The 43,230-nt window shown below is 68.6% G+C and carries 48 protein-coding genes and 2 pseudogenes; 33 read left to right on the plus strand and 17 right to left on the minus strand.

The annotated features are described in order from the left end of the window. Both BST12_RS32150 and BST12_RS20915 read left to right on the plus strand, forming a co-directional pair. Window positions 1-1,494: pseudogene (locus BST12_RS32150) on the plus strand (PE family protein); the annotation flags it as partial. Window positions 1,495-1,512: 18 nt separating this feature from the next. Continuing rightward, on the plus strand, window positions 1,513-2,316 hold the full coding sequence (locus BST12_RS20915; RefSeq protein WP_083115041.1) for an IclR family transcriptional regulator: 804 nt from the start codon (window positions 1,513-1,515) through the stop codon (window positions 2,314-2,316). A 10-nt stretch (window positions 2,317-2,326) separates the two neighbouring features. On the opposite strand, the gene phtC is transcribed toward BST12_RS20915, so the two are convergent. Genes phtC through BST12_RS20940 form a run of 5 tightly spaced genes read right to left on the minus strand, consistent with a single transcriptional unit; the run spans window position 2,327 to window position 5,924 of the window. Further along, window positions 2,327-3,049 carry a 3,4-dihydroxyphthalate decarboxylase gene (gene phtC / locus BST12_RS20920; RefSeq protein WP_083115042.1) on the minus strand — a complete coding sequence of 241 codons (723 nt, stop codon included), beginning with the start codon at window positions 3,047-3,049 and terminating at the stop codon, window positions 2,327-2,329. Continuing rightward, window positions 3,046-3,846 (minus strand): 3-(cis-5,6-dihydroxycyclohexa-1,3-dien-1-yl)propanoate dehydrogenase, encoded by an 801-nt coding sequence (gene hcaB, locus BST12_RS20925; RefSeq protein WP_083115043.1) that lies wholly within the window; start codon window positions 3,844-3,846, stop codon window positions 3,046-3,048. The genes phtC and hcaB overlap by 4 nt, the downstream gene beginning before the upstream one ends. Continuing rightward, window positions 3,830-4,108 carry a dihydrodiol dehydrogenase gene (locus tag BST12_RS20930; protein ID WP_083115044.1) on the minus strand — a complete coding sequence of 93 codons (279 nt, stop codon included), beginning with the start codon at window positions 4,106-4,108 and terminating at the stop codon, window positions 3,830-3,832. Before BST12_RS20930 ends, hcaB begins: the two co-directional genes overlap by 17 nt. Further along, window positions 4,105-4,635 (minus strand): 3-phenylpropionate/cinnamic acid dioxygenase subunit beta, encoded by a 531-nt coding sequence (locus BST12_RS20935; protein ID WP_083115045.1) that lies wholly within the window; start codon window positions 4,633-4,635, stop codon window positions 4,105-4,107. The genes BST12_RS20930 and BST12_RS20935 overlap by 4 nt, the downstream gene beginning before the upstream one ends. After that, entirely contained in the window at window positions 4,632-5,924 is a 1,293-nt protein-coding gene (locus BST12_RS20940) for an aromatic ring-hydroxylating dioxygenase subunit alpha (protein WP_083115100.1), read from the minus strand. Before BST12_RS20940 ends, BST12_RS20935 begins: the two co-directional genes overlap by 4 nt. Before the next feature lie 307 nt (window positions 5,925-6,231). On the opposite strand from BST12_RS20940, the gene BST12_RS20945 reads away from it, so the two are divergent. Continuing rightward, window positions 6,232-7,206: a Rieske (2Fe-2S) protein gene (locus BST12_RS20945; RefSeq protein WP_083115046.1), complete on the plus strand. Its 975-nt coding sequence runs from the start codon at window positions 6,232-6,234 to the stop codon at window positions 7,204-7,206. Beyond that, entirely contained in the window at window positions 7,203-7,688 is a 486-nt protein-coding gene (locus BST12_RS20950; protein WP_083115047.1) for a hemerythrin domain-containing protein, read from the plus strand. Before BST12_RS20945 ends, BST12_RS20950 begins: the two co-directional genes overlap by 4 nt. Before the next feature lie 4 nt (window positions 7,689-7,692). Here BST12_RS20950 and BST12_RS20955 read toward each other — a convergent pair whose 3' ends face one another. Next, the gene (locus BST12_RS20955; protein WP_083115048.1) at window positions 7,693-8,463 is read right to left on the minus strand and encodes a class I SAM-dependent methyltransferase; all 771 of its coding nucleotides are present in this window, start codon (window positions 8,461-8,463) and stop codon (window positions 7,693-7,695) included. 28 nt (window positions 8,464-8,491) lie between these two features. Here BST12_RS20955 and pcaH point away from each other — a divergent pair, with 28 nt between their 5' ends. Genes pcaH through BST12_RS20970 form a run of 3 tightly spaced genes read left to right on the plus strand, consistent with a single transcriptional unit; the run spans window position 8,492 to window position 11,042 of the window. Next, window positions 8,492-9,262 (plus strand): protocatechuate 3,4-dioxygenase subunit beta, encoded by a 771-nt coding sequence (gene pcaH, locus BST12_RS20960; RefSeq protein WP_245850464.1) that lies wholly within the window; start codon window positions 8,492-8,494, stop codon window positions 9,260-9,262. Continuing rightward, window positions 9,259-9,816 (plus strand): protocatechuate 3,4-dioxygenase subunit alpha, encoded by a 558-nt coding sequence (gene pcaG / locus BST12_RS20965; protein WP_211281320.1) that lies wholly within the window; start codon window positions 9,259-9,261, stop codon window positions 9,814-9,816. Before pcaH ends, pcaG begins: the two co-directional genes overlap by 4 nt. After that, window positions 9,813-11,042, plus strand: a complete 1,230-nt coding sequence (locus BST12_RS20970; RefSeq protein WP_083115050.1) for a lyase family protein — start codon at window positions 9,813-9,815, stop codon at window positions 11,040-11,042. The genes pcaG and BST12_RS20970 overlap by 4 nt, the downstream gene beginning before the upstream one ends. Here BST12_RS20970 and BST12_RS20975 read toward each other — a convergent pair. After that, a complete protein-coding gene (locus BST12_RS20975; protein ID WP_372510910.1) occupies window positions 11,030-11,665 on the minus strand; it encodes a TetR/AcrR family transcriptional regulator in 636 nt (211 codons plus the stop codon). The two genes, BST12_RS20970 and BST12_RS20975, sit on opposite strands and share 13 nt — an antisense overlap. A gap of 157 nt (window positions 11,666-11,822) precedes the next feature. On the opposite strand from BST12_RS20975, the gene BST12_RS20980 reads away from it, so the two are divergent. Together BST12_RS20980 and BST12_RS20985 are read left to right on the plus strand one after the other, a co-directional pair. After that, window positions 11,823-12,122, plus strand: a complete 300-nt coding sequence (locus BST12_RS20980; RefSeq protein WP_083115104.1) for a PE family protein — start codon at window positions 11,823-11,825, stop codon at window positions 12,120-12,122. Between the two features lie 28 nt (window positions 12,123-12,150). Next, a complete protein-coding gene (locus BST12_RS20985) occupies window positions 12,151-13,317 on the plus strand; it encodes a PPE family protein (RefSeq protein WP_083115052.1) in 1,167 nt (388 codons plus the stop codon). A gap of 5 nt (window positions 13,318-13,322) precedes the next feature. On the opposite strand, the gene BST12_RS20990 is transcribed toward BST12_RS20985, so the two are convergent. Then, on the minus strand, window positions 13,323-14,147 hold the full coding sequence (locus BST12_RS20990) for a class I SAM-dependent methyltransferase (RefSeq protein WP_083115106.1): 825 nt from the start codon (window positions 14,145-14,147) through the stop codon (window positions 13,323-13,325). A gap of 94 nt (window positions 14,148-14,241) precedes the next feature. Between BST12_RS20990 and BST12_RS20995 the strand changes: the two genes are divergently transcribed. From BST12_RS20995 to BST12_RS21010, 4 genes are all read left to right on the plus strand, one after another. After that, window positions 14,242-14,982, plus strand: coding sequence for a helix-turn-helix transcriptional regulator (locus tag BST12_RS20995; protein WP_083115054.1), 741 nt, complete (start codon window positions 14,242-14,244; stop codon window positions 14,980-14,982). Then, complete coding sequence (locus BST12_RS21000) at window positions 14,979-15,404, plus strand: hypothetical protein (protein WP_083115056.1); 426 nt, start codon at window positions 14,979-14,981, stop codon at window positions 15,402-15,404. Before BST12_RS20995 ends, BST12_RS21000 begins: the two co-directional genes overlap by 4 nt. A gap of 89 nt (window positions 15,405-15,493) precedes the next feature. Next, on the plus strand, window positions 15,494-15,841 hold the full coding sequence (locus tag BST12_RS21005) for a cupin domain-containing protein (protein ID WP_083115058.1): 348 nt from the start codon (window positions 15,494-15,496) through the stop codon (window positions 15,839-15,841). 12 nt (window positions 15,842-15,853) lie between these two features. Beyond that, on the plus strand, window positions 15,854-16,801 hold the full coding sequence (locus BST12_RS21010) for an NAD(P)H-dependent flavin oxidoreductase (RefSeq protein ID WP_083115059.1): 948 nt from the start codon (window positions 15,854-15,856) through the stop codon (window positions 16,799-16,801). Here BST12_RS21010 and BST12_RS21015 read toward each other — a convergent pair. Continuing rightward, entirely contained in the window at window positions 16,746-17,489 is a 744-nt protein-coding gene (locus tag BST12_RS21015) for a helix-turn-helix transcriptional regulator (RefSeq protein WP_245850465.1), read from the minus strand. The genes BST12_RS21010 and BST12_RS21015 overlap by 56 nt on opposite strands. A 95-nt stretch (window positions 17,490-17,584) precedes the next feature. Here BST12_RS21015 and BST12_RS21020 point away from each other — a divergent pair, with 95 nt between their 5' ends. Then, window positions 17,585-18,025 (plus strand): Rv2617c family stress response/phage resistance protein, encoded by a 441-nt coding sequence (locus BST12_RS21020; RefSeq protein ID WP_083115061.1) that lies wholly within the window; start codon window positions 17,585-17,587, stop codon window positions 18,023-18,025. Between the two features lie 5 nt (window positions 18,026-18,030). Here BST12_RS21020 and BST12_RS21025 read toward each other — a convergent pair whose 3' ends face one another. After that, entirely contained in the window at window positions 18,031-18,534 is a 504-nt protein-coding gene (locus tag BST12_RS21025) for a DUF1990 domain-containing protein (RefSeq protein ID WP_083115063.1), read from the minus strand. Between the two features lie 73 nt (window positions 18,535-18,607). Here BST12_RS21025 and BST12_RS21030 point away from each other — a divergent pair, with 73 nt between their 5' ends. From BST12_RS21030 to BST12_RS21070, 9 genes are all read left to right on the plus strand, one after another. Then, window positions 18,608-19,459 (plus strand): aldo/keto reductase, encoded by an 852-nt coding sequence (locus tag BST12_RS21030; protein ID WP_083115110.1) that lies wholly within the window; start codon window positions 18,608-18,610, stop codon window positions 19,457-19,459. Between the two features lie 26 nt (window positions 19,460-19,485). After that, window positions 19,486-20,109, plus strand: a complete 624-nt coding sequence (locus tag BST12_RS21035; RefSeq protein WP_083115065.1) for a PaaI family thioesterase — start codon at window positions 19,486-19,488, stop codon at window positions 20,107-20,109. Window positions 20,110-20,281: 172 nt separating this feature from the next. Beyond that, window positions 20,282-21,241 (plus strand): glycosyltransferase family 2 protein, encoded by a 960-nt coding sequence (locus BST12_RS21040; protein ID WP_170062172.1) that lies wholly within the window; start codon window positions 20,282-20,284, stop codon window positions 21,239-21,241. Between the two features lie 128 nt (window positions 21,242-21,369). Continuing rightward, window positions 21,370-23,415 carry a threonine--tRNA ligase gene (thrS, locus tag BST12_RS21045; protein ID WP_083115068.1) on the plus strand — a complete coding sequence of 682 codons (2,046 nt, stop codon included), beginning with the start codon at window positions 21,370-21,372 and terminating at the stop codon, window positions 23,413-23,415. Then, a complete protein-coding gene (locus BST12_RS21050; RefSeq protein WP_083115070.1) occupies window positions 23,408-23,980 on the plus strand; it encodes an ATP adenylyltransferase in 573 nt (190 codons plus the stop codon). Before thrS ends, BST12_RS21050 begins: the two co-directional genes overlap by 8 nt. Continuing rightward, window positions 23,977-24,630 (plus strand): phosphatidylinositol phosphate synthase, encoded by a 654-nt coding sequence (gene pgsA / locus BST12_RS21055; protein ID WP_083115071.1) that lies wholly within the window; start codon window positions 23,977-23,979, stop codon window positions 24,628-24,630. The genes BST12_RS21050 and pgsA overlap by 4 nt, the downstream gene beginning before the upstream one ends. 32 nt (window positions 24,631-24,662) lie before the next feature. After that, the gene (locus BST12_RS21060) at window positions 24,663-25,586 is read left to right on the plus strand and encodes a phosphatidylinositol mannoside acyltransferase (RefSeq protein WP_372510944.1); all 924 of its coding nucleotides are present in this window, start codon (window positions 24,663-24,665) and stop codon (window positions 25,584-25,586) included. A 10-nt stretch (window positions 25,587-25,596) separates the two neighbouring features. Beyond that, window positions 25,597-26,721 carry a glycosyltransferase family 4 protein gene (locus BST12_RS21065; protein WP_083115075.1) on the plus strand — a complete coding sequence of 375 codons (1,125 nt, stop codon included), beginning with the start codon at window positions 25,597-25,599 and terminating at the stop codon, window positions 26,719-26,721. After that, complete coding sequence (locus tag BST12_RS21070) at window positions 26,721-27,770, plus strand: NUDIX hydrolase (RefSeq protein WP_083115076.1); 1,050 nt, start codon at window positions 26,721-26,723, stop codon at window positions 27,768-27,770. The genes BST12_RS21065 and BST12_RS21070 overlap by 1 nt, the downstream gene beginning before the upstream one ends. A gap of 3 nt (window positions 27,771-27,773) precedes the next feature. On the opposite strand, the gene BST12_RS21075 is transcribed toward BST12_RS21070, so the two are convergent. Then, window positions 27,774-29,303, minus strand: coding sequence for a PPE family protein (locus BST12_RS21075; protein WP_083115078.1), 1,530 nt, complete (start codon window positions 29,301-29,303; stop codon window positions 27,774-27,776). Between the two features lie 306 nt (window positions 29,304-29,609). Here BST12_RS21075 and pdxS point away from each other — a divergent pair, with 306 nt between their 5' ends. The 5 genes from pdxS to BST12_RS34320 all read left to right on the plus strand — a co-directional run bounded on the left by pdxS (window position 29,610) and on the right by BST12_RS34320 (window position 35,650). Next, entirely contained in the window at window positions 29,610-30,524 is a 915-nt protein-coding gene (pdxS, locus tag BST12_RS21080) for a pyridoxal 5'-phosphate synthase lyase subunit PdxS (RefSeq protein WP_083115080.1), read from the plus strand. Window positions 30,525-30,538: 14 nt separating this feature from the next. After that, window positions 30,539-31,375: an acyl-CoA thioesterase II gene (gene tesB, locus BST12_RS21085; protein ID WP_083115081.1), complete on the plus strand. Its 837-nt coding sequence runs from the start codon at window positions 30,539-30,541 to the stop codon at window positions 31,373-31,375. Beyond that, window positions 31,372-31,965 carry a pyridoxal 5'-phosphate synthase glutaminase subunit PdxT gene (gene pdxT, locus BST12_RS21090; protein WP_211281321.1) on the plus strand — a complete coding sequence of 198 codons (594 nt, stop codon included), beginning with the start codon at window positions 31,372-31,374 and terminating at the stop codon, window positions 31,963-31,965. The genes tesB and pdxT overlap by 4 nt, the downstream gene beginning before the upstream one ends. A gap of 72 nt (window positions 31,966-32,037) precedes the next feature. Beyond that, on the plus strand, window positions 32,038-32,793 hold the full coding sequence (locus BST12_RS21095) for a YebC/PmpR family DNA-binding transcriptional regulator (protein ID WP_083115083.1): 756 nt from the start codon (window positions 32,038-32,040) through the stop codon (window positions 32,791-32,793). A 91-nt stretch (window positions 32,794-32,884) separates the two neighbouring features. Then, window positions 32,885-35,650, plus strand: a complete 2,766-nt coding sequence (locus tag BST12_RS34320; protein WP_083115084.1) for a PE family protein — start codon at window positions 32,885-32,887, stop codon at window positions 35,648-35,650. Window positions 35,651-35,660: 10 nt separating this feature from the next. Here the strand turns inward: BST12_RS34320 and BST12_RS21105 are convergent, their stop codons facing one another. Genes BST12_RS21105 through BST12_RS21125 form a run of 5 tightly spaced genes read right to left on the minus strand, consistent with a single transcriptional unit; the run spans window position 35,661 to window position 39,285 of the window. Further along, window positions 35,661-37,229 (minus strand): polyamine aminopropyltransferase, encoded by a 1,569-nt coding sequence (locus BST12_RS21105; protein ID WP_083115086.1) that lies wholly within the window; start codon window positions 37,227-37,229, stop codon window positions 35,661-35,663. Next, window positions 37,226-37,684 carry a DUF350 domain-containing protein gene (locus BST12_RS21110; RefSeq protein ID WP_083115088.1) on the minus strand — a complete coding sequence of 153 codons (459 nt, stop codon included), beginning with the start codon at window positions 37,682-37,684 and terminating at the stop codon, window positions 37,226-37,228. The genes BST12_RS21105 and BST12_RS21110 overlap by 4 nt, the downstream gene beginning before the upstream one ends. Window positions 37,685-37,706: 22 nt before the next feature. Then, a complete protein-coding gene (locus tag BST12_RS21115) occupies window positions 37,707-38,138 on the minus strand; it encodes a DUF4247 domain-containing protein (protein ID WP_083115113.1) in 432 nt (143 codons plus the stop codon). Then, on the minus strand, window positions 38,135-38,659 hold the full coding sequence (locus BST12_RS21120; protein ID WP_083115089.1) for a DUF2617 family protein: 525 nt from the start codon (window positions 38,657-38,659) through the stop codon (window positions 38,135-38,137). Before BST12_RS21120 ends, BST12_RS21115 begins: the two co-directional genes overlap by 4 nt. 8 nt (window positions 38,660-38,667) lie before the next feature. Next, window positions 38,668-39,285, minus strand: a complete 618-nt coding sequence (locus BST12_RS21125) for a DUF4178 domain-containing protein (protein ID WP_083115091.1) — start codon at window positions 39,283-39,285, stop codon at window positions 38,668-38,670. A gap of 137 nt (window positions 39,286-39,422) precedes the next feature. Here BST12_RS21125 and ruvC point away from each other — a divergent pair, with 137 nt between their 5' ends. The 5 genes from ruvC (at window position 39,423) to BST12_RS21150 (ending at window position 42,844) form a co-directional block, all read left to right on the plus strand. After that, window positions 39,423-39,977, plus strand: coding sequence for a crossover junction endodeoxyribonuclease RuvC (gene ruvC / locus BST12_RS21130; RefSeq protein WP_083115092.1), 555 nt, complete (start codon window positions 39,423-39,425; stop codon window positions 39,975-39,977). After that, on the plus strand, window positions 39,974-40,576 hold the full coding sequence (gene ruvA, locus BST12_RS21135; protein WP_083115094.1) for a Holliday junction branch migration protein RuvA: 603 nt from the start codon (window positions 39,974-39,976) through the stop codon (window positions 40,574-40,576). The genes ruvC and ruvA overlap by 4 nt, the downstream gene beginning before the upstream one ends. Beyond that, the gene (gene ruvB / locus BST12_RS21140; RefSeq protein WP_083115096.1) at window positions 40,573-41,610 is read left to right on the plus strand and encodes a Holliday junction branch migration DNA helicase RuvB; all 1,038 of its coding nucleotides are present in this window, start codon (window positions 40,573-40,575) and stop codon (window positions 41,608-41,610) included. Before ruvA ends, ruvB begins: the two co-directional genes overlap by 4 nt. Window positions 41,611-41,618: 8 nt before the next feature. Then, window positions 41,619-42,005, plus strand: coding sequence for a DUF1304 domain-containing protein (locus BST12_RS21145; RefSeq protein ID WP_083115097.1), 387 nt, complete (start codon window positions 41,619-41,621; stop codon window positions 42,003-42,005). 173 nt (window positions 42,006-42,178) lie between these two features. Continuing rightward, window positions 42,179-42,844 (plus strand): hypothetical protein, encoded by a 666-nt coding sequence (locus BST12_RS21150; RefSeq protein WP_083115099.1) that lies wholly within the window; start codon window positions 42,179-42,181, stop codon window positions 42,842-42,844. 30 nt (window positions 42,845-42,874) lie between these two features. Here the strand turns inward: BST12_RS21150 and BST12_RS32155 are convergent. After that, a pseudogene (locus BST12_RS32155) lies at window positions 42,875-43,230 on the minus strand (hypothetical protein); the annotation flags it as partial.

A 43,230-nucleotide genomic window follows, 5' to 3' on the forward strand; every position in this document is an offset into this window, starting at 1 on the left:
GGTGGGCATGGCGGCGCGGGACCCATGCTGATCGGCAATGGCGGTGCCGGTGGGCTGGGCGGGGCCGGCGCGGTCGGTGGTAACGGCGGCGTCGGCGCGACGGTGTTCGGCGACGGCGGCATCGGCGGCCAGGGCGGGCCGGCGGTGTCGGGCGTGCTCGGTGGTCTGCCGGGCAGGGGCGGCGACGGCGGCAACGCCGTTTGGATCGGTTCCGGCGGCGCCGGTGGTCAAGGCGGTACCGGCTTGACCGGCGTACCTGGCCAGGCGCCGGGTGCCCCGGTCGGCTCCGGGACGAACGGGCCCAACCAGATCGGCAACGGAAACCAGACCGGCACCGCGGGCGGCAACGGCGTCGACGGTACGGCCGGCACCAATGAGAGCGGCGGTACCGGCGGGATCGGCGGAACCGGGCAATCCCTGGACGGCAATAACGGCACCGGCGGTGCCGGCGGCGACGGCGGAAAGGCCGGCACCGCCGGTGGTAGCGGCGGCAACGGCGGCAGTGGCGGCACCGGAGAAACCAGCGGCAGTGCCGGCGGCACTGCGACCGGCGGTAACGGCGGGCAGGGCCAGCCCGGTTCGGTGGCCGGCGGAAACGGCGGTGACGGCGGCGCGGGCGGCCTGGGCCACAACACGGGCAACGGTGACGCCAAAGGCGGCACCGGCGCAAACGGCGCCGCCGCCAGCACCGTCGTGGGCGCAAACGGCGGCGCCGGGGGCACCGGAGGTGCCGGCGGCAACGGCGGACACGGCGGAATGTTCATCGGCAATGGCGGGGCCGGCGGAGCCGGCGGCACCGGCGGCACCGGCGGCACCGGCGCGGCCGGCTTCGACGGCGGTAACGGCGGCTCGGGCGGGGCAGCCATGGCTGACGGCACCGGCAAAGCCATTGGCGGCGACAGTGGATCCGCTGCGGCCGCGGGCAGCAATGGCGGGATCGGCGGTGTCGGTGGCACCGGTGGTGTCGGCGGCAACGGCGGCGCGGCGGGGTCGTTCATCGGCATCGGCGGCGCCGGAGGCGCCGGTGGTCAGGGCGGCATCGGTGGGGTAGGCGGCATCGGCGGCGCCGGCGGTAGCGGTGGTTCCGGCGGCGCGGCGATTAGCGCCGGCGGCATCGCAACGGCCGCCAGCGGCAAGAACGGTCTCATCGGTCTCGACGGCGGCGCCGGGGGTGCCGGCGGCGCCGGGGGCACCGGCGTGGGCGGCGGCGGTGCCGGCGGTCTGATCGGCTGGGCCGGCGCTGCCGGTCCCGTCGGCGGCGGCGGTACCGGCGGCATGGGCGGCCAGGGCGGAGCCGGCGGCAGCGGCGGCAACGGCGGCAATGCGACGGGTATCACCGGCAGCACGGCCGGCACGGGCGGCAATTTCGCGCTGGGCGGCCAGGGCGGAGCCGGCGGCGCGCCAGGAGGGCCGGGCGGTGGCACCGGGAACACGGGTCTGCTGGGCGTTCCGGGCAACCCCGGCAAGACTGGGATCGTCACCATCGTCCCGTGACGCCCGTCCAGGCTTGACATGCCAGCGAAGAAGAAGCGCGCCGCCGAGGCGCCGGCCGCCGATTCGCTTGCGCCGCAATACCCGATCGAATCGGTCGACAATGCCCTCAAGCTGCTGCTGCTACTGGGTGAGCAGCCGCAGATCCGGTTGAGTGAGGCGACCCGGTATCTGGGAGTGGCGTCGTCAACCGCGCACCGGCTGCTGGCGATGCTGATCTACCGGGGGTTCGTTCGGCAAGACCCGGTGTCCAAGGCTTATCTGCCCGGGCCGGCGTTAACGGGTGTGGCGTTCGCCATCTTCGGCCGCATCGACATTCAGGGCACCGCGCTGCCGGTCATGCGGCGGCTCAGCGAAACGCTGCGGGAAACCATTCACCTCGGCTTGCTCGACGGCGCCGGGGTCCGGTTCATCGCCGCCGTCGAGGGCCCGGCCGCGGTGCGGGTGGCCTCGCGGCTGGGCCGCACCATGCCCGCGCATTGCACCTCCACCGGCAAGGTGCTGCTGTCCCAGCTGCCCGAAGCCGAACTGCGCCAACTACTTCCGCAAGACGAACTGCAGGGCATCACCGCGCGCTCGATCGGCACCCGCGCCGAGCTGGAGGCCGAGCTGGCGGCGATTCGCAAGCGCGGCTATGCCGTCAACCGCGAAGAGAGCGAAGAAGGCGTGGCCTCGGTGGCCGTCGCGATCCCCAGCCGCGCGCCCGGACTGCGGCTTGCGCTCAACGCCGCGGCGCCGTTGAACCGATTGGAGAGCGCCCAGTACCCCGCGATCGCGACCGCACTCATCAAGGCGGCCAAGGAGATTGGCGATCAGCTGGGTTAGATCAGCTGGGCTAGCCGCTCAACCGGGCGACCTCGTGTCGCCAGGCCGCCTCGATGTTGAACCTAGATCCCAAGTCCGGCAGGTCATCCCAGTCGGCCTCGTCGATATCGCGCAGGGTCCCGCCGGCGGCGCGCACCCGCAGCGACATCCGGGCCAGTTGGTCGACGGCGATCGCCTGCAACACCGACTGCTGCACCGTGCCCGCAGCGCTGGTGATGCCATGCCCACGGCATATCACCACCGGTGCCTCGCCCATGGCCGCCACCATTTCCTTGCCCAGCAAGGAGTTTCGGATCAGCACGGAGCGTTCATACACGGGCACGCCGCCGCGGGCCAGCCACGCACCGGGAATGTCATAGGCGCCGTAGATGGGCCGAAGGGCGATGCCGGCCAGATCCGCGGCGACAACGGCCGGCGGGTGCAGGTGGGCGACGGCCCGGTGCTGTGGCGCGGCGAGCAGGGTTTCGACATGGATGGGCAGCTCGTTGGGCACCCGGTAGCCGTCGAGTTCGCCCGCGGCGCCGGCCGTTCCGTCGAATGTGACGAGCCGGATGTCGCTGGGCCGGGTGAACGCCACGCCGGTATCGGTGTCACTGCGGCAGCGGATGAGCAGGTGCTCGTCGTCGATCCGCAGACTCAGATGGCCCAGGACGGCGTCCACCAAACCGCGGGCCGCGGCGACCCGGCAGCCCTGGGCCACCAGGGCCCGCTGCTGGGCCAGCGGGTCCGTCACGTGGACCTCGGCGTGCCCAGACGAAATCCACCGTCGGGGTGGATGGTCTCACCGGTGATGCCGCGGGAGCGATCGGCGGCCAGGTACACATAACTCCACGCGTGGTCTTCGCCGGACAGCGCCACGTTGAGCGGCGTGCGTGCGGCCATGTCCGTTGCGCGGTTGGGTGTTTCGTCGAGGCGGACGTCGGCTGAACCCAGACTGACCATGCCACGCAGATCCGTGTTCAGCGTTCCGCCGGGCGCCACGCCGTTGACCCGGATCTGCGGGGCCAGTTCGTGCGCCAGGGCCGCGACTAGCCCGCGCACGGCGAACTTCGACGACACGTACAGCACGCCGCCGCGCCCCGGGTAGTACGACGACGCCGACTCGGTCAGCACAATCGAGGCCCCTGTCGCCGCGCGCAGCGCCGGGAGCGCGGCCTTGACCGACTGCAACTGGGTGAGCACGTTGGTGCGGAACATCTCGTCGAAGGCGGGGGACAGGTCGTCGGCGCCGATGTCGCCGATTCCCCGGTAGAAGTCGAATACGCCGACGCAGTTGACCAGCGTGTCGAGCCCGCCGAACTTGTCCGCCGCGGTTGCGACGGCATGGTCATTGGCTTCGCGGGTGACCGCGTCACCCTCGACGACGGGCACCGCGGGCAGCTCCTGCCGCAACCTTTCGCACTTGGCGCGATCCCGTTCCAGCACAGCCACTTTCGCGCCTTCGGCCACGAAAGCGTCGACGACGGCACGGCCGATCCCGGAACCGGCACCCACCACCAGGGCGCGCTTGCCGTCAAGCCATCCGGTCATCGGCGCCGTCCGGTTCGTCGGGCAGTAGCGGCGCGTACGAATTGCCGACCATGGCCGCCAGCGTACGGGGGTTCTGCCAGGTGAGCGCTTCCACTTCCAGCGCGTCCAGGCTGATCCATTGCCCGGTCCTGGGTGCGGTGATCAGCAGCCGCGACCCGTTGCGGGTGTCCACCCGACGTACCACCACTTCGGTGAATTCGTTGGCGACGGTGGCGGCTTCGCCAACCGCACCGTCGAGCAACCGCGCCAGCTCGTCACTCATAGGAACACCGCCAGGTTCTGCATCCGCAGCACCGACTCGTCGGCAATGATATTGCGGCGGGCCAACTTCCATCGCCCGTCACACCTGCGCAGCACATCCTCGCGGCCGCAGGACACCAACGCGCTCTCGTTGACGTCGCCGCGGCTGCGGAACAACAGTTCGGCCGATTCGACGCAAACGTGTTCGGAATCCTGGCCCTCGAACGTGCGCACGTTGGTGATGAAGTGGCGCAGCCGCGACGGCGGGTCCTCGGTCCAGGCGTGCTCGGTGGCGAATCGCGCGACCCGTTGGGTCAGCGAGTACTTGTCCTCGTCGAAATGAGCCATGCCCGGCCCCCTTGCCGGTGCGGTGTCGAACCCGGCACCCCGTGCGGTGGTGACCCGCACCGGCATGACGTACCGAATGTCGTCGGTCAGGGTGTCCAGCCACTCCTCGTAGCGCTGAGCGTCCAGCAGGTAGGCCTCGTCGACCAGGAACTGATGCGCCTCGAAATGCCGAATGTCGTTGAACCGGAGCGGATTTCTCATGCCGTGACCGCCGATTCGAGGTGCTGTGCCCACAACTTGAGCAGCTCACGCTGGTTGTATTCGTTGTAGCCGACCTGGGCGCGTCCGGGCCCGTGGAAGGACTCGGCGGACAGTTCCGGGCTGACCGGCCGGTCGTCGTGGAGTAGCCCCATCCGGCTGTTCAGCAACAGCCGTCGGGCCATCGAGCCGCCCGCGGTGGTGGTCAGCGACACCCAGTTCTCCACGTCGTCCTGCTCGAACATGCCGCTGGACCCGAAGCACATCAAATACGCCTTGTACGAGTCCCTTTTGAACTGCTCGGGTGCGGCGGCGTCGACCGCGAACCACGAGCACACCTCGGTTTCATTGGCGCTGATGGGCTGCCACTGCCGAATCGAGATGAACGGCAGCACCTGCTCGCTCTCGGGCAGCTTCGGCCAATTGTGCACGAAACTCAGGTTGGGAAAGCAGGTGGCGGCCGAAATCATGAAACCGTCTTCGCCGACGACCTGTTGTTGTTGCGGTGTCCACATTTCCTTTATGCGAGCGATCATTTCGTCGGGGTAACCGACGTAGCGCATGCGCTCTTCGAAGCCGCCCGGGGGCAGCTTGTAGGTGGTGCCGCCGCCGCAATCCGCCCAGTAGGTGGCGCCGTCCTTGCGCTTCTGCGCCTTCGGCTCACGGAACAGGCCGATCTCGACGATGGATGCGTGCGTGTGCGGCGTGTGGTACATGTCGCCGGCGAAATTCTCCGCGCCGATCTTCCAGTTCGCCTTGATGCGCCAGCGTTGCGGCCCACGCACTTGCAGGCCTTGGGTGCTTTGCCGGGTGTAGTAGTCGAGATAGAAGCGGAAGTCGCCGAGGAAATCGGCCAAAGGCTCGGCGTTGGGGTCCAGGTTGATAAAGATGAGGCCGTTGTAATTGCCCAAACTCGGTGCGGGAAGCAGGGTTTGGCCCTTGGTGAAGCCCTCGTCGCCGCCGTAGGCATCGCGGTGAAACGGCAAACCTGTCAGGCGGCCGTCGTTGCGGTAAGTCCAGCCGTGATACGGGCAGCGGAAGTTGGAGGCGTTGCCCATCTCGGCGCGGCACACCTGCATCCCCCGGTGCAGGCACATATTGAAAAAGGCCTGCACCTTGCCGCTCGAGTCGCGGGCGATGATGAACGAATCGTCGAGGACCCGCCGTACCACGTAGTCGCCGTCTTGCGGGATTTCGGATTCGTGGGCGACGAACATCCACGTCCGGCTGAACAGCCGCTCCGTTTCCAGCGCGAACAACTCGGTGTCGTTGTAGATGTGCGCCGGGATCATGCCCTGTCGCACGTTGGTGAAGACGTCTGTCACTGGACTCGCAATCTGTTGTACAGAGAATATTTCTGTCTACCAGAATCCCGCATCGGGCCGCCGCGGGTCAACAGCGTCCTCGCGCATGCGGCTCTCACACAGGAGTCTGTCGCCTTATTCACAGCCAGTTCACACCGAGTACTCACCGTCTGGACGCAATGTGCGTGGTTAACGTGGTCACGTTGTGTCCAGTGCGTGTGTGTGAGCGTGCTCATGGGAGTAAGGGCGCTCATCGCGGGCAGACGGGTCTGACTTGGGGAAGGGCGCTGGTGCCATGGGAGATCGCTCAGTGAATGGGCAGCCAAAGCGATTGGGATCGCGAGTCATCGCGACGATCGCTCGTCAGGAGTGGCTGGATAGGCCCAGCTACCGCTTCGAACACGTTCTCGCGTACGGCTTCAACGCACTCGGTGGCGCGCGCGATCGCGTCACGAATGTGCTCAACGGGGTTTGGCTGGGTCATCCGGTGCATCCCCCGCTGGCGTCACTGGCCAGCGGAGCGCTGGGTACGGCGGTGGCACTGGATGCCATGAGCCTGCTGCCCGGCCAAAGTAGGACCGAAGCCCGCGACGCCGCGCGGATCGCCTCGCGCGCACTGGGTGTGGGGATTCTGGCCAGTGTGGGTGCGGCGGTCACCGGCGTCACCGACTGGCAGCACACCCACCAGGGCGACCGTCGGGTCGGGCTGGTGCACGGGGTGGTCAACTCGGCCGCGACCGCGCTGTACGCGCTGTCCTGGCTGGACCGCCGCCGGGGCCGTCACATGCGCGGAATCGCAACCAGCGCAATGGGTTACGGCATCACGATGGCGGGCAGCTACCTGGGTGGTGCCTTGGTGTTCGAGTCGGGCATCGGAATCGACCAGTCCGGCGAGCGGCTTCGCACCACCGAGTGGACGCCGGTGCTGCCGGTCACCTCCCTGCTGGACGGCAAGCCGCAGCGCGTCGAGGTCGACGGGGTGGGGCTGGTGGTGTGCCAGACCAACCCGGGCGAGGTCTCCGCCTTCGGCGAGTTCTGCCCGCACCTGGCAGCGCCCATGGCCGACGGCTGGGTGGATCGCGGGCGCATCGTGTGTCCGTGGCACGGCTCGCGGTTCGCACTGGAGTCCGGGGAGGTGTTGCGCGGTCCGTCGGCAACGCCGCTGCCGTGCTACGAGGCCCGGTTGGTCGACGGAATGATCGAAGTGCGCTCTGACGGACAACCTGCGATTGCGGCGGGCAGTGCCGCGGGAAACGGAGTAAGCAAATGAACGCCTACGAAGTGCTCAAAGACCACCACGTTGTGATCAAGGGCTACGGCCGCAAGGTAAGCGAAGCTCCGGTGAACAGCGAAGAGCGGCACTCCCTGTTCGACGAGATGCTCGTCGAGCTGGACATCCATTTCCGCATCGAGGACGACCTGTATTACCCGGCCCTGGCCGCCGCCAGCGAACTGATCGCGGTCGCCCACGCCGAGCATCGCCAGGTGGTCGACCAGCTCGGGGTGCTGCTGCGCACTCCGCAGAGCGCGCCGCGATACGAGCAAGAGTGGAATACGTTCAAGACGGTCCTCGAGGCTCACGCCGACGAAGAGGAACGCGACATGATTCCCGTTCCGCCGTCGGTGAAGATCACCGACGCAGAGCTCGAGGAGCTGGGCGCGAAGATGGCCGCCCGGATCGAGCAGTTGCGCGGGTCCACCTGGCACCGGCTTCGGACCAAGGGAAAGTCTGCGCTGCTGCGCGGGATCTGACGCCTTAGCGGCGGCCGATTCCGGCCATCATGATCGGCGTGAGAAGGCGCAGGTCCTCGCCGAAGCGTGCGGCGGCCGCGTCGGCGTCCTCGCGTGAGATCAGCCCCGCGTCGACGACCGCGCCGCGCAGGCTCTCGAAGGACAGCCGGAAGAAATCGAAACCCGCTGTGCTGGAATCGATTACCCGGGCGCGGCCCTCACCGCGCACGTCGCGCAGTCCGGCAGCGGCCAGGTCGGCGACGACGCGCCGCCCGTAATGCGGCTCGAAGCCGGCGCGCTGCATGAAGGCCAGAATCGCCGAAGTCACCCGCTCCAGCTGGTCGTCGGTGCCCTCGAAGCCGAACGCCGTCCAGTCGTAGTCCTCGATGACCAGCCAGCCGCCGGGGCGCAGCGCGGCGACCAGGCGGTCGAGGATCTGACGCCGGTCGGCCAGGTGCTCGAGGACCAGCCGGGAATGGATCAAGTCGAATTCGCCGCGCGGCAGTTCGTCGGTCCGGATGTCGAGGCGTTTGACCTCGATCGCGTCGCCGGCCAGCGGTTCGACGAAGCGCGTGTCGATGTCGACGGCCAGCACGCTGGCCCCGCGTCCGGCCATCCACTGCACCAGCGAGCCGCCACCGGCGCCGAGTTCCAGGCAGCGCCAGGCCTTGTCACCCGTGCCGATGCCGAGCTCGTCGAGCAGCGCTTGAGTTCCGGGGTCCCACAGGCTTTCCATGCCGGCCAGCCGGGTGCGTTCCTCGGCGAAACTCTGGTCGTAGACATAATCGCTTGGCATGGCGCTAACGCTAGTAGCGTCACGCTACGTGGAGCCCCCAGCCGAGCGCGTCGTGTCGCAGCATGACATCAGCGCCGAGATCGCCGCATTGGCTGTCGAAGCGGCCGGATGCCGGCACCTAGGCGGCGGTGAAACGCAGCCTCGCCTCGACTACCCGCCGTATCGCAGCAGCGTTCTTCGCCACCCCGAGTTCGCGCCGCTGATCGTGGACCCCGACGAGATCGAACGCTGGGCACCCTGCTTCGGCCAGCAGGACGTTGCGCCGGGCGACGCGGACCTTACGTCCGGTCATCCGGGTGAGCCGCTAGGGGAGCGCATCATCGTGGCCGGGCGGGTGCTCGATGCAGCCGGCCGGCCGGTGGCCGGCCAGCTGGTCGAGATCTGGCAGGCCAACGCCAGCGGTCGCTACCGCCACCAGCTCGATCAGCATCCGGCTCCGCTCGACCCGAACTTCACCGGCGCCGGGCGCTGCCTGACCGGGCCCGACGGCTCCTACCGCTTCCTCACCGTCAAGCCCGGTCCCTATCCGTGGCGCAACCATCTCAATGCCTGGCGGCCCGCCCACATCCACTTCTCACTCTTCGGTACCGCCTTCACCCAGCGTCTGGTCACCCAGATGTACTTTCCCGGTGATCCGCTGTTCGGCTTGGACCCCATAGTCTCCTCGATAATGGATCCCGTTGCGCGCCAACGCCTCATCGCCGGCTACGACCATGACCTCACCCAGCCCGAGTATGCGACCGGATACCGCTGGGACATCGTGCTCTCCGGCAGCGGGCGCACCTGGACCGAGGGATGATCGAATTGTCTTGCACCCCAGGTCAAACCGTGGGCCCATTCTTCGGCCTGGGCTTGCCTTATCCCGGCGACAGCGAATTGGTCCGCCCGGAACACCCCGATGCGGTCGTGCTGCACGGCACGGTTTACGACGGCGCCGGCCGCGCAATCCCGGACGCACTGGTGGAAGTCTGGCAAGCCGACGGCGACGGCCGAATCCCGGGGGCTCCAGGCTCGCTGAGCCGCGACGGCTCGGCCTTCACCGGATTCGGCCGGGCCGCCACCGACGCCGGCGGCTACTACCGCTTCACCACGGTGGTACCCGGAGCGTCGGGCGTTGGGCAGCCGTTCTTCGCGATCACGGTGTTCGCCCGTGGGCTGCTGCACCGGCTGTGCACGCGCGCCTATCTGCCGGACGCCGACTTCGAGGCTGATCCGCTGTTGTCCACTGTTGACGTCACACGCCGGGATACCTTGGTGTGCGGCACGGAAAGCGGTACCAGCTACCGCTTCGACATCCACCTGCAGGGCCCGAATGAAACCGTATTCCTGACCTACCGGGACGATCCGCAATGACCAACCTGCTGTGGCCGGGCGACGAGCGCGCCGGTGAGCACATGACGGATCAGGCGTTGCTGAAGGCGATGGTCGCGGTGGAATCGGCATGGCTGAACGCCCTGGCGGCAGCCGGCCTGGCGCCGGCCGACGCCGCCGGTGCCGACCTGTGGCACCTGGTCGAAGCCGACGACCGGGAGCGGCTCGCCGGTGCCGCCGAGGACGGCGGCAACCCGGTCATCGGCTTGGTGGGGCTGCTGCGGCAACGCGCCGTTACACCGGTCGCCTCGTGGATTCACCGCGGACTCACCAGCCAGGACGTCCTCGACACCGCCCTGATGCTGTCGGTACGCGCGGTGGTGGAACAGCTCGTCTCCCAACTCGCCGAACAGGTTTCAGTGCTAGCGGCACTCGCCACGGCCCATCGCGGTACGCCGATGCTGGCCCGGACGCTGACCCAACATGCGGCGCCCACCACGTTCGGCGTCAAGGCGGCCGGCTGGCTCGACGGCGTGGTGGACGCCCATCGGCGGCTGCGCGCATCGGTCACCCCGGCACAGTTCGGCGGTGCGGTCGGAACATGGGCAGCGACAACGGAATTGGCGACACTGCTGGGTGCATCGGACCCCGCCCAGACAGCCGAAAACGTAGCACGAAGCGCCGCAACGACTTTGGGCCTGCAGTTCCAGCAGCCCTGGCACACCGCCCGCGGTCCGATCACCGCGCTTGCCGGCGCGCTCGTCGCGTGCACCGATTGTTGGGGCCGGATCGCAAACGACGTCGTCACCCTGACCCGCCCGGAAATCGCCGAGCTGAGTGAGCCGGTCGTCGGCCGGCGCGGCGGATCGTCGTCGATGCCCCACAAGCGCAACCCGGTGCTGGCCGTCCTGATCCGGCGGGCGGCGCTGGCGGCGCCGCCCCTGGCGGCCACCCTGCACACGGCCGCCGCACTGGCCAATGACGAACGCCCCGACGGCGCCTGGCACGCCGAATGGGACACGCTGCGGATCCTGGCCCGGCGCACCATCGTCGCGGGTTCTCAGTGCCTCGAACTGCTGGCGGGCCTGCAGGTGCATGCCGCGCGGATGGCCGAGAATCTCAGCGCCGCGGACGTGCTGGGTGAACAACGCGCCGTCGCCGAACTGGCCGGAAGGCAGCCGTCGGCGACGTACTTCGGGGCGGCCGGCCGGCTCGTCGACCAGAGCGTGGCGCGCGCCCAGCAGATCGTGGGCGGTCAGCCGTTGTAGATGCTGGCCTCCCAGATGTGCACCAGCGTGTCGATCGCGTGTTCCTCGGCGATGGCGCCCTCTTCCTGGGTGAACGTCGACGCCATCACCCGCTCGTTCAGCAAGGTCAGCGCGGTAGCCAGATCACGGGCGGGCACGTTGTCGGGCGCGACGCCGCGGTCGCGCTCGGCCTGAATGGCCGCGGCGGTATAGGTGATCCACTGCTGCATCAGCGATGCCCACAACTGCCGGACCTCGGAGTTGCTGGCTTTGGCCGCGGCACCGGCCACGGCAATCGCCCGATTGGCGCCGGCGATTTCGAAGAACGCCTCGATGCGGGGCCGCCAATGCGTCGTCGGATCGCCGGTCAGTTTGCCGCCGAGGGACTTCAACGCCCCGCGCGCCCTGCTGCTGACCTGATCCATCAGCGATAGCAGCACCGCGTTCTTCGAGGAGAAATAGAAGTAGAAGGTGGGCCGGGAGATTCCTGCGCCCTTTGCCAGCTCGTCCACCGAGAAGTCGCCCAGCGGCCGCTCCTGCAGCAGGCGTTCGGCGGTGGCCAGGATCGCCTGTTCCCGGTCGTCGCCGGAGAGATGCGACGAGCGACGGCTCCGGGAGGCCTGTACGTACTCAGTTTGGGTCACGATACCCACCATACGGCTGTGTCGAGCGTTGTCAACACACGTGTCGAGTTCACCAGACGTAGTGTCGAATATTTTCGACAGTAGTGTTGACTCGATCGACACCGCGTTGATACCTTTTCGTCACCACACCAGCCACCAGGCCACGAAGGGAATCCTGATGACGTTTCTGACCGCACACCCAGAGCTGGTCTCGGCGGCTGCCGTCAACCTGCAGTCGATCGGCGCGGCGATGAGTGCCGGCAATGCGGCTGCCGCCGGTGTGATCGGGGCCGTGGTCCCGGCGGCCGCCGATGAGGTGTCAGCCCTGACCGCGGCGCAGTTCGCCGCCCACGCGCAGCGGTACCAGGCGGTGAGCGCTCGAGCGGTTGCGGTGCACGAGATGTTCGTGGCCACGTTGGCGGCCAGCGCGGCGTCCTACGCGGCCACCGAGGCCGCGAGCGCGGCGGCGGCGATCTGAGCGGCCGGACGGGACAGGGGAGCGCGACATGGACTACGGACTGTTGGCACCGGAGATCAATTCCGCCCGCATGTACGCCGGTCCCGGCGCGGGCTCATTCGTCGCCGCGGCCACAGCGTGGGGCGAGCTGGCCGACGACCTGCAGTCGACCGCGGTTTCCTATCGCTCGGTGGTCAACGGGCTGACCAGCGGGCCATGGCTGGGGCCGACATCGGTGGCGCTGGCGGCTGCCGTGACGCCGTATCTGGCGTGGCTGGAAACCAGTGCCGCGCAAGCCGAAGCGGCCGCCGGCCAGGCGGCCGCGGCGGCCGCGGCACACGAGACGGCTTTTGCCATGACGGTGCCGCCGGTGTTGATCTCGGCGAACCGTGCCCTGCTGGCGAATCTCGTCGCGACGAACTTCATCGGGCAGAACAACGCGGCGATCGCGGCGGCTGAGGCCCAGTACGCCGAAATGTGGGCGCAGGATGCCACGGCGATGTATGGCTATGCGGCGGCCTCGGCCAGCGCGACACAGCTGACCGACTTCGCCGAACCTGCCGAAGTGGCCGACCCGGGCGGGTTGGCGCGCCAGGTCGCCACCGTGGCGGGCACCACCGCGAATTCCGCCGAGACCGGCGTGCAGAACGCGCTGTCCACGCTGACCGCCACGCTGCCCAACGCCCTGCAGAAGCTGGCCGCGCCGCTGGTCAACTCCGTGTTGGACGACCTCGTTGGGCTTTATGTCCAGTACATCGCCCCGTTCATGCCGTCGGTGACGTCGCTGGCGAACTGCACCAGTGCGGTCACCGCCGTGACGACGTTCATGAAGGGTCTGGCCCCGGTGGCCCAGGCCGTGCAGGGCGAGGTCGCGGCCTTGGCGGGCGGCCTGAGTGCCGCGGGCGCCGGCGGCGGGCACGCGCCGGGCGCTCCGAACGCGACCGGCGCCGCGGCGTCGACCGTGTCGGCGAGCATGGGGCGTGCCCTGCCGCTGGGGGCGTTGTCGGTGCCGGCCGGCTGGACTCCGATGGTTCCGTCGGCCAGTCCGCTTGCGGCGGCGATGGGCGCCGGCTCCGCCGCCCCGGCGGCGGCACCGGCCATGAACAACCTGCCGCTGGCGCCGTTGAGCGGCATTCTCGGACAGTTGGGCGGGCGCAATGTTCCGCAATACGGATTCCGCCCGCTGGTCATGTCCCGGCCGCCGGCCGCGGGCTGAACCGGCTATCCGGGTTTGGTGGCGATGATGGCGACCGCGATGAGCCGCTCACGGTGCTTGCGAAATGTCTGGCGCATCGACAGGACCCGCTTGCGGGCATCGGGCTTGGTGAGCACGTTCTTGGCGAACCGCAGCGCGCCGAACAAGCCTTCGTCGGCGATCACGCGCCGTGGTTGTAACAGCGCCATCGGCGCCGTCGTCACATGCTCGACCACCAGTCCGTGGCCGGTCAGAAGTTGCGACCACTCGGCAATGGTCAGCGGCCGCGCGTTGACCTTGATCGCGCGGGCAAGTGACTGCCGTACGTCGGTGCTGACGTCCTCCGCGACATCATCGGGCGTCAGGGCGAGTTCATGGATCGCATAACGGCCGCGCGGGCGCAGAACCCGGGCGGCCTCGGCGACAATGGCGTGCTTGGCGGCGTCGCCCTGCATGGTCAACATGGCCTCACCGATGACGACGTCGGCGCTGGCGTCGGCTAGGCCGGTGTCGGCCGCGTCGGTGACCCGGACTTCTGCGGGCCCGGTGCCGGGGCCGCCGAGCACGCCGCGGACCAGCTTGGCCGCATCGGGATCGCCTTCCGCGCCGACGTAAGACCGCGGCCGGCGGGCGATGATCTCGGTGGCGGTACGGCCGAGGCCGGGGGCCAATTCGAGGACATCGGCATCGGTCACATTGGCACGGGCCAGCAGGGTGCGGGTCAGCTCGACACCGCCGGGACGAAGCACGCGTTTGCCCAGCCGCGCCAGCAGCCAGTGTCCGGGCACGTTGTCGTCGGTGCGACTCGACACGGGCAGGGGCGCGTCGGAATCGCGCCGTCGACCGGGCATCATACTTCGCGCCAATGCGGGTGAAGTTTGTTGTCGCCCATGGGTTTTGGCCCTTCCGATATTTTCTACAAATAGTTTGTATAAACTCTAGCGTATGACGTACCTGATCGCAGATGGCGGGTGCCGACGCGCTGAACCGGTCCGCAGAGTGCGGGCCGACTCTCAGGAGGTGAACATCATCGCCAGCTCAGCTGAAGAACCCACTGATCGCCGTCGCGCAGTGCTTCGGGTGTTACGGGGGTCGCCCGGTGCGCAGAGCATCGTCGAGATCGCCGACCAACTGGGCGTGCATCCCAATACTGTGCGCTTCCACCTCGACAACCTGGTGGCCGCGGGTCAAATCGAGCGGGTCGAGCCGGTACATCGGGGTCCGGGTCGTCCACCGCTGATGTTCCGGGCGGTCCGGCAGATGGATCGGGGCGGACCGCGGCATTACCGGATGCTAGCCGAGATCCTGACTATCGGCCTTGCCGCCCAACGTGATTCAAATGCCAAGGCGCTGGCGGCCGGCCGCATGTGGGGCCGGACGCTGGATGCGCCGGCGCATGCCGGTAACGCCGAGGAGTCGATCCAGCACCTGGTGGGGGTGCTCGACGAGATGGGGTTCGCCCCCGAACGGGGAACGGCCGAAGGGGCGCCCACCATCGGTCTGCGCCACTGTCCATTCCTGGAACTCGCCGAAGTCCGGACCAATGTGGTGTGCCCGATCCACCTGGGACTCATGCAAGGGGCCCTGGAAACCTGGGCGGCGCCCGTGGCCGTCGAGCGGCTCGAAGCGTTCGCCGAGCCGGACCTTTGTCTGGCGCATCTGCGGCCCGCGGGGACGGTCAAATGAGCACCGCCCGAGCGATCGAGATCGCGCTGACCTTCGTCTGGCTGGGCATGGTGCTGGCCATCTCGTTCGTGGAGGCCCCGCTGAAGTTCCGGGCCCCCAACGTGACGCTACAGATCGGTCTCGGCATCGGGCGGCTGGTCTTTCGCGCGCTCAACACCATCGAGGTCGGTTTCGCGCTCGTCATCCTGGCCCTCGCAGCGTCGGGACCCACGCCGGCACGGATCTTCGTCGCACTCGCGGTGGCATTGGCCGCGCTGGCCATCCAGTTGATTGCGGTGCGTCCCAGCTTGACCAGGCGTTCGGATCAGGTGCTGGCGGGGCAGGAATCGCCCCGCTCGCGTGGCCACTATGCCTACGTCGGCCTCGAGGTGGTCAAGGTAATCGCGTTGGTGGTGGCCGGGATATTTCTGCTGTTGGGATGACGCTGCGGCTCGGTGTCGCCGACGATCGACTGGTTTGCCGCCGATAGGGTCGAGCGATACCTGCAGCACAATCATGAGAGGACGTTGCGATGGAATCCATCTCGCTGACCGCCCTGGGCTCCGAAAAGCTGGCCGAGGCCAAGCAGTCGCACAGCGGCCGCGCCGCACACACCATCCACGGTGGCCACACCCATGAACTTCGGCAGACCGTGCTGGCGCTGCTGGCCGGTCACGAGCTGTCCGAACACGACAGCCCGGGGGAGGCGACGCTGCAGGTGCTGCAAGGTCACGTGCGACTGACCGCCGGCGATGACGCCTGGGACGGCAAGGCCGGTGAATACGTCGCGATTCCGCCGCAGCGGCACGCTCTGCACGCGGTGGAGGATTCGGTGGTCATGCTGACCGTGCTGAAATCCCAGCCGGGCGCTGCCCACTAGGGGTATTCGCAGGTGCTGTCGACGCAGTGGTCGCGGGCCTTCGGCCTGCGGGTGCCGATCGTCAACGCACCGATGGGCGGGGTGGCCGGTGGCCGGCTGGCCGCCGCCGTCACCGCGGCCGGCGGTTTGGGCATGGTCGGCATGGGTAGCACCGCCACGCGCGCAGCGCTGGCCGAGCAATTGCGGTACGTCGACGGAAGATTCGGCATCGGGCTGGTCGACTGGGTGATGCGCAACGAGGCGGGGCTGTTCGAGGCTGCGCTGGCCGCCCGGCCTGCACTGCTTTCGGTCAGTTTCGGCACCGACTGGTCGTGGGTCGCCGCGGCTCATGACGCCGGAATCGTCACCGCCACCCAGGTTTACGACGCCCTGGGTGCGCGCACGGCGGCCGACGCCGGGGTCGACGTCCTGGTTGCGCGCGGGGCCGAAGGCGGCGGACACGGGAGTAACCGGCTGGGCACGCTGCCACTGCTCGACTCCGTCCTGGATGCGGTATCGGTGCCGGTGCTGGCCGGCGGCGGCGTCGCCTCGCCGCGCAGCCTGGCCGCGGTGCTGGCGGCTGGGGCCGGCGGCGCCTGGGTGGGCACCCGCCTTGCCGCGTGTCCGGAGGCCCTGACCGCAGCGGCCGGCCGTCGGGCCCTGATCGCCGCCGCCGAGACCGACACCACGGTCACCCGGGTCTTCGATGTCGCGGCCGGCCTGCCGTGGCCGGCCCGGTTCCCGTCGCGCGTGCTGGCCAATGAGTTCGCCGCACGCTGGACGGGAAGGGAAGACGCGCTGGCCGCGGATCTGTCGGCGCGCCAGGAGGTGGCGGCCTCGATCGCCGCCGACGATCTGCGGGTCGCTCCCGTCGACGCCGGTCAGGGTGTGGGGATGATCCGCGACGACGCGCCGGTCGGTGAGGTCATCGAGGCGATGTGCTCGGGCGCGCAGAATTTGCTGGCCCGTTGGAGCACTTGAGCACCACGCAACAGCGGGCCGGTCCCGGCTGCAGCCGGGTAGCGGGACCGTGCGGCGCCAGAGCATCGGCCACGCCGGTGATCAGTGCGTGGTTCATGTTGCACGCTAGCTCGGTCTGCTCCTGGGCCAGGGCGTGGAACGGGCAGTTGGCCAGTTCGATTTCGCCGTCGGCACCGCGCGGCTCGTAGCCGTATCTGCGCAGCACGCCCAGTGCCAGCACGAGCGCGGCGGCGGGGTCGTGGGGCGTGCCGGCGGTGGCGCCGATCGCCTGCCCGTATTCACGGGCCAGCTGGTTGAGTACGTCGACGACGGGTTCCCCGGTGCCCGCCGAACGGGCAATGGCCGCGGCCATCAGCCGTCCGGCCAGCTCGTACTCCCGCTGCGGAAGGCTGACCGCGATGTCGTGATCGGCTCGGCGATACAGCTTGGCCGGGCGGCCGGCGCCCGGGCCGGACCGCCCCGTCAGACGGGCATAGTCGCTGTCCAGCAGGCCCTCGGCGGTGAGCCGGTCCAGGTGGAACTTGGCCTGGTGGTGGGGGATGCCCACCGCCTCGGCCGCCTGTTCGCGGCTGACCGCGGCGGGTTGCGAACAGACGTATCGGTAGAGCTGGTGGCGCACCGGATCCGCGAGTGCTCCGATTCCTGCCGCGGCGCGCTCCAGCGGTTCGAGAGGCTGGTCGGCATCCACGTCAGCGCCCTCATTTCTAACGGAGAAAACACTTGACGCTACAGTCTACAGATTCTAACGTTCAAATTGTTATCTGTTAGAAATTGGAGGAAACCATGACCACCACACAAGCCCACCCGCCCGCGCTCGCCGACCAGTTGAAAGACCCGGCGTACTCGGCGTTTCTGTTGCTTCGCACGGTGTTCACCATCGCGCCGATCGTGTTCGGCCTGGACAAGTTCTTCAATCTGCTGACCCATCCCCACCACTGGAGCATGTATCTGGCGGGCTGGATCGACGGACTGCTGCCCGGCACCGCGGATCAGGCCATGTACCTGGTCGGGGTGATCGAGATCGTCGCCGGAATCGTGGTGGCCGTCGCGCCGCGCTTCGGCGCCTGGGTAGTGGCGGCCTGGCTGGTCGGGATCATCGTCGACCTGGTCACCGGACCCGGCTTCTACGACGTGGCGTTGCGTGACTTCGGTTTGCTGGTCGGGGCTCTCGCGCTGGCCCGCCTGGCCCAGGGCGTGCACACCGGAAGCATCGGACGCCGCTGAACCGGTCAGATCCCGTGCAGGTAGCGCTTGGCGATCATGCGCTGCGCCACCGACACGAACGGCCCACCGGCCTTGCTCCACCAGGTCGCCGGCCGGGAGAACGCCGACACCTCCGCGTACACCGCGGAGGTGGTCGGGTCCCGGCGCACGGCGAAGCGCTCCTCACCGGATTCGGGATGGCCCGGCAGCGTGCCGTAGGCCCACCCGCGCAGATGGGGTTCGTCGATCACGTACACCACGCGGCAGGGCGCGCTCAGAAAGCCCATCATCTTGACCACCACGACCGCCGACACCACTGCGATGTCCGAGCTGGCGTGTACCCGCAGCCCGGCCCCGCGCTGCATACCCCAGTGCATGACGGCGTCGGCGGCCTGCTCGAACCGCTCGTCGCCGGTCCCGATCTGGGTTGTCGCGCTCAGGTGGTCATAACCCGGGGGCAACTGGCCGGCGGCCGTCGCGCCCACCTCGGAGTAAGTCAGCGGTAGCTGCGCAAGCGCGTCAAGGTCCACCCGATCCAGCTTGCCACGGGTGAAACTCCACCCGGAGGCTCGGCGTACGGTCGGACCGGTGAGCTCACAAACCCTGGCAGCGGCATCTGGAACCTTCACCCTCGGCGGCGATCTGACCGTGCACCGACTCGGCTTCGGCGCCATGCGGCTCACCGGTAGAGGCGTCTGGGGACCTCCTGCCGATCGTGACGAATGCGTGCGGGTGCTGCGCCGCGCCGTCGAACTGGGCGTGAACTTCATCGACACCGCGGACTCGTACGGCCCCTACGTGTCCGAGGAGATCATCCGCGAAGCGCTGCATCCCTACACCGGGCTGGTCATCGCGACGAAGGCGGGACTGCTGCGCACCGGCCCGGATGTGTGGATCCCGCTGGGCAATCCGAGCTATCTGCGCCAGGAGTGCGAGATGAGTTTGCGCCGGCTCGGGGTCGACACAATCGACCTGTTCCAGCTGCACCGCATCGACGAGAACTTCCCGCTGGCCGACCAGATAGGCGAACTGGTCGCCTTGCAGAACCAGGGCAAGATCCGTCATATCGGTCTGTCCGAGATCGACGTCGACCAACTCAACGCCGCACAGCAGATCACCCCGATCGCGTCGGTGCAGAACATGTACAACCTCTCGGCGCGTGCCGCCGAGACGCTGCTGGATGCCGCCACCGGCCAGGGCATCGGCTTCATCCCGTGGTTCCCGCTGGCCGCCGGACCGCTGGCCGCACCCGACGGTCCGCTGCAGAAGATCGCCGCCGATCATCACGCGACGCCGTCGCAGCTGGCCCTGGCCTGGCTGCTGAAGCGGTCGCCGGTGATGCTGCCGATCCCGGGCACGTCCCAGGTGGCGCACCTGGAGGAGAACGTCGCCGCGGCCGAGATCACGCTGTCCGACGAGGAGTTCGAGACGCTGGCGGCCGCCGGCGCTCAATAGCTCATTAGCTCAAATACGGTGTCCTGGTGACAACAGAACGGCCCGGGCACCCGGGCGGGGGATTCAATCCGCCCGAACCGACCACCAAGGGCGGGCCCGACTACGGCAGGTTCATCGACGGGGTGCGCAGGTTGCAAGACCACGCCCGTGCCGTCGACGCGCCCGACGAGGTGATCACCGAGGCGGCCGACCTGTTGGAAAAGTTGTCGGAGCTGTTGGCGCCGTTCGACACCGACGAATGGCGATCGCCCTCGGGACGCCGGATGGACCTGCCGGTGCGCGGCAATATCCTCACCATCCCGATGTCGGCGCATAAGACCGACGACGGCCGCATCGAGGGCTCGGCCCGATTCGCCCGGTTCCATCTCGGACGCAACGGTGCCGTGCACGGCGGGGCGCTGGGGCTGCTGTTCGACTCGGTGCTCGGGCTGACGTCGTCAGTGCTCACCGGCGGGCCCTACCAGCGCACCGCCTACCTCAAGATCAATTACCGCCACATCGTGCCGATCGAAAAGGACCTGCGGATCGACGGGGGCGTCGACCGCGTGGACGGGCGCAAGATCTTCGTGTCGGGGCGGCTGCGCGACGGCGACGTCCTGCTGGCCGAAGCCGATGCCCTGTTCGTGCGCCTGCGTCCCGGCCAGCCCTAATCCATGGTGGAGCAATTGCTCCATATTTGCTAACATCGCAGCGCCACTTCGGGAATTGAGGGCCGCGCATCCGCTTAACGGTGGACAGCGATTCATCCGATCGGCCGATAGCCAGGGTGAATATTTTACTAACATACTATTGCACAGGTTGTGGATTGAAGGACCGATGGACATGAATCACAAGACGGGCGAGTCGGAGTTTCCGTCGGTGTCGATTGTCATCCCCGCCTACAACGAAGAGCGTTTCATCGGCCGATGCCTGGAATCGTGCCTTGACCAAACGTCCATCCCGGACGAGATCATCGTGGTCAACAACAAGTCGACGGACGCTACGGCTTCGATCGTGCGCTGGTATCAGTCGCAGTACCCGCACATCGACATACGGCTGCTCGATCAAAACGAGTATCAGGGCATCGCGCCGACCCGCAATTGCGGGTTCGACGCCGCGCGAAGCGAGGTCATCGGCCGCATCGACGCCGATTCCCTGCTCTCCCGGGACTGGGTTGAGACGGTTCGCCGCTGCTTTTCCGATCCGGCCATCGACGCCGCGACCGGGCCGGTCCTGTACTACGACATGCCGATGCGCGGCCTGTTCTTCCGGATCGACCACACCACCCGCACCAGGCTGCATCGCAGATCCACCGACCAGCGGTTTCTGCTCGGCGCCAACATGGCGCTGCGCGCCTGCGCCTGGTGGGCCGTCGGCGACCAGACCCTGCTGGATCTGGAAGATCAGCTGCACGAAGACATCGACCTAGCGGTCGTGTTGTTCAAGAACAATTTCGAGGTCGTCTACGAACCCACCCTGGTTGCCGGAATGTCGGGCCGGCGGGTGGAATCCTGCGCGCGTGACTTCTACCGGTATTCCACCCGGTATCTGCGCACCACCAAAGCGCACGAGGTCAAGAGCGGTACGGCGCTGATGACGATATTCATCCTGATGACGCTGTACCCGTCGATCCGCATGTTGCGCTTTTTCTACGACGTGGAGAACAACCGATTCACCTCGGCCAAACTGCGCCAGAAGCTGCGCAGGCATGGCAGACGGGCACGTGTGGTCGAAACGGCAAAGCCGGTGGCGGTTGGTGACAACCAGGAAGATGTCGTCGTAGCGCACGATCAGGCTGCCTGACGCCTGCCGTGACGCACTCGGCGCGCGGCGGCTTGGGCTGGTAGAGGTCTGCCCGGATAGCATGGTCGCGATCGTTTTGACACGATCACCCGACCTTCTACAGACATCCCAGCCTTGGAGACCACGCGATGAGCGCCCCCCCGATCCGGGTACCTGCCGGGACTACCGCGGCCGCCGCCGTCGGCGATGCGGGGTTGCCCAGGCGCGGCTCGCCGGATGCGATCGTCGTGGTGCGCGACGCCGACGGCAAGCTGCGCGACCTGAGCTGGGTCCCCGACACCGATGCCGAGGTCGTCCCGGTGCCGGCCAACACCGACGAGGGGCGCAGCGTCATCCGCCACTCGGCCGCGCACGTGTTGGCCCAAGCCGTCCAGAACCTGTTCCCGCACGCCAAACTGGGCATCGGGCCGCCCATCGCCGACGGCTTCTACTACGACTTCGACGTGGCCGAGCCGTTCACGCCCGAAGACCTGCAGGCGCTGGAAAAGCGGATGCGCCAGATCGTCAAGGACGGCCAGCTGTTCGACCGGCGCGTCTATGAGTCCAAGGACCAGGCCCGCACCGAGCTGGCCGGCGAGCCGTACAAGCTCGAGCTGGTCGACGACAAGTCCGTCGGCACCGGTGACATGGCCGAAATAATGGAGGTCGGGGGAGACGAGCTGACCGCCTACGACAATCTCAATCCCCGCACCCGCGAACGGGTCTGGGGCGATTTGTGCCGTGGCCCGCACATCCCCACCACCAAGCACATCCCGGCGTTCAAGCTGACCCGCAGCTCGGCGGCCTACTGGCGCGGCGACCAGCGCAACGCCAGCCTACAACGCATCTACGGGACCGCCTGGGAATCGCAGGAGGCCCTCGACAAGCACCTCGAACTCATCGAAGAGGCGCAGCGCCGCGACCACCGCAAACTCGGCGGCGAGCTGGACCTGTTCAGCTTTCCCGACGAAATCGGTTCCGGCCTGGCCGTTTTCCACCCCAAGGGCGGAATCATCCGGCGCGAGCTGGAGGAGTACTCGCGGCGCAAGCACGAGCGGGCGGGCTATGAGTTCGTCAACACTCCGCACATCACCAAGGAGCAGCTGTACATCACCTCGGGCCACCTGGAGTGGTATGCCGACGGCATGTTCCCGCCGATGCACATCGATGCCGAGTACAACGCGGACGGCACGGTGCGCAAACCCGGCCAGGACTACTACCTCAAGCCGATGAACTGCCCGATGCACCACCTGATCTACCGGTCCCGCGGGCGGTCCTACCGCGAACTTCCGTTGCGGCTCTTCGAGTTCGGCAGCGTGTACCGCTACGAGAAGTCCGGGGTGGTGCATGGCCTGACCCGGGTGCGCGGCATGACGCAGGACGACGCGCACATCTACTGCACCCGTGAGCAGATGCGTGACGAGTTGAGCTCGGTGCTGCGGTTCGTGCTCGACCTGCTGGCCGACTATGGGCTCAACGACTACTACCTGGAGCTGTCCACCAAGGACCCCGACAAATACGTGGGCTCCGACGAGGTGTGGGAGGAGGCCACCGAGATCCTGCGCGAGGTCGGCGAAGCCTCCGGTCTGGCGCTGGTGCCCGATCCGGGCGGCGCGGCGTTCTACGGCCCCAAGATTTCCGTGCAGGTCAAAGACGCGCTGGGGCGTAGCTGGCAGATGTCGACGCTGCAGGTCGACTTCAACATGCCGGAGCGCTTCGAGTTGGAATACACCGCCTCTGATGGTTCCCGGCAGCAGCCGGTGCTGATCCACCGTGCGCTGTTCGGGTCGATCGAGCGGTTCTTCGGCATCCTCACCGAGCACTATGCGGGAGCGTTCCCGGCCTGGCTGGCGCCGGTTCAGGTGGTCGGCATCCCGGTTGCCGATGAACACATCGACTATTTGAAAGACGTTGCTGCGCAATTGAAGTCGCATGGCGTGCGGGTCGAGGTGGACGCCAGCGACGATCGGATGGCCAAGAAGATCGTGCACCACACCAACCAGAAGGTGCCGTTCATGCTGCTGGCCGGCGACCGCGACGTGCAGGCCGGCGCGGTCAGCTTCCGGTTCGGCGACCGCACCCAGATCAACGGAGTGGCTCGCGACAATGCGGTGGCGGCCATTGTGGACTGGATCGCCGGTCGCGAAAACGCTTCTCCCACAGCAGAACTGGTGAAGGTGCCGGACCGTGAGTGAGGAGCAGAACGCGGATCGCACCGACAACACCATCTTGGACCGCGGCGTGGGCCAGCGTGACCAGCTGCAGCGGTTATGGACGCCGTACCGGATGAACTACCTTGCCGAAGCGCCGAAGAAGCGCGACGACGAAACCCCCGCGCAGCCCTTCAGCGACATCCCGCACCTGTCCGACGAAGACGGTTTGCTGGTTGCCCGCGGCGAGTTCGTCTACGCCGTGCTCAACCTGTACCCGTACAACCCCGGGCATCTGATGGTGGTGCCGTATCGGCGGATATCGGAGCTGGAGGACCTGACCGGTCCGGAGAGCACCGAGCTGATGGCCTTCATCCAGAAGGCGATTCGCGTCATCAAAAGCGTCTCGCGCCCACACGGTTTCAACGTCGGAATAAACCTGGGCACCTCAGCGGGGGGCTCGCTGGCCGAGCACCTGCACGTGCACGTGGTGCCGCGCTGGGGCGGCGACGCGAACTTCATCACCATCATCGGCGGCTCCAAGGTGATCCCGCAGTTGCTGCGCGAGACCCGCCAGCTGCTTGCCGACGAATGGGCCCAGCAATCATGAGCAAGCTGCCGTTCTTGTCCCGCGCGTTCTTCGCACGCATCACCAACCCGCTGGCCAGGGCGGCGTTGCGGGTTGGCCTTACCCCGGATGCCGTCACCGTTATCGGTACCACCGCGTCGGTAGCGGGGGCCCTGGTGCTGTTCCCGATGGGCAAGCTGTTCGCGGGCGGATGTGTGGTCTGGTTCTTCGTGCTGTTCGACATGCTCGACGGGGCGATGGCCAGGGAGCGCGGGGGAGGCACCCGGTTTGGCGCGGTGCTGGACGCCGCCTGTGATCGCATCAGCGACGGCGCGGTGTTCTGCGGGCTGTTGTGGTGGATCGCGTTCCACATGCACGACCGCCTGCTGACGGTGGCGACGCTGATCTGCCTGGTCACCTCGCAGGTGATCTCCTATATCAAGGCCCGGGCCGAGGCCAGCGGGCTGCGCGGCGACGGCGGCATGATCGAGCGCCCGGAACGGTTGATCATCGTGCTCAGCGGTGCCGGTGTCTCGGACTTCCCGTTCGTGGCGTGGCCGCCGGCGCTGCCGGTGGGGATGTGGGTGCTGGCGGTGGCCAGCGTGATCACCTGCGGGCAGCGGCTCTACACGGTTTGGACGTCACCGGGTGCGACCGATCGCGTGGTTGCCCAGAAAAAGAGCGAGCAATGATGCCCACCGCGGCCGGTCTGCGAGTGCCCGGCATGCCGCGCAAGTTGACCAGCCGCTTCACCGGTGCCGCGACAGATTGGGCGTATGCCGCCGGCTGGATGGCCGTGCGCGCCATGCCGGAGTTCGCCGCGCGCAACGCATTCGACACCGGGGCGCGCTACGCGGCCCGCCGCGGCGGGCCCGAGCAGCTGCGCAAGAACCTGGCCAGGGTCATCGGCGTGCAGCCGGCCGAGGTGCCGCAGTCGCTGATGCGTGCGTCGCTGGCGTCCTACGGCCGGTACTGGCGTGAGGCGTTCCGGCTGCCGACCATGGACCATGTGGGAATCGCCCGCCAGCTCGACCACATGATCCGCGGGCTGGAACACCTGGACGCGGCGCTGGCCGCCGGCCGCGGCGTGGTGCTGGCGTTGCCGCACAGCGGCAACTGGGACATCGCCGGGGTATGGCTGGTGCAGTCGCACGGCACCTTCACCACCGTTGCCGAACGGCTCAAGCCCGAATCGCTCTACCAGCGTTTCATCGACTACCGCGAGAGCCTCGGCTTCGAGGTGCTGCCGCTGTCGGGCGGCTCGCAACCGCCCTTCGAGGTGTTGTGTGAGCGGTTACGGGCCAACCGGGTGGTGTGCCTGATGGCCGAGCGGGACCTGACCCGCACCGGTGTCGAGGTCGATTTCTTCGCCGAGCCCACCCGGATGCCCGCCGGCCCGGCCAAGCTCGCGATCGAAACCGGGGCGGCGCTGCTGCCGACACACTGCTGGTTCGAACCCAACGGCTGGGGATTCCAGGTCGATCCGGCGCTGGACTGCAGCAGCGCCAGCGTCGCAACCGTCACCCAGGCGCTGGCCAACCGGTTCGCGGTCAACATCGCCGCTCACCCGGCCGACTGGCACATGCTGCAGCCGCAGTGGCTGGCCGATCTGTCCGACGAGCGCCGGGCCAGGCTGAACTCCAAATGAGCAAAGCCTGATGCGGATCGGGATGATCTGTCCGTACTCGTTCGACGTTCCGGGCGGGGTGCAGTCTCATGTGTTGCAGCTGGCCGAGGTGATGCGCGAGCGCGGTCACGAGGTGAGCGTGCTCGCACCGGTGTCGCCGCATGCCAGCCTGCCCGACTACGTCGTCTCCGCCGGCAAAGCCGTTCCCATTCCCTACAACGGGTCGGTGGCTCGGCTGCGGTTCGGCCCGGCGACCCACCGCAAGGTGAAAAAATGGCTTGCCGAAGGCGATTTCGACGTGCTGCACCTGCACGAGCCCAACGCGCCCAGCCTGTCGATGCTGGCCCTCAACATCGCCGAGGGCCCGATCGTGGCGACGTTTCACACCTCGACCACCAAGTCGCTGACGCTGACCGTATTCCAGGGCATCCTGCGCCCGATGCACGAGAAGATCGTCGGGCGCATCGCCGTGTCGGATCTGGCCCGTCGCTGGCAGATGGAGGCACTGGGTTCCGACGCGGTGGAGATCCCCAACGGGGTGGACGTCGATTCGTTCGCCCTGGCGTCGCGGCTGCACGGATACCCGCGGGCCGGCAAGACGGTGTTGTTCCTGGGCCGCTACGACGAGCCGCGCAAGGGAATGGCGGTGCTGCTCGGCGCGCTACCCAGGCTGGTCCAGCGCTTCGCCGATGTGGAGCTGCTGATCGTCGGCCGCGGCGACGAAGAACAGTTGCGCGGCCAGGCCGGCGAGTTGGCCGGCCACCTGCGCTTCCTCGGACAGGTGGACGACGCCGGGAAGGCATCGGCGATGCGCAGCGCCGACGTCTATTGCGCGCCCAACACCGGCGGTGAGAGTTTCGGCATCGTCCTGGTCGAGGCCATGGCCGCAGGCACCCCGGTGGTGGCCAGCGACTTGGACGCGTTCCGGCGGGTGCTGCGCGACGGTGAAGTCGGTTGCCTGGTGCCCGTCGACGACAGCGCCGCGCTTGCCCATGCGTTGATCTCGGTGCTCGACGACGAGGCAGTGCAGCAGCGCTATGTGGCGGCTGGATCCGAGGCGGTGCGCCGCTACGACTGGTCGGTAGTGGCCACCCAGATCATGCGGGTATACGAGACGGTCGCCGGCTCGGGCGCCAAAGTTCAGGTGGCCAGCTAGTGCTCTGGCTGATCGTCGTGGTCGCGGTGCTGTTGGCGCTGCTGTTGGTGTTCGGCGCCTGGGCGTATCAGACCGCCAACCGGCTGAACCGGTTGAATGTCCGCTACGACCTGTCCTGGCAGGCGCTGGACGGTGCGCTGGCCCGGCGTGCGGTGGTGGCGCGCGCCGTCGCCGTCGACGCCTACGGCGGCACGTCGAACGCCAGCACCGCGGGCCGTCGGTTGGCCGCCCTGGCCGACGCCGCCGAACGCGCCCCGCGGCACGCCCGCGAAGCATGTGAGAACGAACTTTCCGCCGCGCTGGCGACGGTTGACCCCGCGTCGCTGCCGGCGGCGCTGATCGCCGAACTGGCCGACGCCGAAGCGCGGGTGCTGCTGGCCCGCCGGTTCCACAACGACGCGGTGCGCGACACCCTGGCGCTGGGCGCGCGACCCTTGGTGCGCAGGTTTCATCTCGGTGGAACCGCCGTGTTGCCAAGCTATTTCGAGATCGCCGAGCGGCCGCACGCCTTGGCGCACACCGATCACGGGGTGCTCAACCACCGCACCTCGGCGCGGGTGGTGCTCCTCGACGACACCGGCGCGGTGTTGCTGCTGTGTGGTTCGGATCCGGCCAAGCCCGACGACAAGACGGCCAAGTGGTGGTTCACCGTGGGCGGGCAGGTGCAGCAGGGCGAACGGCTGGCCGAGGCCGCCGCCCGCGAGCTGGCCGAAGAAACCGGGCTGCAAGTCGCGCCGGCGGATCTGGTGGGGCCGGTCTGGCGGCGCGACGAGGTGTTCGAGTTCAACGGCTCGATGATCGACAGCGAAGAGTTCTATCTGGTGTACCGGACGCGGCGGTTCGAGCCGTCCATCACCGGCCGGACGGAGCTGGAACGCCGATACATCCACGGCTTCCGCTGGTGCAACCCGAAGGACATCGCCGAGCTGGTGGCCGGCGGGCAGCTGGTCTACCCGCTGCAATTGGGCGAGCTGCTGCCCGCGGCCAATCGGCTGGCGGACGCGGCGCTCGACGAGCAGACCGCCGGCGCGCCCCAGCCCATCCGCTGACGGTCAGGCCGGCCGCAGGAATGCAGGCGGCGCCAACCCCAGGTCAGCCAGGGCATCCCCGACGCCCTGCACGGCCCCCTGCTGTAGCTGGGTGGCGACGGTGATCGGGTCGAAGTGCGGGAACAGTCCCGCCGGGGTGGGCACGTCCTGGTAGCCGGTGCGGTCATAGCCCAGCTCGACGAGCACCCGCAGATCGGGCTGGACCAGGTCGGCCAGCGGATTGCCCACCAGCGGCACCGCGCGAAGCGGTTCCAGCAACGGCAGATTGTGGCTGGGAATCATCAGGTAGGTGGTCAGCGTGTCGGGCGACGAAACCGGCTGCACCACAGCCGAAGCGATCTGGGCGGGCGTGAGATCCAGGTAGCCGGAGTGCACGTAGATCATCCCCGCGAACGCGTTGGCGTCGGCGAGCAGGTTGATCGGGAACTGGGGGAAGTCGGCCTGGCCGTCGTATTGAATCGCGTAGTCCAGGGTCGGGTACACGTTGGCCGGAGTGGCTCCGAAGAACGGCAGGTCCAGCACCGGAATGTAGAGGCCGGCGAAGCGTTCCAGGAAGCCGCCGTTGGGGCGGTTGGGATTCGCGGCGAGCACGAACGACAAGTCGTCGGTACTGGGCCGCAGGTCGGCCGGCAGGCTCATCAGATGGCGCATTTCCAGGGTGGCCACCGACGAACTCTGGGAGTAGCCGAACACCAGGGTGCGGTTGCCGAGTTGAGCCATGATCGCGTCGTCCAGGGCGCGGGCGCTCTGCGTGATGGACTGGCCGAAGGTCAGGCTGGTCAGACCCGTCAGCGGCCAGTACTGCTCCGGTGTGTACAAGCCTTGGGTTGTGAAGCCGGGGTGGTAGGGGGCGATGAACAACTGGTCGACGAGCGCGGCATAGCTGGCCGTCGGCGACATGAAGGCGGTCCCCATGGCGAACGCCGTGCCTTGTCCAGTCACCGACGCCGTGATGGGGCCCAGACTGCCCGCGGCGGACGGGTTAAGGCCGCTGAACGCGGCCGCGGGCACGTTGTGCAGCAGCTGCTGCCACGGCGTCAACTCGGTGACCAGCGTCGACACGTTGGTGTAATAGCCGGCCATGGCGGCCACGTCCTGGGCCCACATCTGCTCGTATTCGGCCTCGGCGGCCGCGATCGCCGGGGCGTTGATGCCCAGCAGATTCGAGCTGATCAGTGACCACAGCCCGGTGCGGTTGGCGCTGACCATCGCCGGGTGCACCGTGGCCACCAGCGCTGTCTCGAATGCGCCGGCCGCGGTGCGGGCCTGGGCGGATGTGTGCAGGGCATGCTCGGCCGCCACCCGCAACCACGCCAGATACGGCGCGGCCGCGGCCGTCATCGCCGCCGACGCGGGGCCCTGCCACGATGCGCCGACCAGGCCGGAGGTGATCGACTCGAACGAGGCCGCGGAGGTCTGCAGGTCAGCGGCCAGCCCGTCCCAGGCCGCCGCGGCCGTCAGCATGGGTTCCGGACCGGCGCCGGCATACAGGCGCGCGGAGTTGATCTCCGGCGGCAAGATGGTGAACTTCATGGTTCGTTCTTTTCAGCGTCTTGCTCAGCTGCATGCGGCTGCCGTCACGACATGCGTGGCTGAGTGATAACCAACGAAAAATTCAGGTCCTCCCCGACAAGGACCGTGGCAGAGCGCCGGGATGACCTTATGACATGGCGGACGTATTAGAAGGAGGTTCGAAAAAATTCGTTGGATTCCGTCGGTGCCGTCAATGCCGTTGGCGCAGAAGGGGGTTGCTGGGCGAGCGGTTCAACGTGCATAGTGGCACGACTCGGTTGTTGCTGACCATTAGACTGATGCGGCGTCGAACGGGAGAAGAAGCCAGTGAATACCTCAAATCAGCCCCAGCACGTTTCCGGCCAGACCGGCACCGCGCGGGTCAAGCGCGGCATGGCCGAAATGCTCAAAGGCGGCGTCATCATGGACGTCGTCACCCCGGAGCAGGCCCGTATCGCCGAAGGCGCGGGTGCGGTGGCGGTGATGGCGCTGGAACGGGTGCCCGCCGATATCCGCGCCCAGGGCGGCGTCTCGCGGATGAGCGACCCCGACATGATCGAGGGCATCATCTCCGCGGTCACCATCCCGGTGATGGCGAAAGCCCGCATCGGTCACTTCGTCGAGGCGCAGATCCTGCAGAGCCTCGGCGTGGACTACATCGACGAGTCCGAGGTGCTGACGCCGGCCGACTACAGCCATCACATCGACAAGTGGAAGTTCACCGTGCCCTTCGTCTGCGGGGCCACCAATCTCGGTGAGGCGCTGCGTCGTATCAACGAAGGCGCGGCCATGATCCGGTCCAAGGGCGAGGCCGGCACCGGCGACGTCTCCAACGCGACCACTCACATGCGGGCCATCGGCGGCGAGATCCGCCGGCTGACGTCGCTGTCCGAAGACGAATTGTTCGTTGCCGCAAAGGAATTGCAGGCGCCCTACGACCTGGTCGTCGAGGTGGCGCGGGCCGGCAAGCTGCCGGTCACCATGTTCACCGCCGGTGGCATCGCCACGCCCGCCGACGCCGCGATGATGATGCAGCTGGGCGCCGAGGGCGTGTTCGTCGGATCGGGCATCTTCAAGTCCGGGGATCCCGCCCAGCGTGCGGCGGCGATCGTCAAGGCCACCACCTTCTACGACGACCCGGACGTGCTGGCCAAGGTCTCGCGCGGGCTGGGCGAGGCGATGGTGGGCATCAACGTGGACGAGATCGCGCAGCCGCATCGACTGGCCCAACGCGGCTGGTAAACCGAAGGCTATAGGTGGCGATCGAAGAGATCCTTGACCTAGAACAACTCGAGGTCAACATCTACCGCGGCAGCGTCTTCAGCCCGGAATCAGGTTTCCTGCAGCGCACCTTCGGCGGCCACGTGGCCGGACAGTCGCTGGTGTCGGCGGTGCGCACCGTTGACCCGCGCTACCAGGTGCACTCGCTGCACGGTTACTTCCTGCGGCCCGGAGATGCGCTGGCGCGCACGGTTTTCCTCGTCGAACGCACCAGGGACGGCGGATCGTTCGCCACCAGGCGGGTCAACGCCATTCAGCACGGCGAGATCATTTTCAGCATGGGGGCGTCCTTCCAGACCGAGCAGGACGGCATCGGCCATCAAGACCCCATGCCGGCCGCGCCGCCACCGGACGGGCTGCCCGGGCTGAACTCGATCAAGGTGTTCGACGACGCGGGGTTCAAGCAGTTCGAGGAGTGGGACGTCTGCATCGTGCCGCGCGAGCGCCTGCAACTCTCGCCCGGCAAAGCCGCACAGCAGCAGGTGTGGTTTCGCCACCGTGATCCGCTGCCCGACGACCAGGTCCTGCACATCTGCGCGCTCGCCTACATGAGCGACCTGACACTGCTGGGCTCGGCGCAAGTCACCCACCTCGACGTCCGGGAGCATCTGCAGGTCGCATCGCTGGACCACGCGATGTGGTTCATGCGGTCGTTCCGGGCCGACGAATGGCTGCTCTACGACCAGTCCTCGCCGTCGGCCGGCGGTGGCCGCGCGCTTACCCAGGGCAAGATCTTCACCCAGCGTGGCGAGATGGCTGCGGCGGTAATGCAGGAGGGGCTGACCCGCTATAAGCGCGGATACCAGCCGTGACGCCGAAGATCGGGGTGCTGGCCCTGCAGGGCGACACCCGTGAGCACCTGGCCGCGCTGGGCGAATGTGGAGCCGAGCCGATGACGGTGCGCCGCCGCGAGGAACTCGACGCGGTGGATGGGCTGGTGTTACCCGGCGGCGAATCCACCACCGTGAGCCACCTGCTATCGGCCCTGGATCTGCTGGAACCGCTGCGCGCGCGGCTGGCGGACGGACTTGCGGCCTACGGGTCGTGCGCGGGCATGATCCTGCTGGCCAGCGAGATCCTGGACGCCGGGGTGAACGGGCGCCAGGCGCTGCCCTTGAGTGGAATCGATATGACCGTGCGGCGCAACGCTTTTGGACGTCAGGTCGACTCCTTTGAGGGCGACCTGCCGTTCGCGGGGTTTGACCGGCCGGTGCGTGCGGTGTTCATCCGGGCGCCGTGGGTGGAGCGGGCGGGCGACGGTGTCGAGGTGCTGGCCCGCGCTGACGGTCACATTGTCGCGGTGCGCCAGGGTCGTGTGCTGGCGACGGCCTTTCACCCCGAAGTGACCGGCGACCGTCGCATACACCAGATGTTCGTCGACATGGTCCGCGGCAACGCCTGAGCCGACGAGTGTGGGCCGCCCACGTAGACTCGTCAGGCGAACTTGTCCAGTGAAAGAAGGTAAGGCACAGCGATGAGCGGCCATTCCAAGTGGGCGACCACCAAGCACCAGAAGGCCGTCAAAGACGCCCGCCGTGGCAAGGAGTTCGCCCGGCTGATCAAGAACATCGAGGTCGCGGCGCGTACCGGCGGCGGTGACCCGGCCGGTAACCCCACGCTCTACGACGCCATCCAGAAGGCGAAGAAGACCTCGGTGCCCAACGACAACATCGAGCGTGCTCGCAAGCGCGGCGCCGGTGAGGAAGCCGGCGGCGCCGACTACCAGACGATCATGTACGAGGGCTACGGGCCCAACGGGGTCGCGGTGCTGGTCGAGTGCCTGACCGACAACCGCAACCGGGCCGCCAGCGAAGTGCGGGTGGCGATGACCCGCAACGGCGGCGCCATGGCCGATCCGGGATCGGTGGCCTACCTGTTCTCCCGCAAGGGTGTGGTCACGCTGGACAAGAACGAGCTGACCGAGGACGACGTGCTGATGGCCGTGCTCGAAGCCGGTGCCGAAGACGTCAACGACCTGGGTGACAGCTTCGAGGTGCTCTCCGAGCCGGGCGATCTGGTCGCGGTGCGCACCGCCTTGCAAGAAGCCGGCATCGACTACGAGTCGGCCGAGGCGGGATTCCAGCCGTCGGTCAGCGTTCCGGTCGACGTCGATGCCGCCCGCAAGGTGTTCAAGCTCGTCGATGCGCTCGAGGACAGCGACGACGTGCAGAACGTCTGGACCAATGTCGACCTCTCCGACGAGGTGCTGGCCGCCCTCGACGAGGATTAGGCCTGGCGGATTCAATAGCTGTTCAATATCTCGCCACTAGCTTTTGCACCGATGAAATCTGCCGTGTGCAGCTGCGTTGGTGAGGTGTGCGATGTCGTTTGTAAGCGTGTCTGCGGAGTTGGTTGCCTCGGCGGCCGCGGAGTTGGCGAATGTCGGTTCGGCGGTGGGTGCGGCTAGCGCCGCCGCGGCCGAACCGACGACACAGATTGTGGTCGCGGGCGCCGACGAGGTGTCGGCGGCGATCGCCGAACTGTTCGGTAGTCACGGCCGGCAGTATCAGGAGATCACCGCCCAGGCCGCGGCTTTTCAGGAGCGGTTCGTGCAGGCGCTGTCCGGCGGCGCGGCTCTCTACGGCAGTGCCGAGTCGCTCAATGTTGAGCAGCTGCTGCTTGGCCTGATCAACGCGCCCACTCAGCTGCTGCTCGGTAGGCCGCTGATCGGTAACGGTGCCGATGCCACGGCGGCCGGAGCTACCGGTGGGGCCGGCGGCCTGCTGTGGGGCAATGGCGGTGCAGGCGGCGCGGGTGCACCGGGCCACGCCGGCGGCCGGGGCGGCGACGCGGGACTGATCGGCGCCGGCGGAGTCGGCGGTGCCGGCGCAGCCGGCGCGGTTGGCGGTGTGGGCGGTACGGGTGGCTGGTTGTGGGGTAACGGCGGTGCCGGCGGCGTGGGCGGGGTCGGCGGCGGGACCGGTGGCGTGGGCGGTAGCGCCCGCTGGTTCGGCGATGGCGGGATCGGCGGTGCCGGCGGAATAGGCGCGACGGGTCCGACCGGCCCGACCGGCGGTGGCGGCGGCCCCGGCGGGGACGGCGGCACCGGCGGGACCGGCGGCATCGGCGGGACGCTGTGGGGCAACGGCGGGGCCGGCGGCACCGGGGGTGCCGGCGGTGCCGGCGGAGCCGGGGGCTTGGGAGCGACGGGACCGGTCGGCGGTGTGGCCGGTACCGGTGGCGACGGCTCGATCGGCGGTAACGGCGGCGTCGGCGGCGTCGGCGGCGCGGCCGCCGGCATGTTCGGCGGCCACCAAGGTGCCGGTGGTGCCGGCGGAAACGGCGGCACCGGCGGGCTCGGTGGCGACGGCGGGGTCGGTGCCGTCGGCGACTGGGACGTCAACAACGGCCTCGGCGGCACCGGCGGACACGGCGGTAATCCCGGGACCGGTGGCCTGGGCGGAGCCGGCGGCGCCGGCTTCACGACGGGTGCGACCGGTGCGGCCGGCGCGGCCCCCACCGGCGGTGGCAATGGCGGCGCCGGCGGGATGGGTGCGGCCGGCGACTGGGATCACAACGGCGGCGTCGGCGGGACCGGCGGGCACGGCGGCGACGGCGGGGTGATCGGCAACGGCGGCGCCGGCGGGGCCGGCGGCCAGGGTGCCACCGGCACGACCGGCGCCGCGGGTGCGGGCGAAGGCGACAACGGCGGCACCGGTGACCAAGGTGGCAAAGGCGGAAACGGCGGCGTCGGTGGCAACGGCGGAACGAATGCCGGCGACGGCGGCATGGGCGGAGCCGGCGGTGTCGGTGGCACTGGCGGCGACGGTGGCAGCGGCGTCAATGGAGCTATCGGCTTCGACGGTGGCGTCGACGCCGAAGACCACCTCTTCGCTCCTGGCAACGGTGGCAACGGCAGCGACGGCGGCACCGGCGGCACCGGTGGGATCGGTGGTGACGGCGGCGCCGGTGGATCCGCGACGGCGCCGACCGGCCACGCGGGTGCTCAGGGTGCCGGCGGTGTCGGCGGGACCGGCGGCAGCGGCGGCAAACCCGGCGATGGCGGGGCGGGTGGCGGCGGCCAGATCTCGTCGGACGTGCATATCAGAAATGGTGGCGACGGCGGAAACGGCGGAACTGCCGGTGCGGCCGGCGGCGGCGGGGTTGGCGGGAGCGGGTCTACCAGCGGCGCCCTCGGCGCAACCGGCACCACCAGATACGCGGGCGGCCAGGGCGGCGACGGCGGCGACGGAGCAGCAGGATTCAACGAGGTCGGCGGCGACGGCGGCACCGGCGGTATGGGCGGACAGGGCGGCACCGGATTGACCGGTTCGGCCGGTGGCGCGGGCGGCGCCGGCGGCGGCGGTGGCATGGGATTGGTCGGCGCCGTTAACGGATCGGGTGGAAACGGCGGCGTCGGCGGCATCGGCGGGATCGGCGGGACGAGTATCACCGGACCCGGCGGCACCGGCGGGAGCGGCGGCGCCGGAGGTGGGGGCGGCGACGTCGGAAACGGTGACGCCGGCGGCAGCGGTGGCCTCGGCGGCGCCGGTGGCGCGGGCGGCACCAGCATGAACGGACCCGGCGGCACCGGCGGCACCGGCGGGGCCGGTGGCGGTGGCGGGATCGGCAATATCAACGAAGCCAACCCCGATCAGCCGGGCAGCAGCGGTGGTGCGGGCGGCGGCGGCGGTGACGGCGGCACCGGTGGCAGCGGCTCTGCCGGCCAGGCTGCAGGCAGCGGCGGCACCGGCGGGACCGGCGGCGCCGGTGGTTACGGACCGACCGGCCAGCCGGGCGTCGGCGGCATTGGCGGTAATGGTGGCACCGGCGGCACAGGTATCGGCGGTGGCGCGGCCGGGGCCGGCGGCACCGGCGGTGCCGGCGGCGCGGGCGGCGACGGCGGCCTGTTAGCCAGCCCCGGCGGTGCGGGCGGTAGCGGCGGCTCGGGCGGCACGGCCGGCGGCGATGCCGTCGGCGGCGCTGGCGGCCCGGGCGGCAGCGGGGGCACCGGTGGCACCGCAAACACGACAACAGGAGCTGCTGGCGGCCCCGGTCAGCCCGGCAGCAGTGGCGGCGCCGGCGTCGGTGGCGGTGGTGGTGCAGGCGGCGGCGGGGGCGCCGGCGGTCAATTACCCCAGATTTAGCGAGGGGCGCCTAGTCGTACCCGTGCCGCATGTCCTCGACGATGCGGGGATTGTCCAAGGTCGACGGTTCCAGCCGTCGCGGCCCGACGTCACTGGAAAATACTGTGGCCGCGTCCAGCACCCGCTGGTCCAGAAAGCGCAGCGGCGGCGCGTTAGCAGGCACGGCCGGCGCCGGGGGAGTGTCGCCTCGGCGGGCCAGAACGAAACCCCAGTCGCCGAAGGTGGGCACGTGCACGTGGTACGGGGTGACCGCATAGCCGGCGGCCGCGACCGTCGACACCGTGCGCCAATACGCCGTCGGCGTGGAGAACGGACTTCCCGCCTGCACCACCATCAGTCCGCCGGGCGCCAGCACCCGGGCGACCAGGCCATAGAACTCCGTCGAGTACAGCCGGCCCAGCACCGGTGTATCCGGATCGGGCAGGTCGACGATCACCGCATCGAAAGTCCCCGGCGCGTGCGGGCCGCGCAGCCAGCTCATCGCGTCGTCGACGACGACCTGGACGCGCGGGTTGTCCAGCGACCCGCCGTTGGCCGGGCGCATCACGGTGCGGGCCAGCTCAATCACCGCGGGGTCGAGCTCGACTTGGACGATTTGCTGTATCCCGTTCTGCCGCAACAGCTCTCGGGCCGCCAGGCCGTCGCCGCCGCCCAGCACCAGCACCGAATGCGCGTTTTTCCCAGGGGCGCCGCCGAGCGCGGGGTAGACCAGGCTCTCGGTGTAGCGGAATTCGTCGCGGGTGGAGAACTGCAAACCCCCGTCCAGGTACAGGCGCATGTCATTGTCGCGGCGGGTGACCACGATCTCCTGATAGGCCGAATGCCGATAGGCGATGATCGGATCGTTGTAGAGGTTTTGCCTGCTGGTGGTTTCGATGTCGTGGGCCTGCACCAACAGCGTGACAAGCACCGCCAGCGCCGCGCCCAGCGCGCACAACGCGGCCGCGAGCCGGCGGCCGGACACCACGCGGCGCAGCAAGAAGACCGCCACCACGGCCGCCGCCACCAAGTTGACGATGCCGGTGGCCGCCGCGCCACGGATCATGCCCAGTTGCGGCAGCAGGACGAACGGCCAGGCCAGCCCTCCGATCAAAGCGCCCAGGTAGTCGGCCGCGTTGAGGTTGGCCAGCGTGCGTCCGGTATCGGCGGCGCCGGAGACCCGCCCGCGCTGTAGCAGCGTCATCAGCAGCGGCACCTCGGCACCGACCAGGCAACCGATCAGGGCGGTACTCACCACCAGCACCAGCGTGGATCCGTCGACGAACGCAAACGCCACATACAGCGCCGCCGCCGACAAACCGCCGACGATGCCCAGCAGCGCCTCCACTGCGATGAACGCGACAGCCGCCCGCGTCAGCAACGGCTTGACCAGCAACGCGCCCAAACCCAGTGCGGCGATATAGCCCGCCACGATCAACGAGGTGGCCACGATGCCACCGCCGTTCAGGCTGGTCGACAGGGTCAGCAGCGCCAGCTCGTAGACGATGCCGCAGGCCGCACACGCCGCCACGGCGGCCAGCAGCACCGACCGCCAGCGCCCGGAAGATTCGGTGGCCGCCACCACCTCGACAGCGGTCACGACAATGCAGCCGCGGTAACCCCTCCCACGGCCAGCAACATCGCGGCCGTGGCAAATGCGGCCGGATGCAGCTCGGGTTCCTCGACGTGCTCATGGAAGTTGCCCGGCACCACGATCTGCAAGATGAACAGCGCCGCCCCCTGCAGCATGACGCCGACCGTCCCGTAGATTGCCACACCGAGCAGACCCTGGCCCAGCTGGCTGGAGCTGGTGTAGATCGCGGCGATGATGACGGTGGCCAGCGCCGCGTACATGGCCGAGGCCAGGACGACGGCATTGGGCCGGCGGTCGATGAACACCAGCCGGCGCAGGTTTCCCGGAGTCAGCACGTCGACCATGAGGAAGCCGGCGATCAGCACCGCGATGCCCACCAGGAAATACAGGACCGTGGCGACCGCCCCGCGCAGTATCGGCGCGACGCTGACGGTGCCGAATTCGACGGCTGCTGTGTACATTGCTGGCCTCCTTTTGCGATACCTATTTGGTACCGTCGGGCCCGCCGGGACTACCGCCCGAGCCGCCCGACGGGGACCCCGGTGTGAATCCGGGACCGAGGAAGATGAACGAGCCGTGGTTGTATCCCGCGCTCAAGCCTTCGACGCGGACGCTGCACGGATGGCTGCCGTCGGGTCCGACGATGATGATGTTGTCGCTGTAGCGCAGGTATTCGTTGTCGCCGCTGGACGCACGCGCCCGGGGGGCCTGATATTGGGCCAGTGAGTCGGCCACCTGCTTGGGTGACCCCGTGCAGACGTAGCGCGTCCCGTTCACGTCCTGTGAGTACTCGTGATAGTGGGACGCGACATATGAGCCGATGTCCTTGTGCAGCAACAGCAATCCGGAAATCAATGAGACCAGTGCCGCCACGGCCAGCCCAAGGGCGATCCACAACAACCGGTTGCGGCTCATGGCTGCCACCGGCTAGCCGTATGGACCACCGTCCCGCCGGACCCGCCCGCAGGCAGTGGGTGGACGTGCAGTGGATAGAGGTGCCACGTCTGCCAGCGCCAGCCGGGGCCGTCGGGCGCGGCGAACAGCGCGGTCAACGCGGCTTCGTCGCCGGGGAACACACCGCCGAGCCATCCGGCTTCTCGCGCACAGCGACCGCGCAGGTGCTGCGCCAGGCGGCGAAACCTCGGCTCGTCGCAATGCTCGGTATGAGATTGCAAGTGATAGCCGGGCCCGTCGCGATGCTCGGGCAGGCCCGCGTGACCGCCGACCGCACACGACACCTGCTCGGAAAAGCTCTCCGCGCCGTGCTCGACCGTGATGAGGTGCGACGCTCCTAGGACACCGAGCGACAGTGTGCCGCCGCCGGGGTGGTCCAGCCGGTAGGTGGCCAGTGGCCGCGGCGCGGGCTCGTTGACTGCTAATGCCAGCCGGGCCCCGGATACGTCCGCCGGAGTGACGGCAAGCTGGTGAAGCGGCACCGGCGGTCCTAGGCAGAGGGTGCGGGATAGACGGTGAGCTCGCCGGTCGACACCGACTTGCCCGTCGAGATCTCCCAGGGCATGCCGGGCGCCCACCGTTCGAAGGACAGTAATAAGGACTCGTCGGCATTGGCGTAATCGACGAAGTCCATCTCGCCGCCGGCCGGCAGTCCCGTTTCGCCTTCGGTGGTGTAGCCGGCGTGGCCGCGCTCCTGCTCGTGGAATGTCACGCCGTCCACGGCGTGCTGGCCACCGGGCTGGAGCTCACCCAGATCCGTGCGTTTGACCCACATCGCAAGTTCGAGGCGCCCGTCGTCCTCTTCGACGCTGAACCAGAGCGGCTGATCGCCGCCTTCCAGCAGGTGCTCCCACCACACGAACGGCCCCTCCCGGTAGGTGACCGATCCGCGCACCACGTAGTCGACGCCGCCGTGGCTGACGATCGCGCCGGGCCCGAGTTGCCGGGGCCCGAATTGCGGTCCGAATGGCGAGGAGGCGCTGGACGACAACGGGTCCTGGCGTCCCGACGGCCGGCCCGGCTGCTTGGGGCGCCGCAGCGCCACGACGAGGACGACGATGGACGCCAAGAACAACGCCAGAGCGGCTATGACCAGCAGTGTTCCCACGCATACCCCTTCGTACCGCGGCGAATGTGCGGTTTAACGTAACAGCTTTCGAGCGCGTGTCGTACCGGCTGCTGTCCGATGCGCACGCTAGGGTATCGAACAGCTGTTCGGTTACCGGTTGCGAGGTGGGAGCTGCGGTGCGGGTGATGGGCGTTGATCCCGGGTTGACGCGATGCGGGCTGTCGCTGATCGAGAGCGCGGGCGGGCGGCAGCTCATCGCGCTGGACGTCGACGTGGTGCGCACCCCATCGGATGCGCCGCTGGCCGAGCGGCTACTGGCGATCAGCAACGCCGTCGACCACTGGCTGGATACGCACCACCCCGACGTGCTGGCCGTCGAGCGGGTGTTCTCCCAGCTCAACGTGACGACGGTGATGGGTACCGCACAGGCCGGTGGCGTTGTCGCGCTGGCCGCGGCTAAGCGTGGCATCGATGTGCACTTTCATACGCCCAGTGAGGTCAAGGCCGCGGTCACCGGCAACGGCGCCGCCGACAAGGCCCAGGTCACCGCGATGGTCACCAGAATCCTTGCGCTGCAAGCCAAACCGACCCCGGCCGACGCCGCCGACGCGCTGGCTCTGGCGATCTGTCACTGCTGGCGAGCGCCGACGATCGCCCGGCTGGCCAAGGCGCAAGCCCTGGCGGCCCAGCAGCGCCGGGCATACCAGGCCAAGCTGAAGGCCGCGCGATGATCGCTTCGGTGCGCGGTGAGGTGCTCGAGGTGGCCCTCGATCACGTGGTGATCGAGGCGGCCGGCGTCGGCTACCGGGTGAACGCGACGCCGTCGACGCTGGCGACGTTGCGGCAGGGCACCGAAGCCCGGCTGATCACCGCGATGATCGTGCGTGAAGATTCACAGACGTTGTATGGGTTCTCCGACACCGAAACGCGCGACCTGTTCCTGACGTTGCTGTCGGTGTCCGGTGTCGGGCCGCGGTTGGCCATGGCGACGCTGGCTGTGCACGACGCCGCGGCGCTGCGTCAGGCGCTGGCCGACGGTGACGTCACCGCGCTGACCCGGGTGCCCGGCATCGGCAAGCGCGGCGCCGAGCGCATGGTCTTGGAGTTGCGCGACAAAGTTGGGGCGGTGGCCGCGGCCGGCGGGACGCCGCTGGTCAACGGGCATGCGGTGCGCAGCCCCGTGGTCGAGGCCCTCGTCGGCCTCGGGTTCGCTGCCAAACAGGCCGAGGAGGCCACCGACAGGGTGCTAAGCGGCGACCACCAAAACGGGGAAGTGACGACGTCCAGCGCCCTGCGTGCCGCCCTGTCGTTGCTGGGCAAGTCGAAATGAGCGAGGAACAACTCGATCGCGAAGTCTCGCCCGCGCTGACCGTCGGCGAGGGTGACATCGACGTCAGCCTGCGGCCCCGCTCGCTGCGCGAGTTCATCGGTCAGCCGCGGGTGCGCGAACAGCTGCAACTGGTCCTCGAGGGCGCTAAGAACCGCGGCAGCACACCGGACCACATTCTGCTGTCCGGTCCACCCGGTTTGGGCAAGACGTCGCTGGCGATGATCATCGCCGCCGAGCTGGGCTCTTCGCTGCGGGTGACGTCGGGGCCCGCGCTGGAACGCGCCGGCGACCTGGCCGCGATGCTGTCCAATCTGGTCGCACACGACGTGCTGTTCATCGACGAGATTCACCGCATCGCCCGGCCCGCCGAGGAGATGCTGTACCTGGCGATGGAGGATTTTCGCGTCGACGTGGTCGTCGGCAAAGGCCCCGGGGCGACATCGATTCCACTGCAGGTGGAGCCGTTCACGCTGGTCGGCGCGACCACCCGGTCCGGCGCGCTGACCGGCCCACTGCGTGATCGGTTCGGATTCACCGCGCACATGGATTTCTACGAGCCCACCGAGCTGGAACGGGTGTTGGCCCGCTCGGCGGGCATTCTGGGCATCGAGCTGGGCGCGGATGCAGGCGCGGAAATCGCCCGGCGCTCACGGGGCACACCGCGAATCGCCAACCGGCTGCTGCGCCGGGTTCGTGACTTCGCCGAGGTGCGCGCCGACGGCATCATCACCCGCGACATCGCCAAGTCCGCGCTGGCGGTCTATGACGTCGACGAACTCGGCCTGGACCGGCTGGACCGGGCGGTGCTGTCGGTGCTCACCCGCAGCTTCGGCGGCGGGCCGGTTGGGGTATCGACGCTGGCGGTGGCGGTAGGGGAGGAGGCCACCACCGTCGAGGAGGTGTGCGAACCGTTCCTGGTCCGCGCCGGCATGGTCGCCCGCACCCCCCGCGGCCGGGTAGCCACCGCCCTGGCCTGGACGCACCTGGGCATGACTCCACCCGTCGGAGCCACGCAACCAGGGCTATTCGAGTAGGAGAACCGATGATCGCCGCCGCTCTGGTATTCGCCGCATTGGCCGCGCTATTGCACGTCTACATCTTCGTCATGGAGTCGCTGACCTGGACCTCTGCGCGCACCCGCGCGACATTCGGCACCACGCCCGAAGAGGCGGAGACAACCAGGCTGCTGGCGTTCAACCAGGGCTTTTACAACTTGTTTCTGGCGATCGTCACCGGCGTAGGGATCGTTGCGGTCGCGACGGCGCATCAGGCGGTGGGCGCCGCGCTGATCTTTGCCGGCGTTGGATCGATGAGCGCGGCCGCGGCGGTCCTGCTGGTTTCCGCGCGGGACAAGGCGCGGGCCGCGATCACGCAGGGCACCTTTCCGGCGATCGCCGTCGTGCTGCTGGTGATCGGCCTGACGTCGTAACTGGCCTCCCCAGTCACACCTGTCACAGCCGTCACGCCGAGCGGGCACATACCCGAACTGGAAACGCGATATCACCGGCGATATCGCGTCTCAACAAGCAGTCGTCCGGCGGCCATCGGTTACATCACCAGATCGGCCGGGTACCCAAGCCGGTACCAAACAAGGAGATTGCCATGAAACACACTGAAGACCGTCCTGGCCGGTTGCGTATGCCACGCTCCCGCGGCACCGTGATCGGAGTACTCCTCGTGATTCTCGGCGCCTGGGGGGCGCTTATTCCCTTCGTCGGTCCTAACTTCGACTTCGCTTACACGCCTGGCCACGCATGGACCACGGCGCGTGGCTGGCTCGAGGTGTTGCCCGGCGCCGCGACCGCCGTCGGCGGCCTGCTGCTCATCGTTTCGGGAAACCGCGCCAGCGCGATGCTCGGCGGTTGGCTGGCGGCTCTGGGTGGCGCCTGGTTCGTAGTCGGCGGCGCGATCGCACCGCTGCTGAGCATCGGTTCCGTCGGCGACCCGGTCGCCGCCACCGCGCGCAAGCGCGCTGCACTGGAAATCGCTTATTTCTCCGGCCTCGGTGTGTTGATCACATTCCTCAGTGGGGCGGTCCTGGCGAGGTTGGCCGTCCGGCTGGCACGTGATGTCCGCGCGGTCGAACCCGTCGACACGCGGGTGGCGCACGAGCCCGCTCCGCAGCCGTACATGGATGCGGCCGAGCCCGAGCCGGCCGCCGTCTCCTCCCAGGCGCTCACCACGCCGCGTGCGGAGCAGTACCCGCCGGCGGCAGAGCCTGAGCCGCGGCACCGGGGCATGCCCTGGCGACACCGCGCCCACGTGTAGCGGCGATCGGCGGCGCCGGCCCGGTCCGGGTTAGCCCGACCGGCCGGCGCCGCCGTTGGAACCGGGGTAGCCAAAGAAGGTAAATCCGCCTCTGCCGCCGCCGCCGGCGCTGCCGCCGCGACCGCCGTCTTGTCCGCCGATGGGATTGAAGGCGCCCGGTCCTCCAGCGCCGGCCTCGTCGCCGGTGCCTCCATTGCCGGGACCACCGTTGCGACCCTCGGGAGTAACACCGTTGACCAGGGTTGCGCCAGCGCCGCCGCCGCCGCCGCCACCGACGCCGCCATCGGCCTCACCGCTGCCGATACCACCGGCGCCGCCGTGACCCGACTCGCCAACCGCGGCGGCATCACCGCCGGCGCCGCCCGTCCCGGCGATGGCGCCAGCAC

The sequence above is a fragment of the Mycobacterium angelicum genome (genome assembly GCF_002086155.1).
GTDB lineage: Bacteria > Actinomycetota > Actinomycetes > Mycobacteriales > Mycobacteriaceae > Mycobacterium > Mycobacterium angelicum.

What these genes read in the sequence shown, in the direction of transcription:
- BST12_RS20940 (WP_083115100.1), bottom strand. Translation starts at nt 5,924, where the DNA reads ATGATCCCGGCGCACATCTACAACGACACCGAGTTGTTCGCGCTGGAA.
- hcaB (WP_083115043.1), bottom strand. Translation starts at nt 3,846, where the DNA reads ATGACCGGATGGCTTGACGGCAAGCGCGCCCTGGTGGTGGGTGCCGGT.
- BST12_RS20930 (WP_083115044.1), bottom strand. Translation starts at nt 4,108, where the DNA reads ATGAGTGACGAGCTGGCGCGGTTGCTCGACGGTGCGGTTGGCGAAGCC.
- BST12_RS20945 (WP_083115046.1), top strand. Translation starts at nt 6,232, where the DNA reads ATGGGAGATCGCTCAGTGAATGGGCAGCCAAAGCGATTGGGATCGCGA.
- ruvB (WP_083115096.1), top strand. Translation starts at nt 40,573, where the DNA reads ATGAGCGAGGAACAACTCGATCGCGAAGTCTCGCCCGCGCTGACCGTC.
- BST12_RS20985 (WP_083115052.1), top strand. Translation starts at nt 12,151, where the DNA reads ATGGACTACGGACTGTTGGCACCGGAGATCAATTCCGCCCGCATGTAC.
- pgsA (WP_083115071.1), top strand. Translation starts at nt 23,977, where the DNA reads ATGAGCAAGCTGCCGTTCTTGTCCCGCGCGTTCTTCGCACGCATCACC.
- ruvA (WP_083115094.1), top strand. Translation starts at nt 39,974, where the DNA reads ATGATCGCTTCGGTGCGCGGTGAGGTGCTCGAGGTGGCCCTCGATCAC.
- BST12_RS20995 (WP_083115054.1), top strand. Translation starts at nt 14,242, where the DNA reads ATGACGTACCTGATCGCAGATGGCGGGTGCCGACGCGCTGAACCGGTC.
- BST12_RS21060 (WP_372510944.1), top strand. Translation starts at nt 24,663, where the DNA reads ATGCCGCGCAAGTTGACCAGCCGCTTCACCGGTGCCGCGACAGATTGG.
- BST12_RS20980 (WP_083115104.1), top strand. Translation starts at nt 11,823, where the DNA reads ATGACGTTTCTGACCGCACACCCAGAGCTGGTCTCGGCGGCTGCCGTC.
- BST12_RS21095 (WP_083115083.1), top strand. Translation starts at nt 32,038, where the DNA reads ATGAGCGGCCATTCCAAGTGGGCGACCACCAAGCACCAGAAGGCCGTC.
- BST12_RS21040 (WP_170062172.1), top strand. Translation starts at nt 20,282, where the DNA reads ATGAATCACAAGACGGGCGAGTCGGAGTTTCCGTCGGTGTCGATTGTC.
- BST12_RS20970 (WP_083115050.1), top strand. Translation starts at nt 9,813, where the DNA reads ATGACCAACCTGCTGTGGCCGGGCGACGAGCGCGCCGGTGAGCACATG.
- BST12_RS21110 (WP_083115088.1), bottom strand. Translation starts at nt 37,684, where the DNA reads ATGTACACAGCAGCCGTCGAATTCGGCACCGTCAGCGTCGCGCCGATA.
- BST12_RS20990 (WP_083115106.1), bottom strand. Translation starts at nt 14,147, where the DNA reads ATGCCCGGTCGACGGCGCGATTCCGACGCGCCCCTGCCCGTGTCGAGT.
- pcaG (WP_211281320.1), top strand. Translation starts at nt 9,259, where the DNA reads ATGATCGAATTGTCTTGCACCCCAGGTCAAACCGTGGGCCCATTCTTC.
- BST12_RS21115 (WP_083115113.1), bottom strand. Translation starts at nt 38,138, where the DNA reads ATGAGCCGCAACCGGTTGTTGTGGATCGCCCTTGGGCTGGCCGTGGCG.
- BST12_RS20915 (WP_083115041.1), top strand. Translation starts at nt 1,513, where the DNA reads ATGCCAGCGAAGAAGAAGCGCGCCGCCGAGGCGCCGGCCGCCGATTCG.
- BST12_RS34320 (WP_083115084.1), top strand. Translation starts at nt 32,885, where the DNA reads ATGTCGTTTGTAAGCGTGTCTGCGGAGTTGGTTGCCTCGGCGGCCGCG.
- BST12_RS21000 (WP_083115056.1), top strand. Translation starts at nt 14,979, where the DNA reads ATGAGCACCGCCCGAGCGATCGAGATCGCGCTGACCTTCGTCTGGCTG.
- BST12_RS21065 (WP_083115075.1), top strand. Translation starts at nt 25,597, where the DNA reads ATGCGGATCGGGATGATCTGTCCGTACTCGTTCGACGTTCCGGGCGGG.
- BST12_RS20950 (WP_083115047.1), top strand. Translation starts at nt 7,203, where the DNA reads ATGAACGCCTACGAAGTGCTCAAAGACCACCACGTTGTGATCAAGGGC.
- BST12_RS21005 (WP_083115058.1), top strand. Translation starts at nt 15,494, where the DNA reads ATGGAATCCATCTCGCTGACCGCCCTGGGCTCCGAAAAGCTGGCCGAG.
- BST12_RS21150 (WP_083115099.1), top strand. Translation starts at nt 42,179, where the DNA reads ATGAAACACACTGAAGACCGTCCTGGCCGGTTGCGTATGCCACGCTCC.
- BST12_RS20935 (WP_083115045.1), bottom strand. Translation starts at nt 4,635, where the DNA reads ATGAGAAATCCGCTCCGGTTCAACGACATTCGGCATTTCGAGGCGCAT.
- BST12_RS21020 (WP_083115061.1), top strand. Translation starts at nt 17,585, where the DNA reads ATGACCACCACACAAGCCCACCCGCCCGCGCTCGCCGACCAGTTGAAA.
- thrS (WP_083115068.1), top strand. Translation starts at nt 21,370, where the DNA reads ATGAGCGCCCCCCCGATCCGGGTACCTGCCGGGACTACCGCGGCCGCC.
- BST12_RS21075 (WP_083115078.1), bottom strand. Translation starts at nt 29,303, where the DNA reads ATGAAGTTCACCATCTTGCCGCCGGAGATCAACTCCGCGCGCCTGTAT.
- BST12_RS21145 (WP_083115097.1), top strand. Translation starts at nt 41,619, where the DNA reads ATGATCGCCGCCGCTCTGGTATTCGCCGCATTGGCCGCGCTATTGCAC.
- BST12_RS20955 (WP_083115048.1), bottom strand. Translation starts at nt 8,463, where the DNA reads ATGCCAAGCGATTATGTCTACGACCAGAGTTTCGCCGAGGAACGCACC.